The following is a 51,240-nucleotide window of genomic DNA, read 5'->3' as shown; positions in this document are numbered from 1 at the left end:
CGGGGCGGGGGCGGGGCCCGCCCCCCCCCCCGCACGCCCGAACAAGTGCACCTTTTGGAAATCGGTTCGTTCCGCTGGCGGATGGCCGGTTCTGACAGAAGCCGGTCATTGCGGACGGGCCTGCCGGGACATGAGGATCGTGGCATGGCCGAACCGAGCAGAGTCGTCATCGCCGCCTTCCCGGGCGTCGAGCTGTTGGACGTGACCGGGCCGGCGGAGGTGTTCTCCATCACCTCGCGCCTGCTCGGCCCCGACAAGCCCGGCTACCGGGTGGAGGTCGCGGCGGCGCGGGCCGGGGAGCTCCAGACGTCCGGCGGTGTCCGGTTGGTGGCCGACGTGGCGCTGGACGCGGTGGGCGGCGGGGTGGACACGCTGCTGGTGGCGGGTGCGATGGACATGTCGGCGGGCCGTGTCCGAGCGGTGGTCGATCCGGTCGTGGCCGGCTGGCTTCCCGAGGCGGCGACCCGGGCCCGCCGGGTCGCCGGACTCTGCGCCGGTGCACACCTGCTGGCCGCCGTCGGCCTGTTGGACGGCCTGACGGCGACGACGCACTGGCTGACCGCGGGCCAGCTCGCCGCCGACCACCCGCGCATCGACGTCGACCCGGACCCGATCTTCGTCCGGGCCGGACGGGTGTGGACCTGCGCAGGGGTCACCGCCGTCCTGGACCTGGCGCTGGCCATGGTCGCGGAGGATCACGGCCAGGCGCTGGCTCTCGACGTGGCCCGCGCGATGGTCATGTACGTGAAGCGGCCCGGCGGGCAGAGCCAGTTCAGCGTGCCGCTCTCGCTCCAGGCGCCGGCCGACGAGCGCATCGACGGCCTGCGCCACTGGATCCACAACCATCTGGCCGAGGACCTGCCGGTGCAGGTCCTCGCCGACCGGCTTCACCTCAGCGTGCGGCACTTCTCCCGGCTGTTCCGCCGCCGCACCGGCCACACCCCCACCGACTACCTGGAGGCCGTCCGGCTGGAGGCCGCGCGGCGGCTGCTGGAGGAGAGCGACCGCAGCCTGCCGGCCATTGCCGCCGACACCGGCCTCGGCTCCGTCGAGACGCTGCACCGCACCTTCAGGAATCGGCTCGGCACCACACCGGCCGAGTACCGCCGCCGCTTCCGCTCACCCGAGGCGGCCGCACCCCGGACGGCCTGACCCACCTACACCACGCACCTCCCACGGCAGGACGGCGCCCGAGCGGCACCGCCTGTCCATCCCGCCATGCCCACCTTGCAACGGAGCCCCCATGTCACGCACCAAGGTCGTCGCGATCCCCGTCCTCGGCAGGCACGCCATCAACGCCTACCTGCTGATGGGCCGCCACCCGGTCGTCGTCGACGCCGGCACTCCCGGCAGCGGACCCGTGATCCGCGACGGAATCGTCCGCCACGGTGTGGACCCTTGCGACGTCGAGCTGATCGTCATCACCCACGGGCACATCGACCACTTCGGGTCCGCCGCCGAACTCCACCGCCTCACCGGCGCACCCGTCGCCGGGCATGTCGCGGACCTCCAGCCGTTCCGCACCGGACGGGTTCGCGAACCGTACCTGCCGACGGGCCCGATGGGCCGCCTGATGGACCGGAACCCGAAACTCCACGCCACCGCGGAACCCTTCGAGCCCGACATCCTGGTCCGCGGCGAGACGAGCCTGCACGACTTCGGGGTCAACGCGCGCATCATGCCCACCCCCGGCCACACCGCCGGCTCGATCTCCGTCCTCACCGACGACGGCGACCTGGTGGCCGGCGACCTGGTCGCCAACTCCTTCATGGGCCTCATCCCCGGCCGCCCCGCCAACCCGCCCTTCCACGACGATCCGCAGCGCAACCTGGCCAGCCTGCGCGAGATGCTCGCCCTCGACCCGACCAGGCTGCACGTCGGGCACGGCGTCCCCCTGGCGCCCGGGCGCGTCCGCGCCTGGGCGGCAGCCGAGCAGCGGCGGCTCGACACGTTGGCGGCGGGCGGCCGTCTCCGCGCCCGGGGACAGGACCCGGACCCGCACCGGTGCTGACCGCTGCGACCGGACTCGCGCCAGGTGAAGTGACTCAGGCGGGCCGCTCCAGGAGCGCCTTGAGGCGGGCCAGGTCCTTGCTCTGGGCGCGGCGCATCGCGGCTGACATCGCGGGGGCTGCGAGCGAGGCGAAGCCGCTGGGCTCGCCGCGGTTGCGCAGGGTCATGCGGGTGCGGGCAGTGTCCTCGCCGTACGGCTCCCAGGTGTAGGTGGTCTCCATGGGGAAGGGGCCCTGGCTCGTCCGCATGACCAGCCGTCGGCCGGGCTCGTACGCGGTGACCTCGTAGGTGTAGGCGAGGCGCCGGCCGAGGAACCGGGCGGTGAACGCGATGCGGGAGCCTGCCGCGACGGGCGGCGGGGTCTGCCAGGTGACGGAGTCGATGTTCTCGTACCACTCCGGCGCCTGCGAGGGGTCGGCCGCGTAGGCGGCGACCCGTTCGCACGGTGCGGCGATCACGGTCTCGGTCAGGACGTCGACCTTCATCGGGGGCCTCAGACGGTGAAGAAGGGGTTGGGCTTGCCCGTCTCCGCGTACTCCTTCAGGCGGGTCATCAGGATGCCCCAGGTCTCGCTGGTCATCGGGATCTCGGCCTCGCTCTCCGGGAAGCCGGAGTGGGAGAACGCCACGCGGGTGCCCTCCGGGACGGCGGTGAGCTCCCAGGTGATGGTGGTGCCGCCCCAGTGGGGAGGGAAGGCGCCGACGTTCACCCAGACGACGCGGTCCTCGTCGGCCTGGTCGCGGCGGAGCCGGAAGGGCTCCGGGACGCCGGGGAAGTTGAAGTACAGGACCTCGTCCTTGCGGTTCACGTCGTTGGTCCACCAGCCGGTGAGGCCGTCGTGGGTGTTGAGCGCCTCCAGGACGCGGGCCCGGTCGGTGGCGATGTCGGTCTCGTAGGTGATGGCGGCCATGGGGTGCTCCTGATGGGTGGGATTCCCCGCGGGGGGGGGCTTACTTAAGTTCAGACTAAAATAATCCGCGCCGCGACGGCAAGCTGAAGCCTGGACTAAAATTCGAGGCATGGACGCGGTACAGGTGATAGCCGAACCCAGGCGGCGCGAGATCCTGCGGCTGATCTGGGATGACGAGCTGTCCGCGGGCGACATCGCGGCCCGCTTCGAGGTCACCTTCGGGGCGGTGTCGCAGCACCTCAAGGTGCTGCGCGACACCGGTCTGGTTACGCTGCGCAAGGACGGGACCAAGCGCTTCTACCGGGCCGACCGGGAGGCGCTCGGCCCGCTCGCCGACTACCTCCAGGCCATGTGGGGCACGAGGCTCGACACCCTGGCCAGGCTTGCCGAAGAGGCCGAGCGGAACGAGAACCCCTCATGACGACGCCCACGGACACGGTCACCCTCGAACGGAGAAGTGGCTGTCCTGGATGGGCGCCGACGGCGTGTTCTCCTTCGAGGCCGGCGGCGCGTACCGAACCCGTGTCACCGGGGAGTACGTCGCCTCCGGCCGCTTCCTCACCGTGGACCCGCCGAAGCGGCTGGTCTTCACCTGGGGCTGGGAGACCGGCGCCATGCCCGTCCCACCCGGTTCCAGCACCGTGGAGATCACCCTGGAGCCGGTCGCCGACGGCACTCTGCTGAGGCTGGTACACAGCGGACTCCCGTCCCCGGAGGCCTGCGCTGCGCACGGAGAGGGCTGGCAGCACTACATCGACCGCCTCGCGCTCCGCGCCGAGGGCGGCGACCCCGGCTCGGACGCCTGGATGCAGCAACCGGCGCAGTGACCCTCCGGGTGCGGCGCGCCGTCAGCCGCCGAGGGCGTGGGCGTGGGCGCAGCATCCTGGCGCGAGCTCGCCGCCGAGCGCGCAACGGATGCGCGCGCCGGGCTCGTTGAGACCGACGATCAGGCGATCGGCCGTGCTTCGCCGCCGCTCCGCACCCGGATCACCGGGACTGATTCCGGCCGGGCAGGGCCTGCCGCACGGACCCCGCCCGTTCCGAAGGACTGTCAGGCCGGCTACCGCAGAACGGACTCGACCATGACGCCGCAGGGCGTCGAGTCGGCGGTGTCGCCGTCCGTGAGCGGCTTGCGCACCACGGACAACTTCGACTCGCCCTCCCAGGGGTCGATCCGCACCGCGTCCGCCGAGTTGTCGACGACCACCGAGTCCAGGACCCGCCAGCCGCGGTCGGGCTTGAACAGCGCCACCCGCAGGTTGACCTTCCCGAAATCGCTCGCCAGCGACAGCCACACCCGGCCGACCGGGATGTCGGGGTCTCCGACCCACACGCGGGGAACCGGCACCACGGTCGCCTCGCCGAATCCGGTCTTGAGGGGTACCACTGCGACGCCCATGGCGTCCTCCTTCTGTCGAAGCGAGCCGGTGGGAACCGGCCGCGTGGGGGTGGAGTAGCCGTTCCAGCGCCAGAGCGGCATCTCCCTACCGCCGCGCGGGTCACGCGGGTCGGCCGTCGGCGGGCACACGCCGTCGGGGAACCGGGGCGCGAAGTACCCGACGACATAGGGGTCGCTCCTGCGGAACGTGTGGGACCAGACGCCGTTGCCCTGCCCGTTCTGCCCCGGAGGAAGGCTGTTCCCGCCCTTCGTGTAGACGTTCTGCGCGTCGAAGCCGACGACGATCTCGGTGTGCTCGCCGTTGCCGAGGTTCACCCAGGCACCCACGGACGGATACAGGGACCAGTAGCCCTTCGACCGGGCCCAGTCGGTGAAGTCCTGCACGTTGTCGGTCTTCTTCACGATGGAGGCGAGGCCGACGTCGTGGTACATGTCCCATTCGAAGATCACGCACCAGGCAACGCCGTTCTCGCCGAACTCCTCACCGAACGGGGTGAGGTTGTTCCAGCCGCCGTTGCTGTTCCAACCCTCGTAGATCTTCTCCTCGATGCTCATCACGTGGTCCGTCAGCCGGACCCAGTCGGGCACACCGGCGGGCGTCGGCGTCACCGGGCCGACCGCGCCGTCCGCAGCCGGCTGCCCGGCCCACGCCTTCAGCTCGTCGAGCGAGGCGAACCTGCCCACGCTCTGGTCCAGCGGCTTGTCGGTGTACTGGTGGAACAGCCACGGGTGCTGGATGGGCGGCTGCCCCGCGGGGTGGCTGTAGTCGGCGATCCACAGGCCGTCGGCACAGTTGCCGTTCTGATCGACGTTCAGCCAGTTGCTGGTGTCGGTGTACAGGATGACCTTGTGGCCGTGCGCCGCCCCCTTCACGTACGCGAGCCAGGCGTCCTTGTAGGCGCGGGCCTTCTGGTTCGTGACGTGCTGCCCGTACCACTCCCAGTCAAGAATGAGGATCTCGCCGCCGAGCAGGCGCGTCTGGCTCAGGAAGTGCTTGGCCTGCGCCACGGGGTCGCCGGCGATGTTCGGGTAGTGGTAGAAGCCGAGGGCGATGCCGGCCGTACGTGCGGTCTGCGCCTGGCCGGCCATTCTCGGATTGGTGTACGAGGTCCCTTCGGTGGCCTTGACGAAGAGGAACTGCTGGCCGGACACGTTGGGGTGCTCGGGCTGGTACACCGACACGTCATATCCGTGGATCATGCGCTCGTCCTTTCCGGCGCGTCCCCAGGATGCGTCTTCGGGTGCCGCGGACGACTGGGCGTGGCTGTCCGACGAGCGGACTCGGGGACCGCCCGGCTCAGCGGTGCGGAACGGTGCGGGCCGCCGGACCGGGACGTACTCCCAGCGCAGTTGCACCGTACGTTCACCATCTCACCGGCGCGCAGGCCCCTCAACTCGGCCTCGGATCGATTACGCAGCGTCCTGATTACTTGATCCGTCGACAGTTTCCCGCAGGTGATTCGGGGATGTGATCGGCGGTCCTGTCCAGGTGCCGGGAAAGGCCCGACCGGATGCGACGCAGCCGAGGCGCACGTCGACCGTGGGACACCACCGGCCGGCCCGGTGGCGCCGTCAGCCCGACGGGGGCACGAACCACTGCTGCGAGCGGTTGCCCGGCGTGCAGGTCTGCATGGTGGCGGCGCTGCCCGTGCCGTTGTCGGTCAGGCAGGTCGAGCTGCTGTAGTCCTTGAGGTAGACGGCGCCCTGGGTGGGGGCACTGGTCACCGTCCAGCGGTACGTGACGCTGAAGCCCGAGGAGAGTTCGGCGTTGTTGCCGTTCTGGACGAGTTGCGGCTTGCTCATGTTGCAGGGGTAGAGGCTGTACCAGCCGCCGGGGTCGGGGGCCGAACGCATCCAGCCGTAGGACGTGTTGCGGCCCACCACCGCGCTCGTCCCGCCGGCCAGGCCCGAGGCGGCGAGGCCCAGCCGCTGGCCGCTGCCGACCCCGGTGATGTAGCCCCAGCCGGTGCCGCCGCAGCCCTGGGGCGGCCCGGTCTGCGCGGGGGTGGTCGCGGGTGCCGTGGTGGCCGGGGTGCCGGCGGGCGGCCGGGCGGCTCCCCCGGTGTTGGTGGCGCCCCCGCCCGTGCCGGTGCCCGCGCCGGCACCGCCCGCGGCACCACCACCGGCGGCGCCCGCACCGCTCTGGTCGGACACCGGGTTGCCGGGCTGCTGTCCCGGTACGGCCTGCGGGCTGGTGGCGCCGCCAGGCGGGGGCGACGCCGCGCCGCTACCGCCGGTACCGCTCGCCGCGGCCGACGCTGCGCCCGGGCTGAACGGCGCCGCGACCGAGGGCTGCGGCCCGGCGCCCTGCGCGCGGGACTGCCACGGCGCCTGCTCGATCAGGACCACACTGCCGACCCCGGCCGAGATCACCACCGGGATGATGATCGGGACGATCAGTCGGCTGCGCCGGTGCTGTGCGGGCTCGGCGGGAGCGGTGCGGGGGGTGTCGGCCTTCGGCGCCTCCCGCGGGACGGGCTCGGGCACGGTGGCGAACACGGTGGGTTCGCGGACCGGCTGCCCGGCGCCCGGCCGGGCGGCCGCCGCGCGGCCGGCGGCGGCCATCGCGCCGGCGTCGGGGAAGCGCTGTGCCGGGTCCTTGGCGAGGGCGGTCGCGACGAAGTCGCGGACGGCCCGCGGGAATTCGTCGGACAGCCGGGGCGGGGGCTGCTGGATGTGCTTGAGCACGATCTCCAGGACCGTCTCTCCGGTGAACGGCAGCCGGCCGGTGAGCAGTTCGAAGCAGACCACGCCGATCGAGTACAGGTCGCAGAGCGGGGTGGTGGACTTGCCGTCGGCCTGCTCGGGGGCGATGTAGAGGGCGGTGCCGAGCACCGAGTTGGTGGTGGTGATCTTCGTCCCGGCCATCGCGTGGGCGATGCCGAAGTCGGTCACCGTCACGCCGCCGTCGCTGCGCACCATCAGGTTGGACGGCTTCAGGTCGCGGTGCACGATGTCCTGCTGGTGCGCGGCGTGCAACGCGTCCAGCGCGTCGGCCAGGAGGCCGAGCGCCCGCGCGGGCACCATCGGACCCTCGTCCGCCAGGACGGAGTTCAGCGGTCTCCCGTCGATGAACTCCATGACGATGTAGGCGATCTGCTCGTCCGCGTCGTCGGCCGGCTCGGCGTAGTCGTGCACGTGCACGATGCCCGGGTGCCGGAGGGTGGCGAGGAGTCGCGCCTCGCGCCTGAACCGCTCGGTGAAACTGCGGTCCGCCAGCAGCGCCGGCTGCATGATCTTGACGGCGACCTGGCGCTTCAGCACACCGTCGTCGGCGCGCCAGACCTCGCCCATACCGCCGCTTCCGACCCGTTCGGTGAGCGTGTAGCGCCCGCCGAGCACGGTCCCCCGACCCCACATGCCGGCCCCCTCGTCGTGACCTGTCGCCGACAGACCGTCAATTCGCGGCTCGGTCTGCCAGATGACGAACCATCCGGTTCGACCTCGGACGTACCGGCTGTGTCACGGCCCCCGTCGTCGACCACGGCAGGGCGAGGCCCAGGTCAGCGGCGGGCGGTGCGGCGGGCGGGCGGCGCGATCCGGACCCGCTCGGTCTCGGGTGCCTTGTCGATGTCGTCGAGCTGCGCGGTGACGGTGCTGCGCAGCTCGTCGAAGTCCTCGAAGCAGTGGTCCTGGAAGAGCGTGTAGCCCGTCCACATCAGGTTCGCGCAGACACGGGCCGGCACCCGGCCGGTCTGGGCGCCCATGCCGACCAGGGCCACCGAGGTGATGCTGCCCGGGGCCTGCGCGTTCTGCCGGTGGATCGCCTGGAAGGCGGCGGCGCAGGCCAGGGCGACGTTCAGGGTCTCGCTGACGTTCTGCGAGGACGCCTCCATGGTGGGCGCCGAGATCAGGAACTTCGGGTTGACCGCACCGGACGGCACGCAGACGGCGCTGCCCACCGGGAGCCGTCCCGCGAAGCCGCTGCGGATCGCCCGCTGGACGCGCAGCTGGATGCCCGCACCGAGGTGCCGCTTGATGACGGCGTCGACGCCGCCGTCCATCCGGCCGCGGGAGTTGGTGGGGCTGACCCAGGCGTCGACCCGCTCGTCGAGGATGGAGCCCTTGCGGATCTCGACCCCGGGGGTGTCGGCGAAGGCGGCCCGCCAGGACTCCACCACGGTGGAGTTGATGTCGGTCAGTACGACCTTCAGCGGCGCCTGCTCGCGGTTCTCGGTCATGGTCCACTCCCCTGCGACAACGGATCTTCTGTCACTCCCGACGCTAGGGCGTTGCACTGACAGGGCGGCCGGTGCGAACGGCCGGCCGGCGGTTGTCACTCGCGGCCGATAGGACTGTGGTTGCCGTCGGCGGACCGACGGCCCTCCATGCCGTGCCGTCGGCACGCTTCGACCGTCCCGGAGTACCTCCACCATGACTGACGCCACCACCAATGCCGACGCCAACGCCGGTGCCCAGCCCGACCCGAACGACCCGCTGGCCCTCGCGGAGCTCTTCCAGGGCGGCGGCGAGCCGTGGCTCCCGCTGCTGAAGCCGGTCATCGAGGCGCGGCCGGACGCGGCGGCGTTCATCGGCCCGGGCCGCGCTCCGGAGGTCGTGCCCGTCCGTGAACTGACCTTCCAGGCGCTGAAGCCGCACGCGCCGCACAAGTGGAAGGTCGTCGTCTTCGGTCAGAACCCGTACCCGCGGCCGGAGAGCGCCACCGGCATCGCCATGTTCGACAACACCTTCCACGACTGGAAGGACAGCCAGTTCGGCCGGGTCGTCAGCATCCGCTGCATCATCAAGGCGGCGGCGATGTGGAAGTACGGGATCGTCAAGAAGACGCCGATCGCCGACGTCCGGGCGCTGCTGAAGGAGCAGGACACCGTCCAGCCGCCCGAGTGGTTCCAGGCGATGCTGACGCAGGGTGTGCTGCTGCTGAACGCGGCGCTCACCGCGGACAGCGACGGGGCGACGGGCACCGACCGGCACACCGCGTTCTGGCGGCCGGTCGCCGAGCGGATCGTCGAGGAGATCCTCAAGGCCAAGCAGGACGCCGCCGAGGAGGACCGCGGTGTGGTCTTCGCCTGGTGGGGGGCGCACGCGCGGAGCCTGAAGAAGGTCGTCCTGCAGCTGCAGAAGAAGTACCCGGGCGTCGAGGTCCGGCACATCGACCACGCCAATCCCGCGGCGCAGGGCGACATCTTCTGCGACGGCGACCACTTCGGGACGGTGAACGCGGCCCTCGCCTCGCTGGGTCACGACGGGATCGACTGGCTGCCGAGCACGGGGTGGAACACCCTCGCGGGTGAGGCCGGCGGGGCGGACGGCGACACCGCCGAGCGGATGGGCGCGTTCATCGCCTCCACCATGGAGCTGCACCAGCTGTATCTGGAGCGGCTCGCGAGCGTCAAGGACGAGGGTCTCGAACTCCCGGCGATCACCGGTGTGTTCGACACCCCGCTGCTGGGGTTCCGGGACGCGGTCGGCCCGGTCGCGCAGCTGCTGCGGGGCCTGGACCGGCACGTCGACCGGTCGCACGAGTTCGGCAAGCGGCGGGCGGACGAGGCGGCCGACGGCCTGTCCGCCGACGCGATCGCCGCCCTCCACCTCTACACCTGCGAGTCCGCGTTCTACCGGGAGATCAACGCCGTGCTGCGCTCCCCGGACCGGTCCCGGCTCGTCCCCTATCTTCCGTACCTGCGACTGCTGTTCGCGGCCGTGTCGCAGCTCCCCGTCCGTACCGCGCCGCTGTGGCGCGGTGTCTCACTGGACCTGCGCTCGCAGTATCCGCTGGGGCGGACGGTGACCTGGTGGGGTGTCTCCTCCTGCACGTCCGAGCCGGGCGTGGCGCGGGCCTTCATGGGCAGCCGCGGACGGCGGACGCTCTTCGAGGTGGTCCCCGCCCGGGCCGTGGGCATCCGCGACTTCTCCGCGTTCACCGGCGAGGAGGAGTTCATCCTGCTGCCGGGCACGCAGCTGGAGGTGACGGACGTGAAGTCCGAGCGCGGCGGCCTGTGCACCGTCACGCTGACGGAGGTGGCCGAGCAGACCGTGGTGTCCTGAGCGGGCACCGGTCGGCCGGTGCCCGCCCGGGGCGGGTCAGAAGTCGCGGAGCCGGCCGAACGGGACGATGGCCGTCCACGTGCCGTTGGCGACCTTGTAGATCGAGGCCACCTGGTTGTGGGTGTCCCCGAACTCGTCGAAGGAGACGTCGCCGGTGACGCCGAAGAAGGACACGTTCTGCATCGCGTCCGCGACGGCCTTGCGCAGGGCGGCCCCGGAGAGTTCCGGGTCGGCCTGCCGGGCCTTGCCGACCGCCTGGATCAGCGCCCAGGTGGAGTCGTAGCCGTACGGGCCGAACGGGCCGGGCTCCTCCTTGTAGCCGGCCGCGCGGTAGGCGTCGAGGTAGCTGAAGGCGGAGGCGAGGCCCTCCACGGAGATGCCGGGCTGGCTGGCGAAGTCGCCGTTGGAGGCCCCGCCGGCCGCCTTGATGTAGCCGTCGGTGTGCAGGCCGTCGCCGCCGGCCAGCGGCGCCTTCACGCCGGCCGCCTTGAGCGCCGCGGAGAGCGGGCCGCCCTCCGGGTGCTCGCCGCCGTAGTAGACGATGTCCGGGTCCTGCGCGGCGACCAGCGAGGCGATCTTCGTGAAGTCGGTGGTGCCGGGCTTCACCGTCGTCCGGTACACCACCTTGCCGCCGACCTCCTCGAAGGCGGTCGCGAACTCGGCGGCGAGGTTGGATCCGTAGGCCTTGGTGTCGCTGATCACGGCGGCCCGGCCGGCGTGCAGCCGGTTGTGCGCGTACTTGGCGAGCAGCGGGCCCTGCACGGCGTCGGTGGTCACCGTCCGGTAGTACGTCGCGTACTGGCGCTTCTTGCCGTTGGCGCGGTAGTCGGCGCCCCAGGTCAGCGCGGGTGAGGTGTTGGACGGGGAGACCTCGGCGAGGTCTGCCTGGGAGAGCCCCGGGGCCATGGCGATCGCGCCGGAGGAGGTCAGCGGGCCGACCACGCCCATGACCCGCGGGTCCGCGACGAACGCCTCGCCGTTGGCCTTCGCGGCCTGCTCGTCGGCCTCGTCGTCCTTCGCGTCGAGGACGAACTTCACACCCGGCACGGTGTTCTTGGCGTTGGCCTTGTTGATCGCCAGTTCAGCGGAGTTCCGGATGCCGAGGCCCAGGTCGGCGAGCTTGCCGGTCAGCGGACCGTCCACGCCGATGACGACCGTCAGGTCCGACCCTGAGCCGAGCACACCCGAGGAGCAACCGGACAGCAGTACGGCGCAGACCACCCCCAGAGCGGAAGCCCTGGGTCGCGAGAAACCGGTCACTTGCACATCCCTTGCTGAGTGGGTCTGCTCATGGGGACGCCGGACCGCGCCGACCGGAGCCGCGGGTGGCGGCAGGGCGCGCAGGGAGGTGCGGCACGCCGCGGGCCCGGTGGACGCTGCACCGGGGCACGGCAGTTGGCACCTCTGTGGACGGTCCGGCGAGGGACGGCGGCCCGGGCGACGGCAGCGAGCCGACATGTCCGGATCACCGACCGGCGTCCATGGGCCGCGACCCTACGGGCGTGCCACCGGGAGCGTCAACGGGTACACCGAAACCCAACCGGTGATCGCCTGACACCCGCCGAGCAGCCGAATCCGTCCGCGCATGACCGGTTGGGGAACAGATCGGTTCGAATCGTCGGCAGTTGGGGCTCGGCAACCGGCATTCCGCAACCGGCCAGGGGGGCAAGCCTTCGACACCGGGCCCGCCCCGGGGCACCTGACATTCAGAAGACTCCACATCCCGCGCGGTGTGCACACGATCCGACGATGCCTCAGACACTCCGCCCCGGGTGACCGGCCGGCTCCGCGGCGAGTCCGTACCGCTCGCGCGCGGCGACCGCGTACGGACCCTCCCACCAGCCGCGGGGCAGGCGGAAGACGGCCGAGCGCAGCGCCCTGGCCTCCAGGTCGGCCGCCCGGTCGGTGATCCACCAGCCCGGCAGGCCGTACATCCGGCGGGCCCAGCCCGGCAGCATCGCGAGCGCCAGCCCGACCAGGCCGGCCCAGGCCGGGACGGCCAGCAGGGCGCTGCCGTGCAGCGGCGGCAGGAAGGCGAACCGGACCGCCTCCCGGGCGGCCGGGGTGACGCACAGCTCGGGCCGCACCGCGGCGAAGTAGTGCCGCAGGGCCGCGGCGGAGTCCGGCACCGGGACCTCGGGGGGCACCCCGACCAGCCGGGCCACCACGCTCTGCTCGCGCAGGTAGGCGTCGGCCTCGGCGGCGGTCAGCGCCAGCCCGGCGCGGCGGACCACATCGAGGAAGGAGCCGACCTCGCAGGCGTGCACCCAGACCAGCAGCTCCGGATCGTCGGCCCGGTACTCCCGCCCGGTCGCCGGGTCGGTGCCGCGGACGTGCTCGTGCACCCGGTGCACCCGGCGCACCGCCTCGCGGACCTCCGCACCGGTGCCGTAGCTCACCGCGCCGACGAAGCGGGCGGTGCGGTCGAGCCGCCCCCACGGGTCCTCGCGGAAGGCCGAGTGCTGCGAGACCCCCGCCATCGCCAGCGGGTGCAGGGCCTGCAGCAGCAGTGCCCGCAGGCCGCCGAGCAGCATGGCCGGGTCGGCGTGCACACGCCAGGTGACGGAGTCGGGGCCGAACAGGCCGTCGGCCGGTATGCGCGGCCGCTGCGCCGGTGAGGTGCGGGGCATCCGGACCACCTCCTGTCGCTTCGAGCCTGCCCGCCGCCGGTGGCGGGCAACCGCCGGCCGGGACGGCGCGGCGGCGGGCCCATCCGGTCCGGGGGGCGGCTCCGAACACCTTGGGGGCGCCCGGCCCGGCGCGCCGTCCGGGCGGGCCCGAGCGGAGAGGAGGCGCGCTGCGATGACCACTGAGGGCGGGACGGAGTCGGTCTGGGACTACCCCCGTCCGCCGCGGGTGGAGAAGGCCGGCCGCCGGGTGACCGTGGAGTTCCGCGGCCTGCTGGTGGCCGACACCGACGAGGCACTGCGGGTGCTGGAGACCAGCCATCCGCCGGTGTTCTACCTGCCGTCGGCGGCGGTGGCGCCCGGGGTACTGGTGCCGTCCTGGCACCGCAGCTGGTGCGAGTGGAAGGGTGCCGCCGTCTACTTCGACCTGGTCGTCGACGGGACGCGCAGCGAGAACGCGGCCTGGAGCTACCCCGAGCCGGCGCCCGGTTACGAGGAGATCCGCGGCCACCTGGCGTTCTACCCGGGGCGGGTGGACCGCTGCACGGTGGGCGGCGAGGAGGTCGTCCCGCAGGAGGGCGGCTTCTACGGGGGCTGGATCACCCCGGAGATCCGCGGGCCGTTCAAGGGCGCGCCGGGCACCGGAGGCTGGTGAGCACGGGCGGCCGGGGGCACCCTTCCTGGGGGCGCCCCCGCCGCGGGGCCGTGCCGGGGGTCAGTGCTTGAGGGCGTCCTTGGCCTTCTCGCCGGCCTGCTTGGCGTCGGCGGCGGCCTGGTCGATCTTGCCCTTCGCGGTCAGGCGCTCGTTGCCGACGGCCTTGCCCGTGGTCTCCTCCGCCTTGCCCCGGGCCTTCTGTGCCATGTTCTCGACCTTGTTCTTGCCGCTCATGACCACTCCCTTCGGACCCGGCGGGCGTTCCGCCGGCGGTCACGGACGGCGTCTGCCCTGCTCCCGGCGTTCCATGCACGGCCGGCCTCCCGGGCCGGTCAGTCGGTGGCCCGGAGGAAGGCCTCGACCGTGTCCGGCCAGCGCACCTGCCGGTGCTCCTCGCCCGGCCGCACCACCTCGGCCGTGTCGGCGAGGAAGCCGCGGAGCTCGTCGGTGGCGACCTGCACGAGGGCCACGCCGTTGCGGTTGTGGAACTCCAGCTGGGTGAGCCCGCCGTCCACCGGCACCAGCCGGAAGTCGCCGTCGCCGGCCGGGCCGCCGAGGCCCTCGGTGAGCAGCTCCCGGGAGACGTACCAGCTGATCGGGTCGCCGCCGGACATCTCGCCGTCGGCCGGCGGGTCGGGGAAGTCCAGCACCACCGCGAACGGGTCGTCCGAGTCGTACCGCAGGACGAGCGGCACGACCCCGGGGACGGGGGCGGGAATGGAGGCTGCACCGGCCTGCGCGATGATCACGGTCGACTCCCCTGGGAGGTCCGAAGCGGTCGGGCGGCCGTCTGCCCCCGATCGGCCCGGCCATGCGCCCCCGACGGGCGGAAAGCCGGCCTCAGGGGGTGTCGGGCAGCGCGACCTCGGCCCAGACCGCCTTGGCGCCGGGCGCGCGCAGCACGCCCCAGGCGGTGCTCAGCCGGCCGACGATGTGCAGGCCGTGCCCGCCGGGCCGGGACGTGCGGTGCGGGCTGCGCGGCTCCGGCACGCCCTCGCCGGCGTCCAGGACCTCGATCCGCACCGAGCGGTCCGCCAGGACGAGCACCAGCTCGCGCGGGCCGCCGCCGTGCAGGCAGGCGTTGGAGACCAGCTCCGAGACGATCAGCCGGACGTCCTCGTCGAACAGCTCGTCGCAGGCCAGGCCCCAGTCCAGGAGCACCTTGGCGGCGAACTCCCGGCCCGTCCGGACCTGCCCGGCGGGTCCGAAGACGTACCGGCGGCGCTGGCCCAGCACGGGCCCGTCGGCGGTGTACGAACTGCTGCTCATGTCCTCACCCTGATGCATGTCCGGCTCTTCCCCGGCCCTCCCTCGTCGGGGGCCTCCTCGCCAGGGCGGCCCGGGGCCGTCCTCACCCGGCTGCGCACGCCTCCCCCACCGTCTCGAAGACCCGGAACACCGCGCCGGTGCCGGTCAGTTCGAACAGCCGGCTCAGCTGCGGACCGGGCTGCGCCAGGACGAGCGTGACCCCCGACTCCTCGGCGTCCAGCCGGAGCCGGAGCAGGAGGTTGAGGCCCGTCGAGTCGCAGAAGCCCACCGCGGCGAGGTCGATGCAGAGCACCCCTGGTGCGGCGGCCGAGACCAACTCCCGCAGCGGTGCCTCCACCTCGGCGAGTCCGTCGAGGTCGAGGTCCCCGGAGAGGGAGCAGACCACCGCCCCCTCCGGACCGGACGCGGTCCGCAGGGGCGCTCCGGCTCCCGCGGCCCGACCGGTCGTCGGCCCCGTACCCAGCTCACCGCTGCCCATGTCCCGTGCCCTCCGCTGGCGGCCGTCCGCGGTGCGGCCGCCGATCCGTCACTTCTCGCCTGCCCGGCGGCCGGTGATGGCCGACCGCCCCTGGCACCGTACCCGGTGTCGGCCGCGGTGCAACCCGCGGGACCGGCCGCCGGCGGACGGTCAGATCATCGGGCCGTAGTACGTGCCGAGGGCGCTCAGGTGGTCGGCGGGCACCTCGTGCTCGCTCACGAACTCCGGTGCGCCCTTGATCTCGTCCTTCGAGCGGTTGACCAGGACGGTCCGCTCCTCGTGGTCGATCCGCAGGATCGTGCCGGCCGGCAGCAGCACCTGACGGCCGAAGATCCACGGGCCGGTGTCCACGACCAGGTAGGAGGCGTCGACCTCCACGGAGTGCCGGTCGACCTTGCCGATCCTCCCGTCGGTGGCCTGCACCGTGTAGCCGATGACGTCCCGGTCCTCGGTGTGGCCGTTGTCGGGGTGGTGGTTCCAGATCTGCTCGCGCATCCTCGTCTCCTTCGCTCGGTCGGTTCGGGTCCGCGGCGCCGGCGCGTCCGCGCCCCGGCGGCGGGCCGGATCAGCGCCTGCGCCCGGAGTACACCGGGGAGGCGGCGGCGATCAGCACCGCGGCGACGCCCACCTGCAGCAGGTGCCGCAGCCAGTCGATTCCGCCGGTGTGCCGCACACCGAGGTACGAGGCCAGCGTGTTGCCGAGCACCGCGCCGACCACGCCGATCAGCACGGTCAGCCACAGCGGCACGGGCTGACGGCCCGGCAGCACCAGCTTGGCCAGCAGGCCGACCACCAGGCCGGCGACCAGCGCCCAGAGGATCGTCATCGCTGAACCTCTCCTTCGTCCGTCGTCACCCCGGCCACCGGCCCGGCCCGCCGAGGGCCGGTCCGTCCGGGGACGGGCGTCGTCTGCCCCGAGCCGCCCGCTCCATTCCCCCTCGGTCCCCCTCGGTCCCCCTCGGTCCCCCTGAGTCCCCCTGAGTCCCCCGGGTTCCGCCTCGGCCTGCGCACGGCACCCGACCGGGAGGGCGGCTCAGTCCCGGCCCGGCGGCCGGGCCGCGGCGGGACGGCCGCGGCGCCGGGCCCCGGCCCGCAGCGCGCGGCGCTCGTCCTCGGTCAGCCCGCCCCAGATGCCGTACCGCTCGTCGGCGGCCAGGGCGTACTCCAGGCACTGGCCGCGCACCGGGCAGCGCGTGCAGACGCGCTTCGCCGCCGCCTCCCGCTCCTGGCTCCGCTCGCCGCGCTCCCCGGCCGGGTGGAAGAACAGCGCGGCGTCCTTCCCCCGGCAGGCGGCGCGGCGCTGCCAGGCCCAGCCCCCGGTGTACCGCCGGGTCCGGTGCTCCTCGGTCTCCATCGGTGCTCCTCTCCCGGGGGCGGGTCACAGCCCCTCGTAGTACCGGCGCTCCTCGACGACCTCGTCGGCGGGGCGGCCGACCGGCCGGCGCCGGCGCAGCGCGCTCGCGTACACGACCACGCCGAGCAGGCCGGCCGCCATCAGCACCCAGCCGACGGTGTCGAGGTCGACACCCGAGAGGTGCCAGTCCACCGCGAAGGCGAGAATCGCGCCGATCGCGAACAGGATGATGCATCCGCCGATGCCCATGGGATCTCCTCCGTCGTCACTGCCGCGGTCCGCCGTGGGTGGCGGGCCGACGGCGCGTCTACCCCCGCTCGCCGCCGACACCCGGGGTGCGCCGCGATTCGGCCCGGGCGGATCCGGGCCCGGCGGGCATGTCCGCGCGCCGCCGGGACAGACGGCCTGACGGACGGTCACCGACCGGTGGGCGTCGGTGCGACACGGAGGTGGCGAGCGATGGCGCGGGTCGAGCAGTCCGTCCAGGTCGGGGTCCCGGTGCCGGTGGCCTACCGGCAGTGGACACGGGTGGAGGAGTTCCCGCTCTTCGTGCGGGGTGTGCTGCGGGTCGAGCGGCCGGAGTCCGGGCTCACCCGCTGGACGGTCCGGACCGGCGGCGCGATACGGGAGTTCGACGCCCGGGTCACCGAGCGGATCGAGGACGAGCGGATCGCCTGGGCGTCCGTCACCGGCGACCTCCGGCAGACCGGCGTGGTGACCTTCCACCGGCTGGACGAGCGGCGGACCACCGTGATGCTGCAACTGGACGTCCGGCCGGGCCGGTTGGCCGACCGGCTGGCCGTCGTCCTCGGCTTCACCCACCGCCGGGTGCTGGACGGCCTGCTCGGCTTCAAGGAGTTCGCCGAGGCGCAGGCCGCGCGGCAGCGCCGCTGAGCGGGCCCGCGCGGACCGGGCGGTGCCGGCCACCGCCCGGTCCGCGCGCGGGCGGCTCAGCCGTGGACGGGGTCGAGGGCCACCCGGGGCAGCGCCTCCGGGTGCTGCTCGCGCAGGTAGCCGATCAGCCGTTCCCGGATCCAGCAGCGGAGTTCGAAGGCGTCGGCGGCGTTGCGGGCCGTCATCAGGGCCCGCACCACGATGGTGCTGGGCGTGGTGTCGACGACCTGCAGGGCGCTGCCCTCGCCGTCCCACCACGCGCACTCCTTCAGCAGCCGCTCGAACTCGGCGCGCAGCTCGCCGACGGGCGTGCGGTGGTCGAGGTGGAGCAGCGCCGTGCCGGTGATGGCCGGGTCGCGCCGGGACCAGTTCTCGAAGGGCTTGCCGACGAAGTACGAGACCGGCATGACGATGCGCCGCTGGTCCCAGGTGGCGATGACGACATAGGTGAGGGTGATCTCCTCGACCGTCCCCCAGTCGCCCGCGACGACTACCTCGTCGCCGAGCCGCACCATGTCGCCGAACGCCAGCTGCACCCCGGCGAACAGGTTGGCCAGGGTGCTCTGCGCCGCCACACCGACCACCAGGCCGAGGATGCCCGCCGAGGCGAGCAGGCTGGCGCCGACGGAGCGGACGGCCGGAAAGGTCATCAGGGCGGCCGCCAGGGCGACCACGGCGATGCCGGCGCTCGACAGCCGGCGCAGCATGCCGGTCTGGGTGCGGACGCGGCGGATCCGCGCCGGGTCGCGCCGCTCGGTGGCGTACCGGGCGAACGAGGTGTCGATCAGCAGCGCCACGACCCGGGTCAGCAGCCAGGCGCCGGCCGCCAGGACGAGCAGCACCAGGCCGTGCCGCAGCGGCCCGCGGGCGGGCTCCGGCAGGCCGGCGGCCGGTTCGGCGGCGAGCAGCAGCAGGCCGGCGAGGGTCAGCAGCGCGGGCACCCGGCACGGCTGCAGCAGGGTTCGGAGCCGGCCCGCCGCCGGGCGTCTCGCCAGCACCAGCACCGTGCGGTCCAGCAGCAGGATCGCGAGCAGTGCGGCGGCGGCGACCGCGACGGGCCTCAGGACGGTCCACACGGGCATGGTCCTCCGTTGACGGGGTCGGACGGCGGTGTACGGACGGCGGAGTACGACGCTCCGTCAGGAGGCCAGCAGGCGGTCCAGGACGCCGCGGTAGTCGCGCAGCGCGAGCCGCAGCTCCTCCGTCCCGGCGTCCGGCCCGGCCGGTGTGCCCGGCTCGGTGTGCAGCCCCTCCCGGCGGCGGCGCACCGCCTCGGCGACCAACTCGGCCGCCCTGGCGACCAGTTCGTCGGCCTGCCGGACCGCCTCCGCCGGGTCGTCGACGAACCCGGCCTGCACGGCGTCCCACTCGGCCGAGACGGTCGCCACCTGCCGCGGGTCGAGCCAGCCGCCGAACCCGTCCCCGGCCGGCCCGCCCGCCGCCGGGGCGGGGAGGTCCGCCCCGGCGACGTCCGCCCGCGGCGAGGAGGCGTCCGGCTGGCGGGGGAAGGGCACCCGTCGGGCCTGCGCGTGACCCTCCGGCCTCTGGTGCTCGGTGTCGTTCGATCGGTCCTCGCTCATGTCACTCCTCGCAGAAGATCGGTTGGACGGATCAGGGCTTGACGGCCCGTCGGCCGGGTGCCGGGGCGGCGCCCGGCGGGCGGGTGCCGAGGGCCCTGGTGGTCAGCACCTTCGTCGGGGCGGTCCCGGGTGCGGGCCGCTCGACGGGGGACGGGTGGTCGCGGCCGAGGACGTCCAGGGTGAGGGCGCGGACCGCCAGGAGAGCGGTGCGCAGGTCCTCGGTGCCGGCGGTCGTGCCCTCGGTCCGGCCGAGGGTCTCGCGGGCCGTCCGGTACGCGCCGAGCAGTGGTGCGTGGTCGACGGACAGCACCTCGGTCCGGCCGGAGGACGGGTAGCCCATGCGGTCGAGCAGGGCCTGCAGGGTCCGTTCGGCCTCGGCGGCGGCGCGCGGCGGGTCGTCGACGAAGAGCACCTGAAGTCCTCGGACCGAGGTCGTGACCTTCTCCCGCTCGGCCGCGGGGAGGCCGGTCAGCCGCAGTCGGCGGCGGAGCGCGAGCCGGTCGGCGAGTTCGCGGTCGGTGCGGCGGACGTCTCCGCCATGGCTGCGCAGGGTGCGCTCGTACTCGGGCCCGAACCGCGTCCGCAGGCCGCGGGTGCGCAGCCGCCGGCGGACGAGGGGCACCGCGGCCGCCGCGGCGGCGCAGAGCAGGACCACGAGGAGGACGGCCACGGTGGGCATGGGCTCTCTCCTTCCGGTGGGGTCCGGGCCCGAGGCGGTGTCCCGGACGTGCTTCCGGCGGTACCGCCTTGCCGCTGACGGCGCGGGCAAACCCCCCTCCGGGGACGCTTTGATGACGAACCGTCGGCTGGCGGGCAGTGACCGCCCGCGCCCGTCCCGCATGGACCTCCGCCGGCGGGGCACGTGCCGGTGGGCGGGCATCGGCCCGGTTCGCGCAGGAGCGGAGGGACGCAGCATGGTGGAGACGATCGAACGGCACACGACCGCGCGGATATGCGGGTCCCGTCCCCGGCAGGTCCGGGTGGTGCTGCGGTACCGGACGGACGACCCGTTCGCCGTCGCGCTGTGCTTCCCGGGGCCGGCGCGCCTGTCGGAGACGCTGGTCGTCGAGGACGGCGGCGCGGTGGACGACGGCCCGCGGTGGACGGTCGGCCGCGACCTGCTGGCGGAGGGCCGCCACGGCAGCACCGGCCCGGGCGACCTGTGCGTCCGGCCGGACGAGGACGGCGGGGTGCTACTGGAGTGGCGCTGCCCCGGGGCCGGGGCGTCCGTCCGGCTGGGGTCGGCGGAGCTCGGCGCGTTCCTGGACTGCACCTACCGGACGGTGCCGGCCGGCTGCGAGTCGGCCTTCGTGGACTGGCCGCACACCCCGGAGGAGTTCCTGCGGCGCATCGTCTGACACCCCTTCAGGGCGCTGGCGGCACCCCGCCCCCAGCGCCCCGTGGTCCGGGCGGCGGGCCCCGGCACCGGCACCGGACGGACGGGGCAGAACGCCCGTACCCGCGGTTCCCGGGTGGGCCCGGGTCGCGGGTACGGGCGAGCGGTGCGGGTGCCGGGGCGGCCGGCGGTGTGTCAGGCCTCGGTGCCGAGCATCCCCTCGCGCAGGCGGGAGAGGATCCGGGCCAGCAGGCGGGAGACCTGCATCTGGGAGACGCCGAGGCGGGCGCCGATGTCGGCCTGGGTCATCTCGTCGACGAAGCGCATGTGCAGGATGGCCCGGTCCCGTTCGGCGAGGGCCGCGACCAGCGGCTTGAGCGCCTGCAGGTTCTCGACCTTCTCCAGCCCGGGATCGTGCCGTCCGAGGCGCCGCAGCAGGGAGCCGTCGCCGTCGTCGTCGTCGCTGCCGAGGTCGAGCGAGCCGGCGGTGTGGGCGTTGCGCGCGATCATGCCCTCCACCACGTCGCCCTCGGTGATCTCCAGGTGGGCGGCGAGTTCGGCGACGGTGGCCGGGCGGCCGAGGTCCTGTTCCAGCCGGTCGCTCGCCTTGGCGAGGGCCAGCCGCAGTTCCTGGAGGCGGCGGGGCACGTGGACGGCCCAGGTGGCGTCCCGGAAGAAGCGCTTGATCTCGCCGAGGACGGTGGGCACCGCGAGCGTCACGAACTCGAGGCCGCGGTCCGGGTCGAAGCGGTCGATCGCCTTGATCAGGCCGACCGTGCCGACCTGCACGATGTCGTCCATCGGCTCGCCGCTCTGCCGGAACCGCCGGGCGACGTACCGGACGAGCGAGAGGTTGAGCTCGACGAGCGTGCCGCGGACGTACGAGTACTCGGCGGTGCCCTCCTCCAGCCTCCGCAGCCGGGCGAACAGGGCCGACGAGAGGACCTTGGCGTCGGCCGGGGCGACCGCCGACGGGTCCTCGACCAGCCGCCGGACCGGCGCCGCGGCCGGCACGGCGACGCCCTCGGATTCTGCGCCCGCCGCGGTCGCTCCGGGTGCGATGGTCGACCCTTCACTCATCACTGCCATGGCCATTCCTTCCGTGGGTGCGTCGGCGGCTCGCATGCCCGGGGTCCGGGCGCTCACCCCCCTGCCCCGGGATCCTCCACGCAAGAGTGCCGACGACTGCACGGGCCCTTCACATGCGGCATGGTTCGTCCACCTCCGGCGAGGGGTGGACGGTTCCCCCGGGCGGCGGGCGGAATCAGTGCGCAAGCGCTGCGCCTGGTGGCCGCCGGGGACGCGGCCGAAGACTCTCGGCAGGGCCCGGGCCCGGGGGCGGCGGCCCGTCGGTCGCCGGGCCGTCTCGGCACCGCTGCGCTGCGCTGCCAGGGAGGCCGGCACATGACTCACCGTCCGCGGACGGACCCGACGCCGCACTTGTGGCCGGGCGCGTGGAACGGGCCCGGGGCATCCGCTGCCCGGGCCCGTGCATCCACCGCCGGCGCGGCCCGCCGGGCGGTGCCGCTCCGTGGACCGGCGGGTCTGCCTGCGCTCGTTCCAGCCTCCGCCCGACGGGCGGCGCGGTCCACCCGCAGCGTTCGTGCAGCGCCGGCCCGCGCAGCCTCCGCCCGTCGCGCGCCCCTGCCGGCCTGCCTAGGGCACGGTCTCGGCCGGCCGGTCGCGCTGCAGCAGGCCGACGACGGAGAGCGCGCCCCAGCCGAGGGAGACCACGAGTGCCGCGGCCCGGTGCCGTCCGGTCGGCAGTCCGGCGGAGACCTCGGTGACGCCGGACAGCAGGGCGGCGTCACCGAGGTCGGCGGCGATCCGCAGCAGGGCGGCCGTGCGGAGGCTGCGGTCGTCCGGGGCGAGCAGCATCGCCAGGCCGCAGGCGGCGTCGCGGAGGGCCAGCGGGGCGATGCAGACGGCGACCGGCTGCGGGACGGTGCCGTCCGGCGCGGCGAGGCCGGAGGGCCGGGCCAGCAGGGCGGGGCGGCGGGTGACGGCAAGGCCGTACACGGCGGTGGCGGCGCCGGTGAGGCGCAGGAGGGTGCGGTTCACATGGAGGTCCCTACCCAGCGGCCGGCTGTCGTGCGCGGCGCGTACGGCCGAACGGAGAGGAGCCGGTGAGGTGGACTCGGTGGATGTCGTGGTGGTCGGGGCCGGGCTGGCGGGGCTGGCGTGCGCCCGCGACCTGGTCGCGGGCGGTCTGGAGGTGGCGGTCCTGGAGGCGTCCGACGGGGTCGGCGGCCGGATGCGGACGGATCCGGTGAGCGGCTTCCGGCTGGACCGCGGCTTCCAGGTGTTCAACACGTCGTATCCGCAGGTGCGGCGGCGGATCGACCTGCGGGCGCTGCGGCTGCACCCGTTCACCCCGGGGTTCGTCCTGGCCTGCGACCGGGTGCGGCGGTGGTTCGTGGATCCGACGCGCCGCCCGGATCTGGCCGGCGATCTGCTGCCGGGCCGGCTGGCGCCGTTCCGCGACACCGTGGCGCTCGGGCTGCTGAGCGCCCGTGACATGGTGCTCCCGGCTGCGCTGCTGCGGCGCGGCCGGGACGTGTCGACCGGCGCCGCGCTGGCCTCGGCCGGCCTCTCACCGGGAACGGTGGACGGGGTGCTGCGGCCGTTCCTCGCCGGGGTGTTCCTGGAGGAGGGGCTGGAGACCTCCGGCCGGGTGTTCCACCTGGTGTGGCGGAGCCTGCTGCGCGGCACGCTCTGCCTGCCGGAGTTCGGGATCGGAGCGGTGCCGGAGCAGTTGGCGGCGGGCCTGCCGCCGGGCACGGTGCGGCTGGGGTCGCCGGTGGCGGAGCTGACGGCGGACGGGGTGCTGCTCGCGGACGGCACGGAGCTGCCCGCCGGGCGGACGGTGGTGGCGACCGAGGCCCCGGAGGCGGCGCGGCTGCTGCCGGGGCCGGCGGTGCCGCCGGGCCGCTCGGTGACGACGCTGTACCACGCGGCGCCGGTCTCCCCGCTGGCCGAGCCGACGCTGCTGGTGGACGCGGACGGCCCGGTGCTGAACAGCGTGGTGCTGTCCGAGGTGGTGCCCGGGTGTTCGGGCGACGGCCGGGCCCTGGTGGCGACCTCGGTGCTCGGCCCGGCCCGGGAGCCGCGGGTACGGGCCCGGCTGGCCGAGCTGTACCGGGTGGACACGGGCGGCTGGGAGCACCTTGCGGACCGCGCCGTCCCCTACGCGCTGCCCGCGATGCCGGCCCCGCACCCGCTGACCCGGCCGGCCGCGCTCGGCGGCGGCCGGTACGTCTGCGGGGACCACCGCGGCACCGGGCCGGTGCAGGGCGCGTTGGCCTCCGGGGCACGGGCGGCCCGGGAGGTGCTGGCGGACGCGGCAGGGGCGGTCACGGCGGGTCCTGGCAAGACGGCGGGTCCTGACAAGAAGAAAGGCAAACGGGATGACCCACCGCTTGCCACTCTCAAGGTATAGCGCACAGGGGGTCTTGCGGCAAGGCCCCCGTCGTACCGCACAATCGCTGATCTGAACCCGGATCCTGTGGAATTGGGAGATTCACGAAGTGCGTACGGATTTGTCGGTCAATGACCGGTGCGGTGCCCCTGAGACGAACTCCCTCGCCATGAACGCGTTCGACCTTCCCGACCACCTGTCACCCAAGGCCGACCCGGCGCTGGTCGCCGCCGACGAGCAGCACTTCGCGGCCGTCGCGGAGAGCCTCCGGCAGGCGATCGCCGAACTCTCCGACCGCCTCGACGCCGTGCGCAGGGCCCCCGGCGGTGCCGGCCGGGCGGCGATGGACCGCGACGCCGAGGTGCACCGGCTGACCGGCCGGCTGCGCGCGCTGCGCCGCTTCGGCCTCGACCTGTGCCTGGGCCGCGTCGTCGGTGCAGACGGTTCGGAGCCGGTGTACGTCGGACGGCTCGGCCTGACCGACGGCACGGGGCGCCGGCTGCTGGTCGACTGGCGTTCCCCCGCGGCGAAGCCGTTCTTCGCCGCGACCCACGCCGACCCGATGGGCCTGGCGAGCCGCCGCCGGTACCGCTGGACCGGCGGCCGGATCACCGACTACTGGGACGAGGTGTTCACCGCCGACGGGCTGGAGGGGCACGCGGCGCTCGACGACCAGTCGGCCTTCATCGCCGGCCTGGGCGCCGCCCGCTCCCCCCGGATGCGGGACGTGCTCGCCACCATCCAGGCCGACCAGGACGCGGTGATCCGGGCCGGCTCCCGCGGCGCCCTGGTCGTCGACGGCGGCCCGGGCACGGGCAAGACCGTCGTCGCGCTGCACCGCTCCGCCTATCTGCTGTACTCCGACCCGCGGCTGGGGCACCGTCGGGGCGGCGTGCTGTTCGTCGGCCCGCACCGGCCCTACCTGGACTACGTCGCGGACGTGCTGCCCGGCCTCGGCGAGGAGGGTGTGCAGACCTGCACCCTGCGGGACCTGGTCGCGGAGGGCGCCGCCGCGGGGGTCGAGGCCGATCCGGAGGCGGCCCGGCTGAAGTCCTCCGCGGACATGGTGCGGGCGATCGAGAAGGCCGTCCGGTTCTACGAGGAGCCGCCTTCGGAGGGGACGGAGGTCGGCACCGACTGGGGCGACCTCTGGCTGAGCGCCGAGGACTGGGCCGATGCCTTCGACGCGGTCGAACCGGGCACCCCGCACAACGAGGCGCGCGCGCAGATCCTGGAGGAGCTGGCCGCGATCCTGCTGGGCAGGCTGGACGAGGACGTCGCGCCCGAGCTGGTCCGGCGCGCACTGCTGCGGGACGAGGAGTTGGTGGCGACGCTCAACCGCGCCTGGCCGCTGATCGAGGCGGCCGACCTGGTCGGCGATCTCTGGTCGGTCCCCGCCTACCTGCGGATGTGCGCGCCCTGGCTCGGCCCGGACGACGTCCGGAGGCTGCGGCGCCCGGACGCGCAGGCCTGGACGGTGTCCGACCTGCCGCTGCTGGACGCGGCCCGGCACCGGCTCGGCGACCCGGAGGCGGCCCGGCACAGGCGCCGACAGGAGGCCGTCGTCGCCGCCGAACGCGCCCGGATGGCCGACGTCATCGGCGACATCCTCCGGGCCAACGACGACGGCGAGGGCGCGGTGGCCATGCTGCGGGGACGGGACCTGCAGGACACCCTGGTCGACGGGGCGGCGCTGCCCGGCACCGATCCGGAGCCGCTGGCCGGCCCGTTCGCGCACATCGTGGTGGACGAGGCGCAGGAACTGACCGACGCCGAGTGGCAGACGCTGCTGCTCCGCTGCCCGTCGCGGAGCTTCACCGTCGTCGGGGACCGCGCCCAGGCCCGGCACGGGTTCACCGAGTCGTGGCGGGAGCGGCTGGAGCGGATCGGGCTCGACCGGATCGAGGTCGCCTCACTGGGCATCAACTACCGGACGCCGGCCGAGGTCATGGCCGAGGCCGCGCCGGTCGTCCGGGCCGTACTGCCGGACGCCAATGTGCCGACCTCGGTGCGCAGCAGCGGCATCCCCGTCGTGCACGGGTCCGTCGAGGAGCTGGATGCGGTCCTGGAGCGCTGGCTCGCCGCACACGCCGACGGGACGGCCTGCGTCATCGGCGCCCCCGGGTTCCGGGCGACCCCCCGGGTCCGGTCGCTGACGCCCGCGCTGTCGAAGGGCCTCGAGTTCGACCTGGTCGTCCTCGTCGACCCGGAGGCGTTCGGCGAGGGCGTCGCGGGAGCGGTCGACCGCTATGTGGCGATGACCCGGACGACCCGTCAACTCGTCGTTCTCAGGAGCTCCTGACACCGGGCCGGCAGGCCGTCAGGACGCGGCCAGCGCCTCCAGGTGGGCGAGGCCCTCGGGGAGGCGGCGCGGGCGCAGGGTGCCGGCGATCCGGTCGGTACCCGCCCAGCCGGGGCCGCCGAGCAGGACGGCCGGGCGGGTGCGGGCACCGCGCGGGCCCCAGGCGGTGGCGGCGGCGAGCTGGGCCAGCCGCGGGTCCGCGGTGTCCCGCGTCTGCGACCACAGCAGCGCCGCCGACGGGCCGATCCGCCGGACGGCCTCGACCAGGGCGGCCGGCGGCACCGCCGGCCCGAACATGCGGAAGGGCACGCCGCGGTCGGAGAGCCCGGCGGCGGCCGCCTCCAGCGCCAGCGAGTGCATCTCCCCCGGCATGCCGGCGAGCAGCACCGGCGCCACCGGCGCGGCCGCTTCGGCGCAGCGGGTGACCTTCCGCAGGGCGCCGGAGATGTGCCAGGAGAGCAGGTGCTCCACCTCGACGTACCGTTCGCCCTCCACCGCCCACTTGCGGCCGACCGCCCGCAGGGCGGGCATCATCACCTCGTCCCAGGCCGTCACCAGGCCGAGGTCGGCCAGCGCCCGGTCGAGCATCCGCTCGACGGCGGGCGCGTCGAGCCGGACGGCGGCCCGGCCGAGGCCGCGGCACTCCGGCCGGACGGTGCCCAGCGGCAGTGCCCGGCTGCCGCCGGACTCGCGGGGCTCGGCGTGCTCCCGCGGCCCGCCGGGCCCGGGACGGCCCTGCGGGAGTCTGACGAGGGAGCCGGCCCGGGCCAGCCGGGCCGCTTCGGCGGGCGGCACGCCGTGGGCGGTGAGCCGGCACATCGCCTCCAGCACGGCGACGTCCTGCGGGCGCCACCGGCGGTGCCGGCCGGCCTCGTGGCCGGAGGGGCCGATGCCGTACCTGCGCTCCCAGGAGCGGACGGTGGTGGGCGAGACGCCGAGTCGGCGGGCCACTCCCCCGGTGGTGATGCTGGCCTCGGCGAGGCTCGCCGTCAGCTCGGTGGGGATCTCCACTCCGGCACGGTACGCCTGCCGCCGCGCCGGCCGGACCCGACACGCCCGAACGGTGCACAGACGATGCGAGCTGCCGGGCGGGGGCCGCCGTTCCACGGTGGAAGGGCCGGGCATCCAGCCCGGTGAGGAAGGAGGTCGATCGCCATGGCAGCCGCCGCCCTGCCACCGCGGGAGCGATCCGTCCTCGCCGGCCTCGAACGGCTGACCCGCCCCGGCGATCCGGGGCTCGATCGCGGGCCGCACCGCACTCACGGCCCGGCGGGTCCGCCGCTGCGACGTCCGCGAGGACCCGGACGCACCGCGATGGCCCCCGTGCGTGCGGTGGCCGGCACCGGACTCGCCCTGGGGGCTGCCGCGCGGGACGTCGCGGCGGCCCCGCCCGCCGGACCGGCCGCCACGGGCTCGGCGGCCGCGCACCGGCTGCCGGCGGGTACCGGCTCCGGATTCGGATGATTCGCTCGACAGAAGGTTGCCGAAGAGGCGGGCGGACGCTCCGGCGCCCGCCCGCACCGTGCACGGCTGCGCCGACGTTCTCGTCGACGCACACGGCCCCCGGTCTGGACAAGCCTCCGGGCCTCAGCGCACGGTCCGGCGGCGGGGTGGGAGGGGGACGAAGCCGCTGGTGCGGGCCGCGTACTCGGCCCAGCCGGGTTTGTCGGAGCCCATCTGGCGTTCCAGCATCGGTTTGCCGCTGCCGAAGGCGAGCAGCCAGGTCATCAGCAGCGGGCTGCCGACGAACGCCCAGCCGATGGGGGCGTCCGCGGCGAGCAGGAAGAGCCCCCACCAGACGCAGGCGTCTCCGAAGTAGTTCGGGTGCCGGGTCCAGGCCCACAGGCCGCGGTCCATCACCCGTCCGCGGTTGGCCGGGTCGGCCTTGAACCGGCTCAGCTGCAGGTCGCCGACGGCCTCGAAGAACAGGCCGACGGCCCAGACCGCGGTGCCCGCCCAGGCGAGCGGCCCGGGCGCGCCGGGCAGGTACTGGGCGGCCTGCACGGGCAGCGAGACGAACCAGACCAGGCCGGCCTGCAGCAGGTGGACCATCCGCACCGCGTACAGCGTGCGGGCCCGGCCGGGGGGCTTGCGGGCGAGCATCCGGGCGTAGCGCGGGTCCTCCCCGGTGCCGCGGGCGCGGCGGGCGATGTGGGCGGAGAGCCGCAGGCCCCAGAGGGTGGTGAGTGCGGTGGCGAGCAGCCGCCGCCCGTCGTCGCCGTACCCGGCCGAGAGCCCGTAACCGGTGAGGGCGACGGCGGTGAAGGCGAGGCCCCAGGCGGTGTCGACGCCGCGGTGCCGGCCGGTGCGCAGGGCGACGGCGAGGGCGGCCAGCATGACGGCGAGGGCGGCGCCGGCGGTGGCCGCGAGGTTGACCGCGAAGGCGGCGGTGTTCACGGGGCGGCCCCGTACCAGGGGGCGGGGGTGGCGGGTGCGCCGCTGCCGCCGTCGCCGGCGGGGCGGACCGCGAGGATCTGGTCGACGCCCATCCGGCGTTCGGCGAAGGCGAGGGAGCTGCCGGCGGTGTAGAGCCGCCAGAGCCGGACGGTCTGTTCGCCGACCAGGCCGGTGAAGTCGGCGTGCCGCTCGTGGAGGGTGTCGTACCAGGCGTCGATGGTGCGGGCGTAGTGCTCGCGCATGGCCTCGACGTGCCGGACTTCGAGTCCGGTGGCCTCCAGCAGGTCGACGGTGCGGCCGACCGGGCGCATGTGCATGTCGGGGGCGATGTAGGTCTCGATGAAGGCGCCGCCGCCGGGGGCGTCGGCGCCGCGGGACATCTGCTGGACGAGGAGCCGTCCGTGGGGGCGGAGCAGGCCGTGCAGCCGGGCGGCGAAGGCGGGGTACTGGCGTTCGCCGACGTGTTCGCCCATCTCGACGCAGCTGATCGCGTCGTAGGGGCCGTCGGTGATGTCCCGGTAGTCCCGCAGCAGGATCTCGACGCGGTCGGTGAGGCCGGCCTCGGCGACGAGGGCGGAGGCGAAGGCGTGCTGGCGGCGGGAGAGGGTGACGGCGGTGACGCGGGCGCCGTGGTGTTTCGCGGCGTGCCGGGCGAGGGCGCCCCAGCCGCAGCCGACGTCGAGCAGGCGGCTGCCGGGGCGCAGGCCCAGTTTGCGGCAGATCAGGTCGAACTTGGCGGTCTGGGCGTCCGTCAGGCTCTGTTCGCCGGTGGTCCAGTAGGCGCAGGAGTAGGCCATGGCGGGGCCGAGCAGCAGGGCGTAGAACTCGTTGGAGAGGTCGTAGTGGTGGCTGATCACGGCGCGGTCGCGGCCGCGGCTGTGCAGGGCGCCGCGGACGGCGGCGCGGCCGCCGGGCGGGGCGGGCCGGGGGCCGAGGGCGCCGAGCCGGGCCGCGGTGGCGAGCAGCCGCGGCAGGTCGCGGACGGCGGGGCGGACGGGGCCGCGGCCGGCCAGTGCCCGGCGGACGGTGCCGAGGCCCTCGGCGAGGTCGCCCTCGACGTCCAGGTCGCCGGTGATGTACGCGTCGGCGAGGCCGAGTTCGCCGGGCTGCCAGAGCAGGCGGCGCACGGCGCGGCGGCGGCGCAGGACGACGGTCGGGGCGTCGTCGGGGCCCGCGGTGGAGCCGTCCCAGGCGCGGATCCGGAACGGCGGCGGGCCGCCGAGCAGGTCGGTGAGGAGGGCGGCGAGTCGGGGGGCGGCGGTCACCGGGCGGTCTCCTCGCGGGTGAGCAGGATCTGCCGGACGTCGAGGTATCCGGTGCGGAAGCCTGCCTCGGAGTAGGCGAGGTAGAGCTCCCAGGTGCGGCGGAAGACCCGGTCGAAGCCGAGGGCGTCGACCTCGTCGGCGCGGTAGGTGAAGCGTTCCCGCCACAGCCGCAGGGTTTCGGCGTAGTGCGGGCCGTAGGCGTGGTCGGCGGCGACGCGCAGCCGGGTGTGCCGGGCGGTGGCCTGGTCGATGGCCTGTACGGAGGGGATGAGGCCGCCGGGGAAGATGTACTTGAGGATCCAGGTGTAGGTGTTGCTGCTGGCGATCATGCGGTCGTGCGGCATGGTGATGGCCTGCAGGGCGGCCCGGCCGCCGGGGGCGAGGACGCGGTCGATCGTGCGGAAGTACTCGGGCCAGAACGGCCGGCCGACGGCCTCGATCATCTCCACGCTGACCACGGCGTCGTACTGCCCCTCGGCGGAGCGGTAGTCGCAGAGCCGGACCTCGGCGCGGTCGGCGAGGCCGGCGTCGGCGATGCGGAGTCGGGCGTGGCCGAGCTGTTCCTCGGAGAGGGTGAGGCTGGTGACGCGGGCGCCGCGGGCGGCGGCCCGCAGAGCGAGTTCGCCCCAGCCGGTGCCGATCTCCAGGACGCGGCTGCCGGGGCCGACGGCGGCGAGGTCGAGCAGCCGGTCGATCTTGCGGTGCTGGGCCTCGGGCAGGTTGTCCCAGGTGGCGAGGGGTGCGCCGGAGGGGGTGGTGGGGAAGACGGCGGACGAGTATGTCATCGTCCGGTCGAGGAAGAGCCCGAAGAGGTCGTTGGACAGGTCGTAGTGGTGGTGGATGTTGCGGCGGGCGTTGTCGGCGGTGGGGAGTTCGGCGGCCGGGGGCCGCTGCACGTACAGGCGGCGCAGCCACTGGGCGCCGGTCGGGACGAGGGTCTCGGGGGCGGTGGCGAGGACGCCGAGCAGGCCGATCAGGTCGGGGGTGTCCCAGTCGCCTGCCTGGTAGGACTCGCCGAAGCCGATCAGGCCAGTGGCGCCGACCCGGGCGAGGAAGGCCTCGGGCCGGTGCAGGCGGAGCACGGCGGCACCGGGTGGGGCGGGCACCAGCACGCTGCCGTCGGGGAGTTCGACGCGCAGGCCGCGCCGGTGGGCGACCCGTCGGAGCAGGCGTCCGGCGACCGCGGCCCGGAGTTTCGTGCGGGGGACGCGGGCGACGTCGGGCCAGCGGGCCGGGTCGACGGGGGTCGGCGGGACGGTGGTGGGTGCGGCGGTCCGGGTCACGGGGCGGACACCTCTTCTGCGGCGGAACCGGTACGGGTCGGGGGCGTGGGCTTGGGGCGGGGGTGCACGGGCAGGCCCTTCAGCAGGAGGCGTATGCCCTGGTGGCGGATGTGCACACTGACGGCGAGGGTGGCGAACGGGTGCCGCAGGGCGGCCCGCAGCAGGGCGGCCGGGCCGGCCGGGCCGCGCTGTCCGCGCACGGTGGCGATGAACGGGAGCCCGCCGTCGCGTTCCAGCCGGATGGTCAGGGCGAGCCGCTCGCCCGGCTGCGGCACGGTCATCCGGTACCGGCCGTCCACTGGGAAGAACGGCGAGACGTAGAACTCCTTGGCCACCGAGGCGCGGCCGTCGGCGCCGGGGCGCAGCAGGTAGCGGTGGTGGCCGCCGTAGGTGTTGTGCACCTCGGCGACGGTGCACAGCGGGCGGCCCTCGGCGTCGTGGCACCAGTAGACGGTGAGCGGGTTGAAGACGTGGCCGAGCGAACGGGCCTGCGCGAGCATCAGGACCCGGCCGCCGGCCAGGTCGACGCCCTGACCTGCGAGGTACGCGGCGAGGTTGCCGCGCAGGGTGCCGCGGGGGTCGCCGGGGTGGTCGGCGGCCCGGAAGCGGGCGAGCGGGCGCAGCGGCCGGGGCAGCACGGGCAGGTGGTCGAGGTCGACCAGCCACAGGTAGGTGCGGTGCCGGAAGGCGTGCCGCACCGGAGCGGTGCGGAGGTGGGTGATCCGGCACTCGTACAGGGCGGCGCCCCAGGGGCCGGGCAGGGCGGCGTCGGGGGTGCGGCGGGCGGCGGCGGTGGCGGTCATCGGACGCCTGCCGGCAGGCCGGGGTGGTCGGCGGCGCCGGCGAAGGCGGTGCGGCCGAGCAGGGCGAGGGCGGCGTGCACGCCGGAGCGGCAGCCGTCCTCGTGGAAGCCCCAGCCGTGGTAGGCGCCGGCGAAGGCGGTGCGGCCGGTGGTGAGTTCGGGCAGGCGGCGCTGGGCGGCGACGCTCTGCGCGGTGTAGACGGGGTGCTCGTAGACGGTGCGGGAGACGATGTGCTCCTCGGGCAGCGGATCGTGCCGGTCGGCGTTGAGGGTGACCAGGTAGTCCTCGTCGGTGTCGAGGCCGAGCAGCCGGTTGAGGTGGTAGCTGACCTGGACGCCGTCGGCGCTGCCGCCGCAGTCGGCCATCCGGTAGTTCCAGGAGGCGCGGGCCCAGGCGGCGCGGGGCAGCCGGGAGACGTCGCGGTGCAGCACGGTGGGGTTGCGGGAGTAGTGGAAGGCGCCGAGGACCTCGCGTTCGGCCGGGGTGGGGCGGGCCAGCAGCCGGAGTGCCTGGTCGGCGTGGGTGGCGAGGACGACGGCGTCGGCGGCGGTGCGGCGGCCGTCCGCGGTGGTGATCTCCACGCCGTCGTGGTGGCGGTGCACGGCGGTCACGGGGGCGGAGCGGTGGACGGCGGTGAGGCGTTCGGCGATCCGCTCGACGTAGCTGCGGGAGCCGCCGACGACGGTGCGCCAGGTCGGCGAGCCGGTGACGCCGAGCATGCCGTGGTTCTCGAGGAAGGCGAAGAGGTAGCGGGCCGGGTAGTCGCCGGCGAGGTCGGGGGCGCAGGACCAGACGGCGGCGACGACCGGGGTCATGAAGTGGCTGGTGAAGTACCGGGAGAAGCCCCCCTCGTCGAGGAACCGGCGCAACGAGGGGTCGCCGGCGGCGGGGTCGGCGAGCAGGCGGCGGGCCCGCCGGTGGAAGCGGGGCACCTCGGACAGCATCCGCAGGTAGCGGCCGCGCAGCAGGGCGTCGGGGCGGGCGAGCAGGCCGGCCGGGCCGCGGGCGCCGGCGTACTCGAGGCCGCAGCCGCGGCACTGCACGGACATGCTCATGTCGCTGTCGCGGGTGCGCACGCCGAGTTCACGGAACATCCGGACGAGGTGCGGGTAGGTGCGCTCGTTGTGCACCAGGAAGCCGGTGTCGAGCGGCACTTCGCGGCCGTCGGCGCCCACGGCGCGCTGGGTGTGGGCGTGGCCGCCCAGCCGGCCGTCCGCCTCGAAGAGTTCGACGGCGACGCCGGCCTTGTGGAGTTCCCAGGCGGCGGTCAGGCCGGCCACTCCGGCGCCGACCACGGCGACGGTGCGGCCGGGGCGCGTGGGCCGCGCGCCCCCTCCGGCCGTCGCGTCCGGCACTGTTCCGGGCACTGTCACGGGGCCCCCTCCACTGCACGGGCCCGCGCTCCCGCCGGGCCGCTCCTTCGCTGGCTACCGGGTCTTCGGAGCGGCCCGTCCGGTGGATTGCCCCCGGCCGGTGTGGAGTTGTCGTGAACGGTTCGCGCGCGGACCGGCTACCAGTACATGACCGCCGTGGGGCCGCCGCCGTAGACGGAGTACAGCCGGACCCGCAGCACGTAGCGCCGCCCGCCGACCAGGCGCACGTTCAGGCGGGCGTTGGCCTCGGTGCCGCTGTCGTCCTCTCCGGCGAGGTAGCGCAGTTCGCCGCCGACGTCCTCGAAGACGACCATGACGACGTCGCTCTTGCCGAAGCTGCCGATGTCGTACGCGCGGGTCTCGCCGGGCTGGAGCCCGAAGTCGGCCTGCCCGCCGGAGGAGAGGTCGAGCGGGGCGGAGGCGCCGGGCTGCAGCGCGGTCGGGCCGACGGTCAGCGGCGGGTACCAGGCCCGGACCATTTCCTTGTCGGTCGCGGAGAGGGTCAGCCCGCCCTGCAGGCCCTCGCGCCCGTACTTCTCCGGTTCGAGGATCAGCCCGGGTTCGAAGGGGTACTCCATGATGGACAGCGCGTCCCAGACGGAGCCGGTGACCTCGTCCTTGGAGAGTTTGCGCAGGATGTTGTGGAAGGTCTCCTCGCGCGTCCAGTTGTTGGGCGGTGCGGCGAGCGAGGCGTAGACGGCCTCCTCGTTCCAGCGGATGCCGGCGTTGGGGTTCTGGTGCTCGTGCTCCAGGCCGAGGGAGTGGCCGGTCTCGTGCAGCGAGGTGGCGCGGCCCCAGGTGCTGGTGACGTCCCAGCCGAAGTTCATCGTGGCCTGGCCGCCGCCGATCGTCAGGGCGTCCCGGCCGACGTACGACCACGAGCCGTCGTCCTCGAAGGCGATGCGGACCTCGGCCATCGCCGGGCTCTCGACCTCCTCGAACTCCAGGCCGATGCCGAGGTCCTTCCAGGCGCGGAACGCGTCCCGGACCTGGTCGAGTTGGGCCTTGCCCCGGCCGCCGCCGGTGCCGTCGAGGAAGGCGTAGTGGATGTGCGTGCCGTTGACCCACTTGGAGCCGACGTTGAGTATCGCGCGCTCCCGCGCGAGGCCGAGCCCGGGCCGGAGCTCGGGCACCACCCGTGGTTGAACGGTGCAGTACTTCTGGACGACGGGTGCGGGTGCCGCTGTCTCCACCATGACCGATGCCTCCGATCCGCGGACCGGCGCTCACGCCGGCCGGCCGAGATGGAACTGGTGGACGGTCAGCTCGCCGGGCGGATGACACCGACGGCCGGCCTCTTCTCACGTTACGCCTGGTCGCACGGCATCTCGACAGCGAAGCGTGACGGTTGACGCTCGGTCAACAGCCGCCCCCGGTGGTCACGCCCGGTGACCACCGGGGGCGGCGGCCCGCCGTCAGCTGAAGGGCAGCAGCATCACCGGGTCGCCGCTCGGGTGGGCCGAGCCGCCCGCCGGCTCCACCGTCACACCGACGCCGACCGCGCCGTCCAGCGGGCCCTGCAGCAGCAGCGAGCCGCTGGAGGCCGGCAGCAGACCGGCCGGCCGCATCGTCCCGGCGTCGTCGAACCACAGCTCGTACGTCTTGCCCTCGGGCAGCGCCGGCATCCCCGAGGCCAGGAACCCGGCCTGGCCGCGGCTCTGCGACCAGACGACGGTGCCGACACCGGTGGAGCCCGTGGTGGCGGTCGCCGTCCGGGCGTCCGGTGCGGTGAGCAGGCTGCCGAACGCGGCCTGCTGGGCCTGCAGCTGGGCGGCCCGCGCGTCCGCCTCGTCCGCCCGGCGGCTCTGGTCCACGGCCAGGCCGCCGAGCGCCGCGGCCAGCGCGACCGACGCCGCCAGGGCGAACTTCGGCCAGTGCCGGGCGAACCCGCCGCGCCGCCGCGCGGACGACTCCGGCGCGCCGTGCGCCCCGGCGGACGGCGGCGCGAGCTGCCGGACCGACCCGATGCCCGCCATCACCCGGGCCCTGAGCTCGGCCGGCGGGGTCTCGGCCTCCGCGGCCCCGAGTCTGGCCAGCGTGGCGGCGAACTCCCGCACCTCCAGCGCGCACGGCTCGCACACCACCAGGTGCCGCTCGAACTCGGCGCGCTCGGGCCCGTCCAGGGCGTGCGCCGCGTAGGCGCCCGTCAGCGTGTGCAGATCCGCTCCGATGGTCACGACCCCACCCCCAGGCAGTCCCGCAGCCGGATCAGCCCGTCCCGCATGCGGGTCTTCACGGTACCCAGCGGCGTGCTCAGCATGTCCGCCACCTCACGGTACGAGTAGCCCCGGTAGTAGGCCAGGGTGACGGCCTGGCGCTGGAGCTCGGTCAGCATCTTCAGGCAGCGCCGTACCTGCTCGCGCTCCAGCCTGCCCTCGACCTGCTCGGAGACCTCGTCGAAGGCCGGCATGTGCGAGCGGGCGGCGACCCGCTGCTCCCGGTCGGCGGTGGCCTGCGCCGAGCGCACCCGGTCGACGGCGCGGCGGTGCGCCATGGTCAGCACCCAGGCCATCACCTCGCCGCGGTCCGGCTGGTAGCGGGCGGCGGTCCGCCACACCTCCAGCATCACCTCCTGGGTGACCTCCTCCGACTGCGCCGGGTCGCGCAGCACCCGGCGCACCAGGCCGAAGACGGGCCCGGCCACCGCGTCGTACAGCCGGCCGAAGGCGTCCTGGTCGCCGAAGGCCACCTGGGCGACGAGCTCCTTGAGATCCGGGCCGCGGCGGTGCGGTCCGGACAGATGGACGACCGTGTTCAATCCGCCACCCCGATGGGTCGGGCGGCGCGGACCGCCGGTCGGGCCGGACAGGCCTGCGGCCTGCCCGTCGGACGGGTGGCGGACATCGGGAACCTCCGGGTCGTCGGCGGGACCGTCGTCCTCGGGCGGCGGCGGTCGTCGGGCACCCGGGGTTCGGAGCCGGGCGCCCACCGGATTGCCCGTCGGATCGCCCGCCGGCCGCACCAAGCCCGCGGACGGCTCCCAGCATGCCGAACCCGCGGCTCGGCCGCCCCCGAAGCGCCGGACCGGTCCGGGGCCGCGGCCCACCCCATCCGGTCGCCCGTCGGCTCCGAACACCGCGCACGACACCACCGCCGATCCGGCGCCGCCGATCCGGCAACGCCGACCCGCACCGCCCCAGCCGACCGCACGCACCACCGGGAGACCGACCGCCGTGACCTCCGAACGCCGCCTGCAGCAGCTGTTCCACGTCCGGGAGATCCACGCCGAGCCGGCGGCCGCCGCCTCCCCGCGCGGCCGCCAGGTCCTGGCCCGCTTCCCCGAGGCGCGGGTGGTCGAGGTCGACTCGCACTGGCGGATCCCGCACCTGCACGGCAACGCCGGCAACGTGGAACGCTGGGCCCGGATCAAGAGCGAGGTCCTGGTGCTCGGCGAGAGGAAGACCCTCACCGCCCGGCCCAACGGCCGCTCCGCCGACTGGATCGCCCCCAGCTCCGCGAACGGCTGCGCACTGGCCTGCGCCTACTGCTACGTGCCGCGCCGCAAGGGCTACGCCAACCCGATCACCGTCTTCACCAACATCGACCGGATCGTCTCCTACCTCGCCGGACACGTCCGCCGCCAGGGCCGCAAACCCGCGCCCACCCAGTGCGACCCCGCCGCCTGGGTCTACGACATCGGCGAGAACAACGACTGCTCGGTGGACGCCCTGATCTGCGACAACACCGCAGACCTGGTCCGCGCGTTCCGTGCGTGGCCGACCGCCAAGGCGTCCTTCGCCACCAAGTGGGTCAACCGCGAGCTGCTCGGCCTCGACCCGCGCGGCCGCACCCGGATCCGCTTCTCGCTGATGCCGCCCGCCGACGCCCGGCTGCTGGACATCCGCACCACGCCCGTCCCCGACCGGATCGCCGCCGCCGGCGACTTCCTCGCGGCCGGGTACGAGGTGCACTTCAACCTCTCCCCCGTCGTCCTGCGCGCCGGCTGGCAGCGCGACTGGGCCGAACTGCTGCACCGGATGGACGACATGCTGCCCGCCGCCGTGAAGGCCCAGGCCGCCGCTGAGATCATCATGCTGACGCACAACCGGGAGCTGCACGAGGTCAACCTCGGCTGGCACCCCAAGGCCGAGGAGCTGCTGTGGCGCCCGGCCCTGCAGGAGGCGAAGCGGTCCGAGAACGGCAGCCCGAACGTCCGCTACCGGGCCGCCGGCAAGGCCGCGGCGCTCGCCGAGCTCCGCGGCCTGATCGACCGGCACGCGCCCTGGCTCAGGGTGCGGTACGCCTTCTGATCGGCTACCCGCCCCACCGCTCCGAGGACACCGCTCCGGGAGGACCCGATGACCGAACAGACCGCCCGGCCGACGCGTTGCCTGGTGACCGGCGCCACCGGGTACATCGGCGGCCGCCTGGTGCCCGAACTGCTCACGGCCGGCCGAACCGTGCGCTGCCTGGTCCGCGACCCCGGACGGCTCCGCGACCACCCCTGGCGGGCCCGGGTGGAGACCGCCACCGGCGACGTCACCCGGCCGGAGACCCTCGACCCGGCCTTCGAGGACGTCGACACCGCCTACTACCTCGTCCACTCGCTCGGCACCGGCCCCGGCTTCGAACGCACCGACCGGGACGCCGCCCGGGCCTTCGGCGCGGCCGCCGCCCGGGCCGGCGTCCGGCGGATCGTCTACCTCGGCGGGCTGGTGCCCTCCGGCGTCCCCGCCGCCGAACTCTCCCCGCACCTGCGCTCCCGGGCCGAGGTCGGCCGGTTGCTGCGCGAGAGCGGGGTGCCGACCGCGGAACTGCGCGCCGCGGTGATCATCGGCTCCGGCTCCGCCTCCTTCGAGATGCTCCGCCACCTCACCGAGCGACTGCCGGTCATGGTCACCCCCAGCTGGGTCGACACCCGGATCCAACCGATCGCCGTCCGGGACGTGCTGCGCTACCTGGTCGCCGCCGCCGACCTGCCGCCCGAGGTCAACCGGGCCTTCGACATCGGCGGCCCCGACGTCCTGACCTACCGCCGGATGATGCTGCGCTACGCGGCCGTCGCCGGGCTGCCCCGCCGGATCGTCGTGCCGGTGCCCGTGCTGACGCCGCGGCTCTCCGGCCACTGGGTCGGCCTGGTCACCCCCGTCCCCAACGCCATCGCCCGGCCGCTCGTCGAGTCGCTGCGGCACGAGGTTGTCTGCGCCGAGCACGACATCGCCCGGTACGTCCCCGACCCGGCCGGGCAGACCGTGCCCGGCCTCGGCCGGCCGGTGCGCGGCCTCATCGGCTTCGAGGACGCCGTCCGGCTCGCGCTGCGCCGCATCCGGGACGACGAGGTCGTCACCCGCTGGTCGAGCGCCTCCCTGCCCGGCGCGCCCAGCGACCCGCTGCCCACCGACCCAGACTGGGCCGGCGGCAGCCTCTACCAGGACGTCCGCGAGCGGCGCGTGGGCGCCGCGCCGGAGGCCGTCTGGCGGGTCGTCGAGGGCATCGGCGGCGAGAACGGCTGGTACTCGTTCCCGCTCGCCTGGGCGCTGCGCGGCTGGGTGGACCGCGCGGTCGGCGGGGTCGGGCTACGCCGCGGCCGACGCGACCCGGCCCGGCTGCGGGTCGGCGACTCGCTGGACTTCTGGCGGGTCGAGGAGATCGAACCCGGGCGGCTGCTGCGGCTGCGGGCCGAGATGCGGCTGCCCGGGCCCGCCTGGCTGGAACTCACCGTCGCCCCGGACGGCGACGGCGGCGCCGTCTACCGCCAACGGGCCCTCTTCCACCCGCACGGCCTGGCCGGCCATGCCTACTGGTGGTCCGTCGCCCCCTTCCACGCCGTGGTCTTCGGCGGCATGGCCCGCAACATCACCGAACGCGCCCTCGGCCCCGCCGGCTGAGCCGCGCTGCGCTCACCCGTCCGGCGTATCACAACGGGACCGGAGAGAAGAACAGAAGTGACTGCGAGTCACCGAGGCGCGAGTGCCTGCCCTGTCGGAGTCCGTGTCCCCATGGGGTTCGGCATGCGGTGAGTGACCGGCGGCACGCGCCGACCCGAACCGCCATGGCAGTTGAACGATCACTTCTCGAGGTCGACGTGACTGGCGAGAATCCGGAACCCGATGACCCAGGTGGCATCGGCGACCGCCCGCAGGACGATTTCGTGTCGGAGCGTCTGACCGGCCCGACGGAGCAACCGGCCAGAACCATCACGCTCAACGGGCTGCTGGGAGACAGCGACCGCGCCGGCGGCTGTAATTCAACAAGCAGCTGGACTACTACGCCGAGTTCGACGCCTCGGACGTGCTCTCGGTGAAGACCGTCGACACCGGCGAGCCGCCGTTCGTCGGACTGGAGGCGACGCAGGTCACTCTCAGGCGCGATGCGACGGTGCAGTTCACCCAGGTCAAGAGGGCCGCGCCGGTGGACGACTTCGACCTCGACCTGCCGACTCCGCTTGGGTACCGGGGGTGGACGGCCGTTTCATGAGCGAGTTCGTGGTGCCGCTGGTCCTCCGCCCGGCCGCGGTGGGCGCTTCCCGCACGACCGCCCCCGGCCGGACGGCCGCGAACGGCGTGGTGCGCCCCACGCCCGTCCACGACCGGACCAGGCTGCCCGGAACCGACTGGCTGTTCGTCAAGTTCTACTGCGACTCGGACCGGGAGGACGAGATGCTGGCCGGCCCGCTGAGGGAGCTGTGCGAGATGGCCGAGGCGTCCGGGCTCGCCGAGCGGTGGTTCTTCATCCGGTACACCGACCCGCACCCCCATCTGCGGGTGCGCTGGAAGGACGCACCGGACGCGCTGACCCGGCACCTGCTCCCGGAGGTCACCCGCTTCGCCTCCCGGCTCACCGGGGAGGGCCTCGTCTCACGCCTCGTGATCGACACGTACGACCGTGAACTCGAGCGGTACGGCGGCACCGAGGGACCGACGTCAGCGAGGAGATCTTCTGCGCCGACAGCAGGGCCGTGATGCGCCTGCTCGCCGAGGGGGCCGGCGCACCGTTCGGCGGACCTCACCGAGCTGGTCGCCGTCACCACCGACGACCTGCTGTCCGGGCTCGGGCTCAGCGCCGAGGACCGGCTGCGGTGGACTCCGACCGGGCCCGGCAGTTCTACCGGCAGGCCCGGCGCCAGGGCGGCGAGGACTACCGCGTCCACCAGCAGCGCCTGCGCGCCCTGCTCGGTACCCCGGAGGGGCCGGCTCTGCTCGGGAACGCGGCGGCGGAGATCCTGCGCGAGCGGCGGACGGCGCTCGCCGACGCCGCGGCCCGGCTGTCCGAGCTGGCGGCCACCGGCCGCCTCGCCGCCGCCCCCGACCGGCTGTTCGGAAGCTACGTCCACCTGCACTGCAACCGGCTGCTCGCCGGACGACGGCCGTCCGAAGGCCGTCTGGTCCAGGTGCTCCAACGCGCCCGGAAGGGCCTGAGCGTGGCACCTGCCGCACGGTGAGCGCTCGGGCCTGCACGAGGCGGGCCGGCTCAGCCCCCGTCCCCGGCCGGGCCGTCGCGGTCGAGCCACTGACGGTAGACGCCGGCGAGTTCGGCGAGGACGGCGGTGCCGCCGGGGAGGGCCGCGGTGAGCGCGGTGAGGGCGTTGGCGGCCTGGGCGGGGGTCGCGGTGGCCAGCCACTTCGGCCAGAAGCCGGTGGCGGGCAGGACGGCGCCGGGCCCGGCCGAGGCGGCCGTCCGGGCGGCCTCGCCCCCGAGCGTGGTGTCCCACGCCGCCAGCACCTTCGCCAGGCTCGCGCGCTGCCGGGCGGTGAACCGCCGCAGGCCGATCACCCGCAGGCTCTGCCGGACGAGGCCGGGCCGGCGGTCGCCGACCGCGCCGGTGGCGGCGAGCAGCAGCCGCGGGTCCTGGGAGAGCAGTTCGACCGCCCGGTCGTCGACCAGCCGGTCGAGCCGCCCGGCGACTTCCTCGGCCTCGGCCGCGCCGTCGGCCCGGCGGCGGGCGATCTCCCAGCGGGCGAGTTCCACCCGGATCTCCATCAGCCGGTCGCCGAGCTCCTCGGCGAGCCGGACGGCTTCGGCGAGGACCGGCCCGGCCTCCGCCGCGAAGCCTTCGTCGACGGCCCAGCGGGCGTGTGCGAAGTCGGCTTCCAGCTGCACGGCCGGCTCGGCCTCCTCGACGGCGCGGCTGCGGGCGGCGGCGGCCAGCATGCGGGCGGCGTCGAGTTCGCCGAGGGCGGCCCGTACCCGGGCCTCCAGCAGCAGCAGGCGGCTGCCGCGCTCGGTGCGGACGGGGTGGTCGGCCAGGACCTCGGCGGCGCCCTGCGGGTCGTCGAGTTCGAGCAGCCGGGTGACCTGGACCTCGGCGTGCCGTTCCCATTCCTCGGCGGGCACCTCGCGCAGGGTGGCGGAGAACAGCGTCCGTCCGGAGCGGGAGGCGAGGTAGGCCTGGGCGCCGGGCGGCAGTTCGTCGATGGAGCCGGTGAGCAGTGCCTCGACGCCGGGCTGCCAGCGCCGGTCGAGTTCGGCGGCGGACTCGCCGAGGCTGAGCCGGTGGTAGAGCTCCTCGGCGCGGGCGGTGAGGTCGTCGTGGTGCAGGTAGTGCAGGACGGCGGCCTGGTGGATCTCGGCGACCTGGTCGGGCGCCTCGGCGCGCAGCAGCGGCAGGAGTTGCCTGCGGACGTCGACGCGGTGTTCGAGGGCGCCGTCGGCGGCCAGGGTGAGCAGCGAGACCTCGCGGGCGAACAGGTCGAAGAGTTCGGCGGCGCGCAGGTCGTCGGGGACGGGTACGTCGCTGGGGCGGGCGAGCACGTAGCGCAGCACGGCGGGGGTGAGTCGGCGGAGCACCAGGGCGGGCCGGGCGAGTCGGCGCACGTCGCGGTCCTCGATGTGGTCGAGGACGCGCCGGTAGAGGTAGCCGTGGAGCTGTTCGCCGGTGATGCGTTCGCGGGTGCCGTCCGCGCCGATGCCGGCGAGGTCGGTGGCGCCGTCGGCGCGGACGAGGTCGGCGGCGAGGCGCAGGCTCAGCGGGTTGCCGCCGACGAGGTCGATGACGGTGTCCAGGTCGGCCGGGTCGGCGTCGGGGCCGAGCAGGGAGTGCAGGTAGGCGCGGGCGGCGTCGCGGTCGAAGTCGGGCAGGCGGCGTTGGCGGGCGGGCAGGTCGACGGGGGCTCGGCCGGAGAGGACGACCCGGAGGGCGGGGTTGGCGTCGGCGAGCAGGTCGAACATCCGCCAGAGTTCGGCGAGCACCTCGGGGCCCTGGTACCCGGCGGTCTCGAAGGTGTCGACGGCGAGCAGCACGGGCCCTTCGGGCAGGGCGAGGGCGAGCAGCCGAGCGAACTCCCGGTACAGCTCCTCGCGTTCGGAGGGGGCGGTGAGCAGCCGGGCGGAGGCGGTGATGTGGTCGGGGGTGCCGCGGGCGGCGGCCGCGGAGTCGGCGTGCGCGGCGGCGAGGGTGTGCAGGTCGGGGGCGGAGGCGCGGGCGATCCACTTGCCGGTGAAGAACTCGGCGAGCGGGCGCAGGCCGGGGTGCTGGATGCGCAGTTGGCGGACGGCGTCGAGGAGGAGGGTGAGCGGTTCCTGCGGCAGGACGCCGGGCCGGTCGAGGTCGATGAAGGCGAAGGGCAGCCGGGGGGAGGTGCCGCGGTGTTCGCCGTCGAGGATGAAGCGGGCGAGGACGGTGGACTTGCCGATGCCGCCGGGGCCCCAGATCAGCATCGGTCGGGGGTCGGTGCCGGCGGTGTGCTCGGCGAGTTCGGCGAGGATGTCGGCGCGGCCGCCGAAGTGGGTGCTGACCAGGTGGCGCAGCGGTTCGAGGAGTTGGCGGCGTTCGAGGTGGTCGGTGATCTCTGCGGGGCCGGGCAGGCCGGGGACGAGTCCGCCGAGCCATTCGGCGACGCGGGCGGTGGCGAGGAGTTCGTCGAGGCCCTGTTCGGCGGGGGGCGGGGCGGTGTCGGTGAGGTAGCGGGTGAGGGCGAGTTGGACGGGACCCTGCGGCCGGTCGGGGTTGGCGTCGAGGGCGCGGTGGTAGGCGTCCTGGCCGGCCATGGCGGCGAGGGTGGTGCGGCGCAGTGCTTCGGGGAGCCTCCACTCGGGGCTGCCGTCGGCGCCGTAGACGGGTTCGCTGACGGCGAGGAGGGCCTGCAGGGCGGCGTCGTCGGGTTCGTGGCCGACCGGGCGGAGGGTGGCCGGGTCGTAGCAGGCGAGGACGGCGGCGGCCTGGCGGTAGGCGTGTTCGACGGTGGTGGGCGGGCGGGCCGCCTCGGCGGTCCTGCGGGTGAGCCGGTCGAGGCGTTCCTCGACGGCGCCGGCGGTGATGCGCTCGCGGGCCTTGCTCATCGCAGTACCTGCCTGTCGAAGACGGCGTTCGCGGTGTCGCGGACGGTGCCGGGCAGTTCGCGGATCGCGGTGGCGCGGTCGGCGGGGAGCATGTCGAGCATCCGGTCGACGATGTTCTCGATGACGGGCGGGGCGATGTCGGTGTCGAGGCCGGTGGCGAGCCGGGCGAAGAAGTCGCAGAGCACGCGGCGGTCGATGGTGCCGACGGGTTCGGTGAGGACGGAGTCGAGGGCGTCGAGTCCTGGGCGGCCGTAGCCGAGGAGGACGACGCGCAGGCCGGGGAGGCGTTCGCGGATGGCGGCGCCGGCGAGGTGGTCGATCAGGGCGGCGGTGTCGGCCTGCAGCGGTACGTGGTCGAGGCTGTCGACGACGAGCAGGTACTTGGCGCGGACGCTTTCGTCGTAGAGCTGGCCGACCAGCCAGTCGCGCAGCCGGCGGGCCTGGGCGGCGCCCTGGGCGTACTGGTCGACGGTGGGTTCGGGCAGTTTGAGCTGGGAGGCGACGGAGCTCATCAGGTCGAAGGGGGTGCAGACCTGGTCGGCCCATTCGCTGAGGTCGACGAGGATCGGTTTGAAGGTCTGCAGGTGCTGGGCGACGTGGCTGACGAGGTACCAGGTGTAGGACTTGCCGCAGGAGCGGGGGCCGGTGACGAGCAGGACGCGGCTGCGGCTGTCGGAGACCAGGTCCTTGAGGTGGGCGCGGAGCAGGGTGCGGTCGAGGAAGAGGCGCTGGCCGAGCAGGTCGGTGGCGTACGGGTCCTCGTGGCGGTCGTCGTAGCCGGCGGCGGGCGGGACGGCGGTGAGCAGCCGGTCGGCGAGGGCGGCCACGGCGGGGAACCGGCCGTTGCGCAGGGCTCCGAGGAGCTCTTCGAGCCAGCCGGCCCGTTCGGCCTCCTCGACGACCCGGTGGACGGTGGTGCGCAGGTCGGCGCCGGTGCTGATGGCGGCGAGTCTACGGTCGATGTAGGAGAGTTCCTGCTGGAGGTCCTCCTGCTCGTAGTCGGTGACGACGGCCTCCACGAGGTGCCGCCGGTCCGCGCCGGAGAGTCTCAACGCCACCGCCTCCTAGTCGGCCGGGGGGAAGAGCAGGCCTGCGTGTCCGCGCCGCTCCAGCAGGGTGTGGACGGCCGGCAGCGGGATCGCCTCGTTCCAGGCGGGGCGGTGGCCGGGGCTGTAGTCGGGGTCGCCGCTGTGGTGGAGGGCGACGAGCCGCAGGTCGAGGTCGAAGCAGGGTGAGCCGGAGGAGCCGGGTTCGGTGTCGGCGCCGTGCCGGACGCGGGTGTGGTTGGCGTTCGTGCCGAGGATGGGTCCGAGGGCGAGTTTGAGCGGCCCGCCGGCGGGGTGCTGGAGCAGCAGCAGGATGTCGCGGTCGCTGTCGGCGGGGGCGGCGGAGCCGGTGATCCAGCCGCGGGCGGGGGCGTCGGGGGCGGCGCGGTCGGCGGCGACGGGTTCGCGGCCGGCCTCGGCGGCGAGGCGGAAGAGTGCGTAGTCGAGTTCGTCCTCGGCGGGCAGGGCGTCGCCGGGGTTGGCGCGGCTGTCGACCGGGCTGGGCGGGCTGGCGTCGACGAGCCAGTCGCCGTCGGCGAGCGGCACGGTGGTGCCGGGGTTGAGCACGGTGCCGTCGGCGGACTTCCTGTGGTCGAAGCGGACGAGCACATCGGAGGGTTTGCTGCGGGCCTCGATCACCGGGGCGAGGACGTGGTGGTTGGTGAGGCAGAGGTCGGGGGCGACGAGCGTCGCGGTGCCGAAGCAGGTGCCGGCGTCGGTGCCGACCTCGACGCGGCCGACGACGCCTTCGAGGGCGCCGAGCCGGCGGCGCCAGTCGGTGGGGTCGAGGTAGCCGGGCCGGTCGCCGAGCAGCCGTTCCAGGGTGTCCCGCTGTTCGGGCTGGACGGGGCCGATCCGCCACTGCTCGGCGACCGCGGACAGCCGCGGGTTGGTGGGGTTGGCCTCGCGGGCGCCGGCGAGCAGGGCGGGGGCCCAGCCTTCGCGGTCGGCGGTGTCGAGGACGTCGAAGGCGACCGCGCGGAGGTTGCCGCCGAGGGAGATCTCCTCGCGGCGGCGGTCGAGGTGGAGGCGGAGCATCTGGTCGAAGCCGGCGAGGGTGAAGGCGTCGAGCAGGGCGGCGACGGCCTCCCGCATCTGCGCTCCGGGCATCGGCATCAGGGGTTCCCCCGGTCGGGGTGGGCGGGCCCGCGGTCGGTCGGCGGGCCCGCGGGGCGGGTGCGGTGGCCGGTCAGGCCGCGATCCGGGCCCGCACGGGCGCGCGGACGGCCGGGCAGGCGAGGTACTCGGCGGCGCCGTGGTGGTTGGCGCTGTCGTTGACCACCAGCACGTCCTCGGTGAGGCTGCCCGGCTCGTACTCCGGGCGGACGGTGCTGTCCAGGGCGACCAGGTCGCGGGCGTCGCAGGCGTTGCGCCAGGCGGCGACGCCGGGTGGCACGGTCAGCGGGGCGGCGAGCCGGTCCTGGATCTCGGTGATGCCGAGCGGCGAGCCGATGGTGATCAGCAGCGGCACCTCGCCGGGGTAGGTGCGCAGCACCTCGTAGGCGATGACCGAGCCGAGGCTGTGGCCGACGACCACGACCGGCCCGTCGGCCTCCTCCAGGGCGCTCGCGGCGACCTTCTGGATCTGCTCGCGCATCCCGCCGAAGAAGTACGCGTGGACGTCCTTGAAGGCGTGCCGGGCGAGGGTCTGGAAGGCCAGTGTGCGGCCGAACCTGGGCAGTGGCAGCACCTCGAGCCCGGCGGCGGCGCCGGGTGCGCCCTCGCCGGCGGAGAGCGCCTCGGCGGCGTACACCATGCTCCGCAGCCAGGGGTCGAGCGGCGTGGGGCCGGTGCTCTCGAACGGCCCGGATCCGGTCTCGGCGCGGACGGCGGCGAGGAACTCCTCCGGCGGGGCGGGGGCGGTGGGCCGGGCGGCCTCCAGTCCGGCGCCCGAGGGCGGCAGTTCGGTGATGCCGTCGTCGGGTACCGGTGCCGGCAGGGGTTCGTGGTAGCGCAGCGGCGCCCAGTACGCCATCCGCGAGACGCCGCCCATCGGCCGGCCGAACAGCGCGACGTCCCATTGCTCTTTCAACTGTGGCTCGGGCGGCTTGTTGCCGATCCCGTGCACATAGACGATCGCTGGTCCCATGGCATGCCTCCGACGGCTCGCCCCCTTCCAGTGTCGACCTCCTCGGCGGCCGGCTCAATCGCCCGCGGAGGGCCGTCTGCCGCCCGCCCGGCCGGTGGTGACGGTCCGTGGCCGACCGGCCGGAACGGCCCGGGCCGGCGGTGGCCGGGGCGGCGGCTGCGCGGGGTGACGGTGGCGCAGGGGGCGGGCGGGCCCGGGGGCGGCGGGTCGGCCGTCGGAGGTGACGGTCCGTGGCCGACGGGCAAGCGGTCGGCGCGGTCCGCGCACGGGATTTCAGCTGACGGACGGTCGGCCGGGCGCCCGGCCGCCGAGCGGGGTCGCCCAGGGTGACGGGCCGCCCGCGCGTACCCGGCCCGCGGGCCGGTAGCGGAGGGTGTACGGCGGGGCCGCGGCGGAGGAAAATCGGTACGCGGAGCGCCGCGGCCCGGCTAGGTTCGACGGGTGCCGGCCGACCGGTCGCACGCGCCACGGGCACGGAGGGTTGCATGGCCGGAACGGAACACGCGGGAACGCGGACCACCGACGGCCCCGCGGCCTCCGGCGGGCCGCGGACGATCGCCGAGCTGCTGGCCGACCACCGGCCGCGCACCGACCGCGAGGCCGCGGACCTCGCCCGGATCGCACCCCTCGCGGCCGCCGACGACCCGTACGCGCGGGAGCGGCCGCTGCACGTGACCGCCTCCGCACTGATCGTGCACCCCGCCGGGCGGGAGGTGCTGCTGCGCTGGCACGAGCGCCAGCAGGACTGGCTGCAGGTCGGCGGGCACGGCGATCCCGGCGAGGAGTTCCCGGGCGCGGTGGCGCTCCGTGAGGCCCGCGAGGAGACCGGCCTGCGGGATCTGGTGTTCTGGCCGTCGGCGGCGCTGCTGCACGTCGTCGTCCTGCCGGTGCCCGCGAACGACCGCGAACCGGCCCACGAGCACGCCGACCTCCGCTTCGTGCTCGCCACCGGCACCCCGGCGGCGGCCCGGCCGGAGCGGCCCGGTGCCCGGGTGCGGTGGCTCCCCCTGGCGGAGGCGTCCACGGCGGCCCGCGGCGAGGCCCTGCGGGAGTCGCTCGCCCGGGTCACCGCACTGCTCGCGGACGGGGCTCCGGCCCCGACCTCACCCTGACGGACCGTCACAATGACCGATGAGGTGGATGGATTGCACGCCGACCAGGTGCTCGTCTTCGACGCCGACGACACCCTGTGGGAGAACAACGTGCTCTTCGAGCGCGTCATCGACGGCTTCCTGGACTGGGTGGCCGCCGATGCCGCGGACCCTGCCGCCCGGCAGGCCGCCCGGGCGGTGCTCGACGCGGTCGAGGCCGCGAACGCGGCGACGCTCGGCTACGGCGCCGCGGTGTTCCGGCACAACCTGGCGGAGAGCCTGGAGCAGCTGCACGGCCGGAAGGTCACCGCGGAGGACCGGGACCGGATCGACCACCTGCTGCTCCCGCTGACCAGCCGCACCGTCGAGCTCATCCCCGGTGTCGCCGACACCCTCGCCCGGCTCGCCGGGCGGCACCGGCTGCTGATGCTCACCAAGGGCGACGAGACCGAGCAGCGGCGCAAGGTCGAGGAGTCCGCCATCGCCCACCACTTCGGCGGGATCCACATCGTGGCCGAGAAGAACGTCGACACCTACCACCGGTTGGTCGCCGAGCTCTCGCTCGCCCCCGAGCGCACCTGGATGATCGGCAACTCCCCCAAGTCCGACATCGTGCCCGCCCGCCGGGCCGGCCTGAACGCGATCTTCATCCCGCACGAGCACACCTGGGTGCTGGAGCACGAGGAGTTCGGCGCGCACACCGCGACCCTGGAGCTTCGCAGCTTCACCGAGCTGCTCGGCCACTTCTGACGGATTTGGCCCGTCCTGCCCGGGTTTGACCGGCACCGAAACCGGCAAGTCGCCGGGTATGGACGTTCACACCTTCCCCGGCACCCGGCGTCCGCCGCTCGCCGAGTGGCTGGACGCACCGTCCGGCTGGGCCGCCCTCGACCCCGTGTCCGAGCGCCTGCACGGGCTGCTGCGGAAGCTGCCGCAGCCCCTGCGGGACGCCCTGCACGGGGTGTGGCTCGGCCATCCGCTGCACCCCGCGGTGGTCCAGGTGCCGGTGGGCTGCTGGCTGTCCGCCTCCCTGCTGGACGCCGCCTGCACCTCCCCCGACGCCGCCCGCCACCTCACCAGGATCGGCCTGATCGGCGCCGCCCCCGCCGCCTGGACGGGCTGGGCCGACTGGTCGACCCTCACCCCCGAGCAGCGCCGCACCGGCCTGGTCCACGCGCTGGGCGTCGTCACCGCGGCCGCCCTGCAGTCCGCCTCCCTGGCCGCCCGCTGCCGCGCCGCCCGCACCGGCACGACCCCCACCACCGGCCGCCTCCTCGGCCTCGCCGGCCTCACCGCAGCCACCGCCACCGCCACCCTCGGCGCCCACCTCGCCCACCGACAGCCCCTGCCGACCGAACCCGCCTCCTGACCTGACCGTCACCGCATCCGCTGCGCCGGACGTCCCGGGAGATGTCGGCGCTCCGGACGTGCGCGGTGGGCCAGTACAGGGATTCGCACGGCCCCGGGGTCACCGGCGAGCCGTCGGCGGGCACCAGCCGCAGCTGATGTCGGCCCCCGCCCCGGCCGCCCGGAGGGTCGCCGCCGCGGTGGCCGCCGACGCGAGGCCGACCTGCTCCAGGACGGTCACGGGGGCGCTGTCCAGCATCCGCCTGCTCTCCCACAGGCTCGCCCCCGGTCACCGCCCGCACCGCCTTCACCGCCTCGATCCCGGTCTCCCCCGCGCCGGTCAGCCGCACCGCGAAATCCGGATCATCCACCGCCCCCGCCTCCTCCACCCGCCGGACCGGCCCCGAAGTACACCGGACACGCCACGGGCAGGCCACCGGTTTTCACCGCCGCCGGCGATTCCCGCTCCCGGTAGCCTGGCGACCACGGCGGGTGTCCGCCGCTCCGGCCCCACCGGACAGGAGACCAGCAGGTGAGCACGGCGCATGCGGGCCCCGGCGACTACAGCCGGGTGCCCGATCCGGAGCTGGCCCTGAAGAACGCGATCCAGCACATCGCGGGCGACCGCGTCGAGATCGTCGAGGGAGCCGTCACCCCCGTCTCCCCGTCCTGGGCGCACGAGAGCGCCGTCGACCTGATTCGTGAGCAGATCGGCCCCCGGATGCGCGCTCGGCCTGCGCGCCGGTTCCGGGAACCTCGACCTGCCCGGTACGGAGAACTTCTACGTACCGGATCTCGCCGTGGTACCGGTCGAGTTGGGCAAGACCGAGGGCGCACTCCTGCCGGACCGGACGGTGTTGGTCGTGGAGGTCACCTCCCCGTCGAACGGGGACACCGACCGCACGGCGAAGCGCCGCCGCTACGCGCAGTTCGGCGCTCCGGTCTACCTGCTGGTCGACCGCCAGGAGCGGACCTGCACCCCTGTTCTCGCAGCCCGGCCAGCTGGGCTACGCCTTGGTGGAGGGGCCCCACCCGTTCGGTGTCCCGGTGCACCTGCCGCCGCCGTTCGACCTCGACCTCGACACGGCGGAGTTCTGAGCACCGCGCGTCGCCGGCCGGCCCGGGTGTCGGGCGGCTGACAGACGGGGGCGGCGGCGGTTCAATGGGGGCGGGGCCCTGTGGGGGCCGGAGGCAGTCATGGATGCGACCGCGGTACTGGCCGACGCCAGGCGCTCGCACCGCGGGAACGCCTGGCGGGACGCCTGCGAGCTGTACGCCGCCGCGGACGGCGGTGAGCCGGGCGGTCTGGGCGTCGGCGATCTGGAGGACTGGGGCGAGGCGGCGCAGTTGCTCGGCCGGGGCGAGGAGGCGGTGGCCGTCCTGCAGCGGGCGTACCTGGCGCGTGAGGGGGAGGCGGACGTCCGCGGTTCACTGCGCTGTGCGTTCTGGCTGGCGGAGGTGCTGGCGATGCGCGGGGAGTTCGCGCATGCGGGGGGCTGGCTGGCGCGGGCCGGGCGGTTGGCGGAGTCGGGTCCGCCGTGCGCGGAGCACGGATATCTGCTGGTGCGGGAGGCGGAGCGGCAGCTGCAGGAGGGCGAGCACGAGGCGTCGTTCGGGACGGCGGCGCGGGCCCTGGAGCTGGCCGAGCGGTTCGGGGACCGTGATCTGGCGGTGCTGGCCGCCCAGTTCCAGGGGGCCGCGCGGATCGGTCAGGAGCGGGTGGACGAGGGTCTGGCGCTGCTGGACGAGGCGATGGTGGCGGTCACCGCCGGGGAGACCGGCCCGCGGGTGACCGGCTGGGTGTACTGCATGGTGATCGCGGTGTGCCAGGAGTTGCAGGAGCTGCGGCGGGCCCGTGAGTGGACGGTCGCGCTGGACGCCTGGACGGACGCGCTGCCGCAGTTCGAGGGCGGCTATTCGGGGATCTGCCTGGTGCACCGCTCGGAGCTGCTGCGGCTGGTGGGCGACTGGCCGAACGCCGCCGTCCAGGCGCGGAGCGCGTGCGAGCGGCTGACCCGCGGGTTCGGGGAGTTCCTCGCCGGTGGCGCCTTCTACCAGCTGGGCGAGATCCACCGGCTGCGCGGGGA

At 74.6% G+C, this 51,240-nt stretch carries 51 protein-coding genes and 2 pseudogenes (1 of these 53 cut by a window edge); 19 read left to right on the top strand and 34 right to left on the bottom strand.

Going from position 1 to position 51,240, the window contains the following annotated elements:
- Positions 1-144: 144 nt before the first annotated feature.
- The gene (locus AB0P35_RS02485; RefSeq protein ID WP_363505365.1) at positions 145-1,152 is read left to right on the top strand and encodes a helix-turn-helix domain-containing protein; all 1,008 of its coding nucleotides are present in this window, start codon (positions 145-147) and stop codon (positions 1,150-1,152) included.
- A gap of 91 nt (positions 1,153-1,243) precedes the next feature.
- Complete coding sequence (locus tag AB0P35_RS02480; RefSeq protein WP_363505363.1) at positions 1,244-2,011, top strand: MBL fold metallo-hydrolase; 768 nt, start codon at positions 1,244-1,246, stop codon at positions 2,009-2,011.
- A gap of 34 nt (positions 2,012-2,045) precedes the next feature.
- Here the strand turns inward: AB0P35_RS02480 and AB0P35_RS02475 are convergent, their stop codons facing one another.
- Both AB0P35_RS02475 and AB0P35_RS02470 read right to left on the bottom strand, forming a co-directional pair.
- Positions 2,046-2,495 (bottom strand): SRPBCC family protein, encoded by a 450-nt coding sequence (locus tag AB0P35_RS02475; RefSeq protein ID WP_363505360.1) that lies wholly within the window; start codon positions 2,493-2,495, stop codon positions 2,046-2,048.
- A gap of 8 nt (positions 2,496-2,503) precedes the next feature.
- The gene (locus tag AB0P35_RS02470; protein ID WP_363505357.1) at positions 2,504-2,920 is read right to left on the bottom strand and encodes an SRPBCC domain-containing protein; all 417 of its coding nucleotides are present in this window, start codon (positions 2,918-2,920) and stop codon (positions 2,504-2,506) included.
- A 109-nt stretch (positions 2,921-3,029) separates the two neighbouring features.
- Between AB0P35_RS02470 and AB0P35_RS02465 the strand changes: the two genes are divergently transcribed.
- Both AB0P35_RS02465 and AB0P35_RS02460 read left to right on the top strand, forming a co-directional pair.
- Complete coding sequence (locus AB0P35_RS02465) at positions 3,030-3,341, top strand: metalloregulator ArsR/SmtB family transcription factor (protein WP_363505354.1); 312 nt, start codon at positions 3,030-3,032, stop codon at positions 3,339-3,341.
- Positions 3,342-3,390: 49 nt separating this feature from the next.
- Complete coding sequence (locus tag AB0P35_RS02460; protein ID WP_363505351.1) at positions 3,391-3,747, top strand: SRPBCC family protein; 357 nt, start codon at positions 3,391-3,393, stop codon at positions 3,745-3,747.
- 233 nt (positions 3,748-3,980) lie between these two features.
- Here the strand turns inward: AB0P35_RS02460 and AB0P35_RS02455 are convergent, their stop codons facing one another.
- From AB0P35_RS02455 to AB0P35_RS02445, 3 genes are all read right to left on the bottom strand, one after another.
- Entirely contained in the window at positions 3,981-5,519 is a 1,539-nt protein-coding gene (locus AB0P35_RS02455; protein WP_363505348.1) for a GH25 family lysozyme, read from the bottom strand.
- Between the two features lie 372 nt (positions 5,520-5,891).
- Complete coding sequence (locus tag AB0P35_RS02450; RefSeq protein ID WP_363505345.1) at positions 5,892-7,679, bottom strand: serine/threonine protein kinase; 1,788 nt, start codon at positions 7,677-7,679, stop codon at positions 5,892-5,894.
- Between the two features lie 143 nt (positions 7,680-7,822).
- Positions 7,823-8,500, bottom strand: coding sequence for a macro domain-containing protein (locus AB0P35_RS02445; protein WP_363505342.1), 678 nt, complete (start codon positions 8,498-8,500; stop codon positions 7,823-7,825).
- A gap of 193 nt (positions 8,501-8,693) precedes the next feature.
- Between AB0P35_RS02445 and AB0P35_RS02440 the strand changes: the two genes are divergently transcribed.
- Positions 8,694-10,328: an ADP-ribosyltransferase domain-containing protein gene (locus AB0P35_RS02440; RefSeq protein WP_363505339.1), complete on the top strand. Its 1,635-nt coding sequence runs from the start codon at positions 8,694-8,696 to the stop codon at positions 10,326-10,328.
- 36 nt (positions 10,329-10,364) lie between these two features.
- On the opposite strand, the gene AB0P35_RS02435 is transcribed toward AB0P35_RS02440, so the two are convergent.
- The gene (locus AB0P35_RS02435; RefSeq protein WP_363505336.1) at positions 10,365-11,549 is read right to left on the bottom strand and encodes a branched-chain amino acid ABC transporter substrate-binding protein; all 1,185 of its coding nucleotides are present in this window, start codon (positions 11,547-11,549) and stop codon (positions 10,365-10,367) included.
- A 533-nt stretch (positions 11,550-12,082) separates the two neighbouring features.
- A complete protein-coding gene (locus AB0P35_RS02430; protein WP_363505333.1) occupies positions 12,083-12,958 on the bottom strand; it encodes an oxygenase MpaB family protein in 876 nt (291 codons plus the stop codon).
- 172 nt (positions 12,959-13,130) lie between these two features.
- Here AB0P35_RS02430 and AB0P35_RS02425 point away from each other — a divergent pair, with 172 nt between their 5' ends.
- Positions 13,131-13,610 carry a DUF427 domain-containing protein gene (locus AB0P35_RS02425; RefSeq protein WP_363505330.1) on the top strand — a complete coding sequence of 160 codons (480 nt, stop codon included), beginning with the start codon at positions 13,131-13,133 and terminating at the stop codon, positions 13,608-13,610.
- Between the two features lie 60 nt (positions 13,611-13,670).
- Here AB0P35_RS02425 and AB0P35_RS02420 read toward each other — a convergent pair whose 3' ends face one another.
- The 8 genes from AB0P35_RS02420 to AB0P35_RS02385 form a co-directional block, all read right to left on the bottom strand.
- Positions 13,671-13,844, bottom strand: a complete 174-nt coding sequence (locus tag AB0P35_RS02420; RefSeq protein ID WP_095871670.1) for a CsbD family protein — start codon at positions 13,842-13,844, stop codon at positions 13,671-13,673.
- A gap of 98 nt (positions 13,845-13,942) precedes the next feature.
- Entirely contained in the window at positions 13,943-14,359 is a 417-nt protein-coding gene (locus AB0P35_RS02415) for an SsgA family sporulation/cell division regulator (protein ID WP_095871671.1), read from the bottom strand.
- 91 nt (positions 14,360-14,450) lie between these two features.
- Positions 14,451-14,879 carry an ATP-binding protein gene (locus tag AB0P35_RS02410; protein WP_363505326.1) on the bottom strand — a complete coding sequence of 143 codons (429 nt, stop codon included), beginning with the start codon at positions 14,877-14,879 and terminating at the stop codon, positions 14,451-14,453.
- Between the two features lie 82 nt (positions 14,880-14,961).
- Positions 14,962-15,294 carry an STAS domain-containing protein gene (locus tag AB0P35_RS02405; RefSeq protein ID WP_363505753.1) on the bottom strand — a complete coding sequence of 111 codons (333 nt, stop codon included), beginning with the start codon at positions 15,292-15,294 and terminating at the stop codon, positions 14,962-14,964.
- 213 nt (positions 15,295-15,507) lie between these two features.
- Positions 15,508-15,852 (bottom strand): PRC-barrel domain-containing protein, encoded by a 345-nt coding sequence (locus tag AB0P35_RS02400; protein ID WP_363505323.1) that lies wholly within the window; start codon positions 15,850-15,852, stop codon positions 15,508-15,510.
- Between the two features lie 70 nt (positions 15,853-15,922).
- Complete coding sequence (locus AB0P35_RS02395; protein ID WP_095871675.1) at positions 15,923-16,183, bottom strand: GlsB/YeaQ/YmgE family stress response membrane protein; 261 nt, start codon at positions 16,181-16,183, stop codon at positions 15,923-15,925.
- 207 nt (positions 16,184-16,390) lie between these two features.
- Positions 16,391-16,711: a WhiB family transcriptional regulator gene (locus tag AB0P35_RS02390; RefSeq protein ID WP_363505320.1), complete on the bottom strand. Its 321-nt coding sequence runs from the start codon at positions 16,709-16,711 to the stop codon at positions 16,391-16,393.
- 24 nt (positions 16,712-16,735) lie between these two features.
- The gene (locus AB0P35_RS02385; protein WP_095871677.1) at positions 16,736-16,960 is read right to left on the bottom strand and encodes a DUF6458 family protein; all 225 of its coding nucleotides are present in this window, start codon (positions 16,958-16,960) and stop codon (positions 16,736-16,738) included.
- Positions 16,961-17,170: 210 nt separating this feature from the next.
- Here AB0P35_RS02385 and AB0P35_RS02380 point away from each other — a divergent pair, with 210 nt between their 5' ends.
- A complete protein-coding gene (locus tag AB0P35_RS02380; protein WP_095871678.1) occupies positions 17,171-17,605 on the top strand; it encodes an SRPBCC family protein in 435 nt (144 codons plus the stop codon).
- A gap of 56 nt (positions 17,606-17,661) precedes the next feature.
- Here the strand turns inward: AB0P35_RS02380 and AB0P35_RS02375 are convergent, their stop codons facing one another.
- From AB0P35_RS02375 to AB0P35_RS02365, 3 genes are read right to left on the bottom strand one after another with little or no spacing between them, the layout of a single operon-like run.
- The gene (locus tag AB0P35_RS02375) at positions 17,662-18,687 is read right to left on the bottom strand and encodes a mechanosensitive ion channel domain-containing protein (RefSeq protein ID WP_363505316.1); all 1,026 of its coding nucleotides are present in this window, start codon (positions 18,685-18,687) and stop codon (positions 17,662-17,664) included.
- A gap of 57 nt (positions 18,688-18,744) precedes the next feature.
- Entirely contained in the window at positions 18,745-19,185 is a 441-nt protein-coding gene (locus AB0P35_RS02370) for a hypothetical protein (protein WP_363505313.1), read from the bottom strand.
- A 31-nt stretch (positions 19,186-19,216) separates the two neighbouring features.
- On the bottom strand, positions 19,217-19,864 hold the full coding sequence (locus tag AB0P35_RS02365) for a hypothetical protein (RefSeq protein ID WP_363505310.1): 648 nt from the start codon (positions 19,862-19,864) through the stop codon (positions 19,217-19,219).
- 235 nt (positions 19,865-20,099) lie between these two features.
- Here AB0P35_RS02365 and AB0P35_RS02360 point away from each other — a divergent pair, with 235 nt between their 5' ends.
- Positions 20,100-20,543 carry an SsgA family sporulation/cell division regulator gene (locus tag AB0P35_RS02360; protein ID WP_363505307.1) on the top strand — a complete coding sequence of 148 codons (444 nt, stop codon included), beginning with the start codon at positions 20,100-20,102 and terminating at the stop codon, positions 20,541-20,543.
- 173 nt (positions 20,544-20,716) lie between these two features.
- On the opposite strand, the gene AB0P35_RS02355 is transcribed toward AB0P35_RS02360, so the two are convergent.
- The gene (locus AB0P35_RS02355; RefSeq protein ID WP_363505304.1) at positions 20,717-21,610 is read right to left on the bottom strand and encodes a SigB/SigF/SigG family RNA polymerase sigma factor; all 894 of its coding nucleotides are present in this window, start codon (positions 21,608-21,610) and stop codon (positions 20,717-20,719) included.
- Between the two features lie 567 nt (positions 21,611-22,177).
- A complete protein-coding gene (locus tag AB0P35_RS02350; protein WP_363505301.1) occupies positions 22,178-22,582 on the bottom strand; it encodes a hypothetical protein in 405 nt (134 codons plus the stop codon).
- Between the two features lie 70 nt (positions 22,583-22,652).
- Here AB0P35_RS02350 and AB0P35_RS02345 point away from each other — a divergent pair, with 70 nt between their 5' ends.
- Both AB0P35_RS02345 and helR read left to right on the top strand, forming a co-directional pair.
- On the top strand, positions 22,653-23,960 hold the full coding sequence (locus AB0P35_RS02345; protein WP_363505298.1) for an NAD(P)/FAD-dependent oxidoreductase: 1,308 nt from the start codon (positions 22,653-22,655) through the stop codon (positions 23,958-23,960).
- A gap of 148 nt (positions 23,961-24,108) precedes the next feature.
- Complete coding sequence (gene helR, locus AB0P35_RS02340) at positions 24,109-26,241, top strand: RNA polymerase recycling motor ATPase HelR (protein WP_363505295.1); 2,133 nt, start codon at positions 24,109-24,111, stop codon at positions 26,239-26,241.
- An 18-nt stretch (positions 26,242-26,259) separates the two neighbouring features.
- Here the strand turns inward: helR and AB0P35_RS02335 are convergent, their stop codons facing one another.
- The 9 genes from AB0P35_RS02335 to AB0P35_RS02295 all read right to left on the bottom strand — a co-directional run bounded on the left by AB0P35_RS02335 (position 26,260) and on the right by AB0P35_RS02295 (position 36,120).
- Positions 26,260-27,252, bottom strand: coding sequence for a MerR family transcriptional regulator (locus AB0P35_RS02335; RefSeq protein ID WP_363505292.1), 993 nt, complete (start codon positions 27,250-27,252; stop codon positions 26,260-26,262).
- 576 nt (positions 27,253-27,828) lie between these two features.
- A complete protein-coding gene (locus AB0P35_RS02330) occupies positions 27,829-28,578 on the bottom strand; it encodes a DUF1295 domain-containing protein (RefSeq protein WP_095875247.1) in 750 nt (249 codons plus the stop codon).
- A gap of 56 nt (positions 28,579-28,634) precedes the next feature.
- Complete coding sequence (locus AB0P35_RS02325) at positions 28,635-29,903, bottom strand: cyclopropane-fatty-acyl-phospholipid synthase family protein (RefSeq protein WP_363505289.1); 1,269 nt, start codon at positions 29,901-29,903, stop codon at positions 28,635-28,637.
- Complete coding sequence (locus AB0P35_RS02320; RefSeq protein WP_363505286.1) at positions 29,900-31,186, bottom strand: cyclopropane-fatty-acyl-phospholipid synthase family protein; 1,287 nt, start codon at positions 31,184-31,186, stop codon at positions 29,900-29,902. Before AB0P35_RS02320 ends, AB0P35_RS02325 begins: the two co-directional genes overlap by 4 nt.
- Positions 31,183-31,989, bottom strand: a complete 807-nt coding sequence (locus tag AB0P35_RS02315) for a DUF1365 domain-containing protein (protein ID WP_363505283.1) — start codon at positions 31,987-31,989, stop codon at positions 31,183-31,185. Before AB0P35_RS02315 ends, AB0P35_RS02320 begins: the two co-directional genes overlap by 4 nt.
- Positions 31,986-33,284, bottom strand: a complete 1,299-nt coding sequence (locus AB0P35_RS02310; RefSeq protein WP_363505750.1) for an FAD-dependent oxidoreductase — start codon at positions 33,282-33,284, stop codon at positions 31,986-31,988. Before AB0P35_RS02310 ends, AB0P35_RS02315 begins: the two co-directional genes overlap by 4 nt.
- A 215-nt stretch (positions 33,285-33,499) precedes the next feature.
- Positions 33,500-34,558: a M12 family metallopeptidase gene (locus tag AB0P35_RS02305; protein ID WP_363505280.1), complete on the bottom strand. Its 1,059-nt coding sequence runs from the start codon at positions 34,556-34,558 to the stop codon at positions 33,500-33,502.
- Positions 34,559-34,777: 219 nt separating this feature from the next.
- Positions 34,778-35,539, bottom strand: a complete 762-nt coding sequence (locus tag AB0P35_RS02300; protein ID WP_363505277.1) for an anti-sigma factor — start codon at positions 35,537-35,539, stop codon at positions 34,778-34,780.
- The gene (locus AB0P35_RS02295) at positions 35,536-36,120 is read right to left on the bottom strand and encodes a sigma-70 family RNA polymerase sigma factor (RefSeq protein WP_095871691.1); all 585 of its coding nucleotides are present in this window, start codon (positions 36,118-36,120) and stop codon (positions 35,536-35,538) included. Before AB0P35_RS02295 ends, AB0P35_RS02300 begins: the two co-directional genes overlap by 4 nt.
- Positions 36,121-36,535: 415 nt before the next feature.
- Here AB0P35_RS02295 and AB0P35_RS02290 point away from each other — a divergent pair, with 415 nt between their 5' ends.
- The 4 genes and pseudogenes from AB0P35_RS02290 to AB0P35_RS02275 all read left to right on the top strand — a co-directional run bounded on the left by AB0P35_RS02290 (position 36,536) and on the right by AB0P35_RS02275 (position 40,743).
- Entirely contained in the window at positions 36,536-37,612 is a 1,077-nt protein-coding gene (locus tag AB0P35_RS02290; RefSeq protein WP_363505273.1) for a spore photoproduct lyase family protein, read from the top strand.
- Between the two features lie 48 nt (positions 37,613-37,660).
- On the top strand, positions 37,661-39,190 hold the full coding sequence (locus AB0P35_RS02285) for an SDR family oxidoreductase (RefSeq protein ID WP_363505270.1): 1,530 nt from the start codon (positions 37,661-37,663) through the stop codon (positions 39,188-39,190).
- A gap of 412 nt (positions 39,191-39,602) precedes the next feature.
- Positions 39,603-39,779 (top strand): hypothetical protein, encoded by a 177-nt coding sequence (locus AB0P35_RS02280; RefSeq protein WP_363505267.1) that lies wholly within the window; start codon positions 39,603-39,605, stop codon positions 39,777-39,779.
- Positions 39,776-40,743 (top strand): annotated as a pseudogene (locus AB0P35_RS02275) (thiopeptide-type bacteriocin biosynthesis protein). The gene AB0P35_RS02280 and the pseudogene AB0P35_RS02275 overlap by 4 nt, the downstream one beginning before the upstream one ends.
- A 29-nt stretch (positions 40,744-40,772) precedes the next feature.
- Here AB0P35_RS02275 and AB0P35_RS02270 read toward each other — a convergent pair.
- From AB0P35_RS02270 to AB0P35_RS02255, 4 genes are all read right to left on the bottom strand, one after another.
- Positions 40,773-43,580 carry a hypothetical protein gene (locus AB0P35_RS02270; RefSeq protein WP_363505264.1) on the bottom strand — a complete coding sequence of 936 codons (2,808 nt, stop codon included), beginning with the start codon at positions 43,578-43,580 and terminating at the stop codon, positions 40,773-40,775.
- Positions 43,577-44,638, bottom strand: coding sequence for an effector-associated domain EAD1-containing protein (locus tag AB0P35_RS02265; RefSeq protein ID WP_363505261.1), 1,062 nt, complete (start codon positions 44,636-44,638; stop codon positions 43,577-43,579). Before AB0P35_RS02265 ends, AB0P35_RS02270 begins: the two co-directional genes overlap by 4 nt.
- A 6-nt stretch (positions 44,639-44,644) precedes the next feature.
- A complete protein-coding gene (locus AB0P35_RS02260; protein ID WP_363505258.1) occupies positions 44,645-45,742 on the bottom strand; it encodes an effector-associated domain EAD1-containing protein in 1,098 nt (365 codons plus the stop codon).
- A 73-nt stretch (positions 45,743-45,815) separates the two neighbouring features.
- Positions 45,816-46,715 (bottom strand): hypothetical protein, encoded by a 900-nt coding sequence (locus AB0P35_RS02255; protein ID WP_095871699.1) that lies wholly within the window; start codon positions 46,713-46,715, stop codon positions 45,816-45,818.
- A 485-nt stretch (positions 46,716-47,200) separates the two neighbouring features.
- Here AB0P35_RS02255 and AB0P35_RS02250 point away from each other — a divergent pair, with 485 nt between their 5' ends.
- Genes AB0P35_RS02250 through AB0P35_RS02240 form a run of 3 tightly spaced genes read left to right on the top strand, consistent with a single transcriptional unit; the run spans position 47,201 to position 49,175 of the window.
- Complete coding sequence (locus AB0P35_RS02250) at positions 47,201-47,827, top strand: NUDIX domain-containing protein (RefSeq protein WP_363505255.1); 627 nt, start codon at positions 47,201-47,203, stop codon at positions 47,825-47,827.
- A gap of 24 nt (positions 47,828-47,851) precedes the next feature.
- Entirely contained in the window at positions 47,852-48,556 is a 705-nt protein-coding gene (locus AB0P35_RS02245; RefSeq protein ID WP_363505252.1) for an HAD family hydrolase, read from the top strand.
- Positions 48,557-48,581: 25 nt separating this feature from the next.
- Positions 48,582-49,175, top strand: a complete 594-nt coding sequence (locus tag AB0P35_RS02240; protein ID WP_363505249.1) for a DUF2231 domain-containing protein — start codon at positions 48,582-48,584, stop codon at positions 49,173-49,175.
- A 99-nt stretch (positions 49,176-49,274) separates the two neighbouring features.
- Here the strand turns inward: AB0P35_RS02240 and AB0P35_RS02235 are convergent, their stop codons facing one another.
- Positions 49,275-49,412 (bottom strand): hypothetical protein, encoded by a 138-nt coding sequence (locus AB0P35_RS02235; RefSeq protein ID WP_363505246.1) that lies wholly within the window; start codon positions 49,410-49,412, stop codon positions 49,275-49,277.
- Between the two features lie 273 nt (positions 49,413-49,685).
- Between AB0P35_RS02235 and AB0P35_RS02230 the strand changes: the two are divergent.
- Positions 49,686-50,251 (top strand): annotated as a pseudogene (locus tag AB0P35_RS02230) (Uma2 family endonuclease).
- 99 nt (positions 50,252-50,350) lie between these two features.
- Positions 50,351-51,240: the 5' portion of a response regulator transcription factor gene (locus AB0P35_RS02225; RefSeq protein WP_363505243.1), read on the top strand. The gene runs 826 nt beyond the window's last position; 890 of the gene's 1,716 nt are visible here — the first part of the coding sequence; it begins with the start codon at positions 50,351-50,353; the stop codon falls past the right edge of the window.

It is taken from the genome of Kitasatospora sp. NPDC085879 (assembly GCF_040686255.1).
GTDB lineage: Bacteria > Actinomycetota > Actinomycetes > Streptomycetales > Streptomycetaceae > Kitasatospora.
The sequence above is the reverse complement of the archived record's forward strand: the minus strand, read 5'-3'. Positions and strand labels throughout refer to the sequence as shown.

Excerpts from the sequence above, each read along its gene's own strand:
- AB0P35_RS02485 (WP_363505365.1), top strand. The coding sequence starts at position 145 with ATGGCCGAACCGAGCAGAGTCGTCATCGCCGCCTTCCCGGGCGTCGAG.
- AB0P35_RS02365 (WP_363505310.1), bottom strand. The coding sequence starts at position 19,864 with ATGCCCACCGTGGCCGTCCTCCTCGTGGTCCTGCTCTGCGCCGCCGCG.
- AB0P35_RS02480 (WP_363505363.1), top strand. The coding sequence starts at position 1,244 with ATGTCACGCACCAAGGTCGTCGCGATCCCCGTCCTCGGCAGGCACGCC.
- helR (WP_363505295.1), top strand. The coding sequence starts at position 24,109 with ATGAACGCGTTCGACCTTCCCGACCACCTGTCACCCAAGGCCGACCCG.
- AB0P35_RS02450 (WP_363505345.1), bottom strand. The coding sequence starts at position 7,679 with ATGTGGGGTCGGGGGACCGTGCTCGGCGGGCGCTACACGCTCACCGAA.
- AB0P35_RS02250 (WP_363505255.1), top strand. The coding sequence starts at position 47,201 with ATGGCCGGAACGGAACACGCGGGAACGCGGACCACCGACGGCCCCGCG.
- AB0P35_RS02305 (WP_363505280.1), bottom strand. The coding sequence starts at position 34,558 with ATGGTGGAGACAGCGGCACCCGCACCCGTCGTCCAGAAGTACTGCACC.
- AB0P35_RS02260 (WP_363505258.1), bottom strand. The coding sequence starts at position 45,742 with ATGCCGATGCCCGGAGCGCAGATGCGGGAGGCCGTCGCCGCCCTGCTC.
- AB0P35_RS02440 (WP_363505339.1), top strand. The coding sequence starts at position 8,694 with ATGACTGACGCCACCACCAATGCCGACGCCAACGCCGGTGCCCAGCCC.
- AB0P35_RS02330 (WP_095875247.1), bottom strand. The coding sequence starts at position 28,578 with ATGCTGGCCGCCCTCGCCGTCGCCCTGCGCACCGGCCGGCACCGCGGC.
- AB0P35_RS02470 (WP_363505357.1), bottom strand. The coding sequence starts at position 2,920 with ATGGCCGCCATCACCTACGAGACCGACATCGCCACCGACCGGGCCCGC.
- AB0P35_RS02360 (WP_363505307.1), top strand. The coding sequence starts at position 20,100 with ATGGTGGAGACGATCGAACGGCACACGACCGCGCGGATATGCGGGTCC.
- AB0P35_RS02255 (WP_095871699.1), bottom strand. The coding sequence starts at position 46,715 with ATGGGACCAGCGATCGTCTATGTGCACGGGATCGGCAACAAGCCGCCC.
- AB0P35_RS02425 (WP_363505330.1), top strand. The coding sequence starts at position 13,131 with ATGACCACTGAGGGCGGGACGGAGTCGGTCTGGGACTACCCCCGTCCG.
- AB0P35_RS02400 (WP_363505323.1), bottom strand. The coding sequence starts at position 15,852 with ATGCGCGAGCAGATCTGGAACCACCACCCCGACAACGGCCACACCGAG.
- AB0P35_RS02410 (WP_363505326.1), bottom strand. The coding sequence starts at position 14,879 with ATGAGCAGCAGTTCGTACACCGCCGACGGGCCCGTGCTGGGCCAGCGC.
- AB0P35_RS02395 (WP_095871675.1), bottom strand. The coding sequence starts at position 16,183 with ATGACGATCCTCTGGGCGCTGGTCGCCGGCCTGGTGGTCGGCCTGCTG.
- AB0P35_RS02445 (WP_363505342.1), bottom strand. The coding sequence starts at position 8,500 with ATGACCGAGAACCGCGAGCAGGCGCCGCTGAAGGTCGTACTGACCGAC.
- AB0P35_RS02390 (WP_363505320.1), bottom strand. The coding sequence starts at position 16,711 with ATGGAGACCGAGGAGCACCGGACCCGGCGGTACACCGGGGGCTGGGCC.
- AB0P35_RS02370 (WP_363505313.1), bottom strand. The coding sequence starts at position 19,185 with ATGAGCGAGGACCGATCGAACGACACCGAGCACCAGAGGCCGGAGGGT.
- AB0P35_RS02465 (WP_363505354.1), top strand. The coding sequence starts at position 3,030 with ATGGACGCGGTACAGGTGATAGCCGAACCCAGGCGGCGCGAGATCCTG.
- AB0P35_RS02315 (WP_363505283.1), bottom strand. The coding sequence starts at position 31,989 with ATGACCGCCACCGCCGCCGCCCGCCGCACCCCCGACGCCGCCCTGCCC.
- AB0P35_RS02270 (WP_363505264.1), bottom strand. The coding sequence starts at position 43,580 with ATGAGCAAGGCCCGCGAGCGCATCACCGCCGGCGCCGTCGAGGAACGC.
- AB0P35_RS02385 (WP_095871677.1), bottom strand. The coding sequence starts at position 16,960 with ATGGGCATCGGCGGATGCATCATCCTGTTCGCGATCGGCGCGATTCTC.
- AB0P35_RS02430 (WP_363505333.1), bottom strand. The coding sequence starts at position 12,958 with ATGCCCCGCACCTCACCGGCGCAGCGGCCGCGCATACCGGCCGACGGC.
- AB0P35_RS02460 (WP_363505351.1), top strand. The coding sequence starts at position 3,391 with ATGGGCGCCGACGGCGTGTTCTCCTTCGAGGCCGGCGGCGCGTACCGA.
- AB0P35_RS02475 (WP_363505360.1), bottom strand. The coding sequence starts at position 2,495 with ATGAAGGTCGACGTCCTGACCGAGACCGTGATCGCCGCACCGTGCGAA.
- AB0P35_RS02235 (WP_363505246.1), bottom strand. The coding sequence starts at position 49,412 with ATGCTGGACAGCGCCCCCGTGACCGTCCTGGAGCAGGTCGGCCTCGCG.
- AB0P35_RS02375 (WP_363505316.1), bottom strand. The coding sequence starts at position 18,687 with ATGCCCGTGTGGACCGTCCTGAGGCCCGTCGCGGTCGCCGCCGCCGCA.
- AB0P35_RS02455 (WP_363505348.1), bottom strand. The coding sequence starts at position 5,519 with ATGATCCACGGATATGACGTGTCGGTGTACCAGCCCGAGCACCCCAAC.
- AB0P35_RS02285 (WP_363505270.1), top strand. The coding sequence starts at position 37,661 with ATGACCGAACAGACCGCCCGGCCGACGCGTTGCCTGGTGACCGGCGCC.
- AB0P35_RS02355 (WP_363505304.1), bottom strand. The coding sequence starts at position 21,610 with ATGGCAGTGATGAGTGAAGGGTCGACCATCGCACCCGGAGCGACCGCG.
- AB0P35_RS02380 (WP_095871678.1), top strand. The coding sequence starts at position 17,171 with ATGGCGCGGGTCGAGCAGTCCGTCCAGGTCGGGGTCCCGGTGCCGGTG.
- AB0P35_RS02420 (WP_095871670.1), bottom strand. The coding sequence starts at position 13,844 with ATGAGCGGCAAGAACAAGGTCGAGAACATGGCACAGAAGGCCCGGGGC.